The organism is Actinomadura rugatobispora (genome assembly GCF_042656285.1).
Classification (GTDB): Bacteria; Actinomycetota; Actinomycetes; order Streptosporangiales; family Streptosporangiaceae; genus Spirillospora; species Spirillospora rugatobispora.
In genome coordinates, this window is sequence record NZ_JBHSON010000033.1 from 1 (window position 1) to 56,232 (window position 56,232).

General features: G+C 72.1%; 51 protein-coding genes and 3 tRNA genes (1 of these 54 only partly in view). 25 read left to right on the forward strand and 29 right to left on the reverse strand.

Features of this window, described 5'->3' with window-relative positions:
* A partial coding sequence (locus ACFPZN_RS23130) for a class F sortase (RefSeq protein WP_378284191.1) occupies nucleotides 1-570 on the forward strand: 570 nt, incomplete at its 5' end.
* A 48-nt stretch (nucleotides 571-618) separates the two neighbouring features.
* On the opposite strand, the gene ACFPZN_RS23135 is transcribed toward ACFPZN_RS23130, so the two are convergent.
* Both ACFPZN_RS23135 and ACFPZN_RS23140 read right to left on the reverse strand, forming a co-directional pair.
* Nucleotides 619-1,422, reverse strand: a complete 804-nt coding sequence (locus tag ACFPZN_RS23135) for a putative hydro-lyase (RefSeq protein ID WP_378284192.1) — start codon at nucleotides 1,420-1,422, stop codon at nucleotides 619-621.
* Nucleotides 1,423-1,430: 8 nt separating this feature from the next.
* On the reverse strand, nucleotides 1,431-2,660 hold the full coding sequence (locus tag ACFPZN_RS23140; RefSeq protein ID WP_378284193.1) for an NRAMP family divalent metal transporter: 1,230 nt from the start codon (nucleotides 2,658-2,660) through the stop codon (nucleotides 1,431-1,433).
* 129 nt (nucleotides 2,661-2,789) lie between these two features.
* Between ACFPZN_RS23140 and ACFPZN_RS23145 the strand changes: the two genes are divergently transcribed.
* The 3 genes from ACFPZN_RS23145 (at nucleotide 2,790) to ACFPZN_RS23155 (ending at nucleotide 5,421) form a co-directional block, all read left to right on the forward strand.
* A complete protein-coding gene (locus tag ACFPZN_RS23145; RefSeq protein ID WP_378284194.1) occupies nucleotides 2,790-3,497 on the forward strand; it encodes a GntR family transcriptional regulator in 708 nt (235 codons plus the stop codon).
* Between the two features lie 113 nt (nucleotides 3,498-3,610).
* Nucleotides 3,611-4,915, forward strand: a complete 1,305-nt coding sequence (locus tag ACFPZN_RS23150; protein WP_378284195.1) for an erythromycin esterase family protein — start codon at nucleotides 3,611-3,613, stop codon at nucleotides 4,913-4,915.
* A 29-nt stretch (nucleotides 4,916-4,944) separates the two neighbouring features.
* Nucleotides 4,945-5,421, forward strand: coding sequence for a nucleoside deaminase (locus ACFPZN_RS23155; protein ID WP_378284196.1), 477 nt, complete (start codon nucleotides 4,945-4,947; stop codon nucleotides 5,419-5,421).
* A 52-nt stretch (nucleotides 5,422-5,473) separates the two neighbouring features.
* Here ACFPZN_RS23155 and ACFPZN_RS23160 read toward each other — a convergent pair whose 3' ends face one another.
* From ACFPZN_RS23160 to ACFPZN_RS23200, 9 genes are all read right to left on the reverse strand, one after another.
* Nucleotides 5,474-6,481: a LacI family DNA-binding transcriptional regulator gene (locus ACFPZN_RS23160; RefSeq protein WP_378284296.1), complete on the reverse strand. Its 1,008-nt coding sequence runs from the start codon at nucleotides 6,479-6,481 to the stop codon at nucleotides 5,474-5,476.
* A 36-nt stretch (nucleotides 6,482-6,517) separates the two neighbouring features.
* Nucleotides 6,518-7,891, reverse strand: coding sequence for a GH1 family beta-glucosidase (locus ACFPZN_RS23165; protein WP_378284197.1), 1,374 nt, complete (start codon nucleotides 7,889-7,891; stop codon nucleotides 6,518-6,520).
* Nucleotides 7,888-10,203 carry an alpha-xylosidase gene (gene yicI / locus ACFPZN_RS23170; protein ID WP_378284198.1) on the reverse strand — a complete coding sequence of 772 codons (2,316 nt, stop codon included), beginning with the start codon at nucleotides 10,201-10,203 and terminating at the stop codon, nucleotides 7,888-7,890. The genes ACFPZN_RS23165 and yicI overlap by 4 nt, the downstream gene beginning before the upstream one ends.
* Nucleotides 10,204-11,091 (reverse strand): carbohydrate ABC transporter permease, encoded by an 888-nt coding sequence (locus tag ACFPZN_RS23175; protein WP_378284199.1) that lies wholly within the window; start codon nucleotides 11,089-11,091, stop codon nucleotides 10,204-10,206.
* Entirely contained in the window at nucleotides 11,088-12,005 is a 918-nt protein-coding gene (locus tag ACFPZN_RS23180) for a carbohydrate ABC transporter permease (protein ID WP_378284200.1), read from the reverse strand. The genes ACFPZN_RS23175 and ACFPZN_RS23180 overlap by 4 nt, the downstream gene beginning before the upstream one ends.
* Entirely contained in the window at nucleotides 12,002-13,285 is a 1,284-nt protein-coding gene (locus tag ACFPZN_RS23185; protein ID WP_378284201.1) for an ABC transporter substrate-binding protein, read from the reverse strand. The genes ACFPZN_RS23180 and ACFPZN_RS23185 overlap by 4 nt, the downstream gene beginning before the upstream one ends.
* A gap of 209 nt (nucleotides 13,286-13,494) precedes the next feature.
* Nucleotides 13,495-14,658, reverse strand: coding sequence for a xylose isomerase (xylA, locus tag ACFPZN_RS23190; RefSeq protein WP_378284202.1), 1,164 nt, complete (start codon nucleotides 14,656-14,658; stop codon nucleotides 13,495-13,497).
* Nucleotides 14,655-16,064 (reverse strand): xylulokinase, encoded by a 1,410-nt coding sequence (gene xylB / locus ACFPZN_RS23195; RefSeq protein WP_378284203.1) that lies wholly within the window; start codon nucleotides 16,062-16,064, stop codon nucleotides 14,655-14,657. Before xylB ends, xylA begins: the two co-directional genes overlap by 4 nt.
* 113 nt (nucleotides 16,065-16,177) lie before the next feature.
* Entirely contained in the window at nucleotides 16,178-16,804 is a 627-nt protein-coding gene (locus tag ACFPZN_RS23200) for a GntR family transcriptional regulator (protein WP_378284204.1), read from the reverse strand.
* A 168-nt stretch (nucleotides 16,805-16,972) separates the two neighbouring features.
* On the opposite strand from ACFPZN_RS23200, the gene pdhA reads away from it, so the two are divergent.
* From pdhA to ACFPZN_RS23215, 3 genes are read left to right on the forward strand one after another with little or no spacing between them, the layout of a single operon-like run.
* Complete coding sequence (gene pdhA, locus ACFPZN_RS23205) at nucleotides 16,973-18,073, forward strand: pyruvate dehydrogenase (acetyl-transferring) E1 component subunit alpha (protein ID WP_378284205.1); 1,101 nt, start codon at nucleotides 16,973-16,975, stop codon at nucleotides 18,071-18,073.
* 11 nt (nucleotides 18,074-18,084) lie between these two features.
* Nucleotides 18,085-19,107 carry an alpha-ketoacid dehydrogenase subunit beta gene (locus ACFPZN_RS23210; protein ID WP_378284206.1) on the forward strand — a complete coding sequence of 341 codons (1,023 nt, stop codon included), beginning with the start codon at nucleotides 18,085-18,087 and terminating at the stop codon, nucleotides 19,105-19,107.
* Nucleotides 19,104-20,330, forward strand: a complete 1,227-nt coding sequence (locus ACFPZN_RS23215) for a dihydrolipoamide acetyltransferase family protein (RefSeq protein WP_378284207.1) — start codon at nucleotides 19,104-19,106, stop codon at nucleotides 20,328-20,330. Before ACFPZN_RS23210 ends, ACFPZN_RS23215 begins: the two co-directional genes overlap by 4 nt.
* Before the next feature lie 12 nt (nucleotides 20,331-20,342).
* On the opposite strand, the gene ACFPZN_RS23220 is transcribed toward ACFPZN_RS23215, so the two are convergent.
* Complete coding sequence (locus ACFPZN_RS23220; protein ID WP_378284208.1) at nucleotides 20,343-20,480, reverse strand: hypothetical protein; 138 nt, start codon at nucleotides 20,478-20,480, stop codon at nucleotides 20,343-20,345.
* Between the two features lie 485 nt (nucleotides 20,481-20,965).
* Here ACFPZN_RS23220 and ACFPZN_RS23225 point away from each other — a divergent pair, with 485 nt between their 5' ends.
* The 4 genes from ACFPZN_RS23225 to ACFPZN_RS23240 all read left to right on the forward strand — a co-directional run bounded on the left by ACFPZN_RS23225 (nucleotide 20,966) and on the right by ACFPZN_RS23240 (nucleotide 22,757).
* Complete coding sequence (locus ACFPZN_RS23225) at nucleotides 20,966-21,400, forward strand: SRPBCC domain-containing protein (RefSeq protein ID WP_378284209.1); 435 nt, start codon at nucleotides 20,966-20,968, stop codon at nucleotides 21,398-21,400.
* Nucleotides 21,387-21,746, forward strand: a complete 360-nt coding sequence (locus ACFPZN_RS23230) for an ArsR/SmtB family transcription factor (RefSeq protein WP_378284210.1) — start codon at nucleotides 21,387-21,389, stop codon at nucleotides 21,744-21,746. The genes ACFPZN_RS23225 and ACFPZN_RS23230 overlap by 14 nt, the downstream gene beginning before the upstream one ends.
* A 2-nt stretch (nucleotides 21,747-21,748) precedes the next feature.
* Complete coding sequence (locus ACFPZN_RS23235) at nucleotides 21,749-22,132, forward strand: VOC family protein (RefSeq protein ID WP_378284211.1); 384 nt, start codon at nucleotides 21,749-21,751, stop codon at nucleotides 22,130-22,132.
* A gap of 208 nt (nucleotides 22,133-22,340) precedes the next feature.
* The gene (locus ACFPZN_RS23240) at nucleotides 22,341-22,757 is read left to right on the forward strand and encodes a hypothetical protein (RefSeq protein ID WP_378284212.1); all 417 of its coding nucleotides are present in this window, start codon (nucleotides 22,341-22,343) and stop codon (nucleotides 22,755-22,757) included.
* Nucleotides 22,758-22,781: 24 nt separating this feature from the next.
* Here ACFPZN_RS23240 and ACFPZN_RS23245 read toward each other — a convergent pair whose 3' ends face one another.
* From ACFPZN_RS23245 to ACFPZN_RS23255, 3 genes are all read right to left on the reverse strand, one after another.
* The gene (locus ACFPZN_RS23245; RefSeq protein ID WP_378284213.1) at nucleotides 22,782-23,054 is read right to left on the reverse strand and encodes a hypothetical protein; all 273 of its coding nucleotides are present in this window, start codon (nucleotides 23,052-23,054) and stop codon (nucleotides 22,782-22,784) included.
* A gap of 137 nt (nucleotides 23,055-23,191) precedes the next feature.
* Nucleotides 23,192-26,884 (reverse strand): glycoside hydrolase family 2 TIM barrel-domain containing protein, encoded by a 3,693-nt coding sequence (locus tag ACFPZN_RS23250; RefSeq protein WP_378284214.1) that lies wholly within the window; start codon nucleotides 26,882-26,884, stop codon nucleotides 23,192-23,194.
* Between the two features lie 252 nt (nucleotides 26,885-27,136).
* Complete coding sequence (locus tag ACFPZN_RS23255; protein ID WP_378284215.1) at nucleotides 27,137-28,318, reverse strand: ROK family transcriptional regulator; 1,182 nt, start codon at nucleotides 28,316-28,318, stop codon at nucleotides 27,137-27,139.
* Nucleotides 28,319-28,439: 121 nt separating this feature from the next.
* Here ACFPZN_RS23255 and ACFPZN_RS23260 point away from each other — a divergent pair, with 121 nt between their 5' ends.
* From ACFPZN_RS23260 to ACFPZN_RS23285, 6 genes are all read left to right on the forward strand, one after another.
* Nucleotides 28,440-29,780 (forward strand): Gfo/Idh/MocA family protein, encoded by a 1,341-nt coding sequence (locus ACFPZN_RS23260; protein WP_378284216.1) that lies wholly within the window; start codon nucleotides 28,440-28,442, stop codon nucleotides 29,778-29,780.
* Nucleotides 29,777-31,066, forward strand: a complete 1,290-nt coding sequence (locus ACFPZN_RS23265; protein ID WP_378284217.1) for an ABC transporter substrate-binding protein — start codon at nucleotides 29,777-29,779, stop codon at nucleotides 31,064-31,066. The genes ACFPZN_RS23260 and ACFPZN_RS23265 overlap by 4 nt, the downstream gene beginning before the upstream one ends.
* Before the next feature lie 10 nt (nucleotides 31,067-31,076).
* Nucleotides 31,077-32,090 (forward strand): carbohydrate ABC transporter permease, encoded by a 1,014-nt coding sequence (locus ACFPZN_RS23270; protein WP_378284219.1) that lies wholly within the window; start codon nucleotides 31,077-31,079, stop codon nucleotides 32,088-32,090.
* Complete coding sequence (locus ACFPZN_RS23275; protein WP_378284220.1) at nucleotides 32,087-32,905, forward strand: carbohydrate ABC transporter permease; 819 nt, start codon at nucleotides 32,087-32,089, stop codon at nucleotides 32,903-32,905. The genes ACFPZN_RS23270 and ACFPZN_RS23275 overlap by 4 nt, the downstream gene beginning before the upstream one ends.
* A gap of 139 nt (nucleotides 32,906-33,044) precedes the next feature.
* Nucleotides 33,045-34,637, forward strand: a complete 1,593-nt coding sequence (locus ACFPZN_RS23280; RefSeq protein WP_378284221.1) for an alkaline phosphatase D family protein — start codon at nucleotides 33,045-33,047, stop codon at nucleotides 34,635-34,637.
* A 3-nt stretch (nucleotides 34,638-34,640) separates the two neighbouring features.
* Nucleotides 34,641-35,525: a polysaccharide lyase family protein gene (locus ACFPZN_RS23285; protein WP_378284222.1), complete on the forward strand. Its 885-nt coding sequence runs from the start codon at nucleotides 34,641-34,643 to the stop codon at nucleotides 35,523-35,525.
* A gap of 65 nt (nucleotides 35,526-35,590) precedes the next feature.
* Here ACFPZN_RS23285 and ACFPZN_RS23290 read toward each other — a convergent pair whose 3' ends face one another.
* From ACFPZN_RS23290 to ACFPZN_RS23305, 4 genes are all read right to left on the reverse strand, one after another.
* Nucleotides 35,591-36,040: a DUF5990 family protein gene (locus ACFPZN_RS23290; protein ID WP_378284223.1), complete on the reverse strand. Its 450-nt coding sequence runs from the start codon at nucleotides 36,038-36,040 to the stop codon at nucleotides 35,591-35,593.
* A gap of 36 nt (nucleotides 36,041-36,076) precedes the next feature.
* Complete coding sequence (locus ACFPZN_RS23295) at nucleotides 36,077-37,912, reverse strand: glycoside hydrolase family 3 protein (protein ID WP_378284224.1); 1,836 nt, start codon at nucleotides 37,910-37,912, stop codon at nucleotides 36,077-36,079.
* A 231-nt stretch (nucleotides 37,913-38,143) separates the two neighbouring features.
* Entirely contained in the window at nucleotides 38,144-39,403 is a 1,260-nt protein-coding gene (locus ACFPZN_RS23300) for a PRC and DUF2382 domain-containing protein (RefSeq protein ID WP_378284225.1), read from the reverse strand.
* A gap of 364 nt (nucleotides 39,404-39,767) precedes the next feature.
* Nucleotides 39,768-40,172, reverse strand: a complete 405-nt coding sequence (locus ACFPZN_RS23305; protein ID WP_378284226.1) for a hypothetical protein — start codon at nucleotides 40,170-40,172, stop codon at nucleotides 39,768-39,770.
* Between the two features lie 171 nt (nucleotides 40,173-40,343).
* Here ACFPZN_RS23305 and ACFPZN_RS23310 point away from each other — a divergent pair, with 171 nt between their 5' ends.
* Nucleotides 40,344-40,619 (forward strand): hypothetical protein, encoded by a 276-nt coding sequence (locus ACFPZN_RS23310; protein WP_378284227.1) that lies wholly within the window; start codon nucleotides 40,344-40,346, stop codon nucleotides 40,617-40,619.
* On the opposite strand, the gene ACFPZN_RS23315 is transcribed toward ACFPZN_RS23310, so the two are convergent.
* The 4 genes from ACFPZN_RS23315 to ACFPZN_RS23330 form a co-directional block, all read right to left on the reverse strand.
* Nucleotides 40,620-40,695: transfer RNA gene (locus tag ACFPZN_RS23315), tRNA-Arg, on the reverse strand.
* A gap of 15 nt (nucleotides 40,696-40,710) precedes the next feature.
* Nucleotides 40,711-40,783 (reverse strand) — tRNA-Met (locus tag ACFPZN_RS23320).
* Between the two features lie 4 nt (nucleotides 40,784-40,787).
* A tRNA-Ser gene (locus tag ACFPZN_RS23325) sits at nucleotides 40,788-40,873 on the reverse strand.
* 208 nt (nucleotides 40,874-41,081) lie between these two features.
* Entirely contained in the window at nucleotides 41,082-41,906 is an 825-nt protein-coding gene (locus ACFPZN_RS23330) for an oxidoreductase (RefSeq protein WP_378284228.1), read from the reverse strand.
* Nucleotides 41,907-42,010: 104 nt separating this feature from the next.
* Between ACFPZN_RS23330 and ACFPZN_RS23335 the strand changes: the two genes are divergently transcribed.
* Nucleotides 42,011-42,877, forward strand: coding sequence for a LysR family transcriptional regulator (locus ACFPZN_RS23335; RefSeq protein WP_378284229.1), 867 nt, complete (start codon nucleotides 42,011-42,013; stop codon nucleotides 42,875-42,877).
* On the opposite strand, the gene ACFPZN_RS23340 is transcribed toward ACFPZN_RS23335, so the two are convergent.
* From ACFPZN_RS23340 to ACFPZN_RS23350, 3 genes are all read right to left on the reverse strand, one after another.
* Nucleotides 42,874-43,080, reverse strand: coding sequence for a sigma factor-like helix-turn-helix DNA-binding protein (locus tag ACFPZN_RS23340; protein WP_378284230.1), 207 nt, complete (start codon nucleotides 43,078-43,080; stop codon nucleotides 42,874-42,876). The genes ACFPZN_RS23335 and ACFPZN_RS23340 overlap by 4 nt on opposite strands.
* A gap of 157 nt (nucleotides 43,081-43,237) precedes the next feature.
* On the reverse strand, nucleotides 43,238-43,987 hold the full coding sequence (locus ACFPZN_RS23345) for a hypothetical protein (protein WP_378284231.1): 750 nt from the start codon (nucleotides 43,985-43,987) through the stop codon (nucleotides 43,238-43,240).
* Nucleotides 43,984-44,394 carry a nuclear transport factor 2 family protein gene (locus ACFPZN_RS23350; RefSeq protein WP_378284232.1) on the reverse strand — a complete coding sequence of 137 codons (411 nt, stop codon included), beginning with the start codon at nucleotides 44,392-44,394 and terminating at the stop codon, nucleotides 43,984-43,986. The genes ACFPZN_RS23345 and ACFPZN_RS23350 overlap by 4 nt, the downstream gene beginning before the upstream one ends.
* A gap of 93 nt (nucleotides 44,395-44,487) precedes the next feature.
* Between ACFPZN_RS23350 and ACFPZN_RS23355 the strand changes: the two genes are divergently transcribed.
* Complete coding sequence (locus ACFPZN_RS23355) at nucleotides 44,488-45,276, forward strand: SAM-dependent methyltransferase (RefSeq protein ID WP_378284233.1); 789 nt, start codon at nucleotides 44,488-44,490, stop codon at nucleotides 45,274-45,276.
* On the opposite strand, the gene ACFPZN_RS23360 is transcribed toward ACFPZN_RS23355, so the two are convergent.
* A complete protein-coding gene (locus tag ACFPZN_RS23360) occupies nucleotides 45,246-45,815 on the reverse strand; it encodes an NUDIX domain-containing protein (RefSeq protein ID WP_378284234.1) in 570 nt (189 codons plus the stop codon). The two genes, ACFPZN_RS23355 and ACFPZN_RS23360, sit on opposite strands and share 31 nt — an antisense overlap.
* Nucleotides 45,816-46,008: 193 nt before the next feature.
* Here ACFPZN_RS23360 and ACFPZN_RS23365 point away from each other — a divergent pair, with 193 nt between their 5' ends.
* The 4 genes from ACFPZN_RS23365 to ACFPZN_RS23380 all read left to right on the forward strand — a co-directional run bounded on the left by ACFPZN_RS23365 (nucleotide 46,009) and on the right by ACFPZN_RS23380 (nucleotide 51,853).
* Nucleotides 46,009-47,661, forward strand: coding sequence for an AMP-binding protein (locus tag ACFPZN_RS23365; RefSeq protein ID WP_378284235.1), 1,653 nt, complete (start codon nucleotides 46,009-46,011; stop codon nucleotides 47,659-47,661).
* A 276-nt stretch (nucleotides 47,662-47,937) separates the two neighbouring features.
* Complete coding sequence (locus ACFPZN_RS23370; RefSeq protein WP_378284236.1) at nucleotides 47,938-50,553, forward strand: PQQ-dependent sugar dehydrogenase; 2,616 nt, start codon at nucleotides 47,938-47,940, stop codon at nucleotides 50,551-50,553.
* Nucleotides 50,554-50,586: 33 nt separating this feature from the next.
* Nucleotides 50,587-51,507: a phosphotransferase family protein gene (locus ACFPZN_RS23375; RefSeq protein ID WP_378284237.1), complete on the forward strand. Its 921-nt coding sequence runs from the start codon at nucleotides 50,587-50,589 to the stop codon at nucleotides 51,505-51,507.
* Between the two features lie 67 nt (nucleotides 51,508-51,574).
* Nucleotides 51,575-51,853 (forward strand): TFIIB-type zinc ribbon-containing protein, encoded by a 279-nt coding sequence (locus tag ACFPZN_RS23380; RefSeq protein ID WP_378284238.1) that lies wholly within the window; start codon nucleotides 51,575-51,577, stop codon nucleotides 51,851-51,853.
* A 113-nt stretch (nucleotides 51,854-51,966) separates the two neighbouring features.
* Here the strand turns inward: ACFPZN_RS23380 and ACFPZN_RS23385 are convergent, their stop codons facing one another.
* Nucleotides 51,967-54,642 carry a polynucleotide kinase-phosphatase gene (locus tag ACFPZN_RS23385; RefSeq protein WP_378284239.1) on the reverse strand — a complete coding sequence of 892 codons (2,676 nt, stop codon included), beginning with the start codon at nucleotides 54,640-54,642 and terminating at the stop codon, nucleotides 51,967-51,969.
* A complete protein-coding gene (locus ACFPZN_RS23390; RefSeq protein ID WP_378284241.1) occupies nucleotides 54,639-56,120 on the reverse strand; it encodes a 3' terminal RNA ribose 2'-O-methyltransferase Hen1 in 1,482 nt (493 codons plus the stop codon). The genes ACFPZN_RS23385 and ACFPZN_RS23390 overlap by 4 nt, the downstream gene beginning before the upstream one ends.
* 63 nt (nucleotides 56,121-56,183) lie before the next feature.
* Between ACFPZN_RS23390 and ACFPZN_RS23395 the strand changes: the two genes are divergently transcribed.
* A protein-coding gene (locus ACFPZN_RS23395; RefSeq protein ID WP_378284242.1) for a TIGR02452 family protein crosses the window boundary here: on the forward strand, nucleotides 56,184-56,232 show its start. The gene runs 803 nt beyond the window's last position; the window shows 49 of its 852 coding nt (coding positions 1-49); it begins with the start codon at nucleotides 56,184-56,186; the stop codon falls past the right edge of the window.

Genomic DNA, 56,232 nt, shown 5'->3' on the forward strand with positions numbered 1-56,232 from the left:
TGCACGGGCGAGGCCGCCGTGCCGCGGTCGCATCCGCCGGAGCGGCCAAGGACGCCGGCGGCGCCGGAGCCCGCGAGGGCGATGGCCGCCGACGCGCCGGAGCCCGCGAGGGCGATGGCCGCCGACGCGCAGGCCGCGGCGCCGTCCCGGGTGCGCATCCCGTCCATCAAGGTCTCGGCCGGGATCGTCCCCCTGGCGATCGACCGCTCCGGGACGCTCGCCGCGCCGGAGGGCTACGACGTCGCGGGCTGGAACGAGGCGGGACCCGAACCCGGCGAGCGCGGCACCGCCGTCATCGCGGGGCACGTCGACTCCCGCACCGGCCCGGCGGTGTTCTACCGGCTGCGCGAGCTGAGGGCCGGCGACCGGGTCGAGGTCGACCGGGCCGACGGCAGCACCGCCCGGTTCCGGGTGACGCGGGTCGTCCGCCACAGCAAGAACGGGGTGCCGGACGCGGTCTACCGGCCCGCGGCCGGCCCGGAGCTCCGCCTCGTCACCTGCGGCGGAACGTTCGACCGCGCCAGGGGCGGTTACCGGGACAACATCATCGTCTACGCCGCCCGGCACTGAGAGCCCCGGCATGGCCCCTTCCCCTCGGGGGGCCATGCCGGCCCCCGGTCAGGGCACGATGTAGTCGGAGTCGCGGGCGTCGGTGATGGCCATGTGACCGGGCGCGTGCCCGATCGCGAACTTGGGGCGGGAGGCCATCACGGCGGCCTGCGGGGTGACGCCGCAGGCCCAGAAGACGGGCACCTCGCCGAGCCGCAGGTCGACCGGGTCGCCGAAGTCGGGCGCGTCGAGGTCGGCGATGCCCAGTTCGGCCGGGTCGCCGACATGGACGGGCGCGCCGTGCACCGACGGGTAGCGGGCCGTGACGCGGACGGCGTCGCCGACCTGCTCGGCCGGGATCGGGCGCATGGACACCACCAGCGGGCCGCCCAGGTCGCCGGCGCGGCGGCACAGGCGGCTCGTCCGGTACATGGGGACGTTGCGCCGCTGCTCGATGTGCCGCACCGGGACGCCCGCCTCCAGCAGGGCGTTCTCGAAGGTGAAGCTGCAGCCGATGAGGAAGGAGACCAGGTCGTCCCGCCAGTACTCGGTGGCGTCGGAGACCTGCGCGACCGGTTCGCCGTGCTCGTACACGACGTAGCCGGGCAGGTCGGTGCGCATGTCGCCGGAGAACAGCCGGGCGGAGGTCTGGCCGGGCTCGGTGACGTCCAGGACCGGGCACGGCTTGGGGTTGCGCTGGGCGAACAGCAGGAAGTCGTAGGCGTGCTCGCGCGGCACGGCGATCAGGTTCGCCTGGGTGCGGCCCGCGCACCAGCCCGCGGTCGGGACGCGCAGCCCGGCCCTGAAGAGCGCGCGGGCCTGGTCGGGCGTCAGTGCGGCCGGGTCGATGGGGTCGGTGGGCATGGCGCTCATGGAGTCACCTAGTTCCAGAGGTTCGGGATCTTGGTCAGTGAGTTCCAGCTGAGGTAGAGGGTGAGGACCCAGGCCGCGGTGCCGAGCGAGGCCAGCCAGGCCGGGTAGCGGTAGCCGCCGAGCAGGTCGCGGCGGCGCCAGGCGACCCACAGCACCACGCCGAGGCCGACGGGCAGGATGAGGCCGTTCAGCGCGCCGGCGAGGACGAGCAGGTTGACCGGGGTGGTGCCGAGCGAGAGGTACAGGACGGTCGACAGGGCGATGAAGGCGACGACCAGCCGGTTGCGGTGGGTCTCGATCCAGGAGGAGAACGACACCAGGAACGACACCGAGGTGTAGGACGCCCCGATGACCGAGGTGATCGCGGCCGACCACATGATGAGGCCGAAGACGCGCAGCCCGGCCTCGCCGGCGGCGTGCTCGAACGCGGAGGGCGCGGGGTTGTCGGCGGCCAGCTTCGCGCCGCCCGCGACCACGCCCAGGACGGCCAGGAACAGCAGCGCCCGCATCAGGCCGGTGATGAGGATGCCGGAGACGGAGCTGCGGGTGATGCCCTTGACGTTCTCCGCGCCGGTGAGCCCGGACTCGATCATGCGGTGCGCGCCGGCGTAGGTGATGTAGCCGCCGACGGTGCCGCCGATCAGGGTGGTGATGGTCAGGAACTCCACCTGTTCGGGCGCGACGGTCTGGACCAGGGCGTCGCCGATCGGGGGCGAGGAGACGATCGCGACGTACAGCGTCATCACGATCATGACGAGGCCGAGCACGACGACGATGCGGTCCATCGCGACCCCGGCGCGGCGGCTGAGGAAGACGGCCACGGCGACCAGCGCGGAGATCGTGCCGCCGATCCTGACGTCCAGGCCGAGGAGGGCGTTGAGGCCGAGCGCGGTGCCGGCCACGTTGCCGATGTTGAAGATGAGGCCGCCGGCGACGTCCAGCCCGGCCAGCAGGTAGCCGGCGCCGGGGAAGACGCGGTTGCCGAGGTCCTGGGCGCGGCGGCCGGAGACGCCGACGACGCGCCAGACGTTCAGCTGGATCGCGATGTCCACCAGGACCGAGACGAGGATCGCGAACGCGAACGCGGCGCCGAGCTGGGCGGTGAAGACCGTGGTCTGGGTGATGAAGCCCGGTCCGATGGCGCTGGTGGCCATGAGGAACATGGCGCCGAGCAGCGCGCCGCGGTGAGGCGCGGCCGCTGACGCCCCCTGCCTGTCGAGCGTGGTGCGGTCGGTCATGTCGCTCCTCTTGTGGAGGGTACGCTTCCCAGCAGCGTAAGGATTGTTCAACAATCCTGCAATCCTTGAATTGATGGATTGAGCGATACTCTGATGTGACGGTCATGTTTCATGAGTGAAGGGAGACCGATGCCCGCGCAGGAGACCTGGATCGGCAGAATCGAGGCGGCCCGCGGCGAGCTCGACCGGTCGAGCACCGCCGCCCGCGTCGCCGGGCTGCTGCGCGAGCAGATCACCGACGGCCTGCTCGCCCCCGGCGAGCGGCTTCCCGAGGCCGAGCTGTGCAGCGCCGCCCGCGTCTCGCGCAACACGCTGCGCGAGGCGTTCCGGCTGCTGGTGCAGGAACGGCTGCTGGAGCACCGCTTCAACAGCGGCGTGTTCGTCCGCCGGCTGAGCGTGGACGACCTCGCCGACGTCTACCGGGTGCGGCGGATCCTGGAATGCGCGGGCGTGCGGGAGGCCGCCGCCGCCCCGCCGGAGGCCCTGGAGCGGATCGAGGCCGCCGTCGCCGAGGGCGAACGCGCCGCCCGGGACGGCCGCTGGCCGCAGGTCGGCACCGCCGACATCCGCTTCCACCAGGCGGTCGGTGCGCTGTGCGGCAGCCCCCGGGTGGACGAGGCGATGCGCAACCTGCTGGCCGAGCTGCGGCTGGTGTTCCACGAGATGGGCTCGCCGCGCGAGTTCCACGAGCCGTACCTGGCCCGCAACCGGCTGCTGGCCGACCTGATGGCGCGCGGCGAGGTCGGCGCCGCCGAGCGCGAGCTGCTGTCCTACCTCGACGACGCCGAGGCGCAGCTGACCGCGGGCTACCGCCGCCGCGACGCTGGTAGCGTGTGACGCATGGCAGTGGGCAGCCTCTTCCTCTGACGCGCTCCAGGAGCGCCGCGCGACACCACGCAGCCGCGCTCCCCCGGTGACAACGACCAGTCTCACCATGGAGCGATTTCGTCATGCCCGAGAACACCGTCATGCCCGAGCACGACCGCGCCCGCCTCGCCGGCTGGATCCGCGAGAACGCCGCGACCCTCGACACCCTGGACCCCGACGCGCCGCTGGACGACCTGGAGCCGCTGCGCGACATCATCGGCGACGCCCGCGTCGTCGCCCTGGGCGAGGGCTGCCACTTCGTCCGCGAGTTCACCACCGCCCGCCGCCGCCTCCTGCGGTTCCTCGCCGAACGCTGCGGGTTCACCGCGCTGGCGTTCGAGTTCGGCTTCGCCGAGGGCCCGGCCCTCGACCGCTGGCTGCGGGGCGAGGGCGGGGAGGACGACCTCGCCGCGCTCGGCGGCACGACCGCCTCCGGCGTGACCGGGGAGCTGGCGCGCTGGCTCCGCCGGTACAACGCGACCGCCGCCCGCCCGCTGCGGTTCCTGGGGATCGACGTGCCGCAGGCGGGCGGGACGCTGCGTCCCGCGCTGGAGCCGGTGGCCGGCTACCTGCGGGAGGTCGACCCGGACGCGCTCCCGTTCGTGGAGCGGGCCCTGGAGATCTCCGACCGGTTCGCCGGCGGATCGGTGGCCGCGGCCGCGCCCGTGTGGGCCGGGCTCGACCGCGCCGACCAGGACGCCCTGACCGCGGCGCTGGGCCGCGTCGTCCTGCGCGCCCGCGCGCTCGAGCCGCGCTACGTCGAACGCGGCGGCCGGGAGCGCTACGAGACCGCGCTGCGCCGGATCGAGGCGGCCTGGCACGCCGACTACATGGTCGGCGCCCTGAACGGCGTCTTCACCGGCACCGGCCTCCCGCTCGACACCTCCGTGCGGGACCACTTCATGGCCGGCAGCCTGCTCTGGCATCTCGACCGCGCGGAGCCGGGCGAGCGCGTCGTGCTGGCCGCCCACAACAACCACATCCAGAAGACGGCCGTCCACTACGACGGCGAGCTGTTCGGGTACGTCATGGGCCACTACCTGGCCGGCGCGCTCGGCGGCGACTACCGGGCGATCGCCATGACGCACACCGCCGACAGCGTCCCCGAGATGAACCCCGACGGGAGCGGCGAGGTCGGCTTCTCGCTCGTCGACACGGCCGCGGCCCCGGCCCGGCCGGGCAGCGTCGAGGGCGCCCTCCTCGACGCCGGTCTGGGCTCCGCCATCACGCTCACCGGTCTGCGGCACGCCCCGCGCGCCGCGGACGGGGACGCTCTGCTCGGCGGCATCCGCAGCCAGAGCTCCGAGATGGTGACGCCCGTCCCGGAGGCGTTCGACGCCGTCCTGACGGTCCCGTCCGCGACCACGCACTTCACGACGGCCTTCTGACCGCCGCGGCGTGTGGTAGGACGGTGCTCATGATCGATGAGGTTGCGCTCCGGCATCTGGAACGGTGCGCCGAACTGGCGGAACAGGCCCTCGACGCCGGGGAGGAGCCGTTCGGGTCCGTCCTGGTCGGCGGGGACGGGACGGTCCTGGCCGAGGACCACAACCGGATCACCTCGACCGGCGACCCGACCGCGCACCCGGAGTTCGAGCTGGCCCGGTGGGCGGCGGCGAACATGACCGAGGCCGAGCGGGCGGCCGCCACCGTCTACACCTCCGGCGAGCACTGCCCGATGTGCTCGGCCGCCCACGGCTGGGTGGGGCTGGGACGGATCGTGTACGCGGTCTCCTCGGCCCGGCTCTCGGAGTGGCGGGCGGAGTGGGGCGTGCCCGCGTCGCCGGTCGTCGCGCTGCCGGCGCGGGAGGTGGCGCCCGGCGTGGTCGTGGAAGGGCCCGTCGAGCAGTTCACCGAGCGGATGCGCGAGCTGCACCGGCGCCTCGCCGGCTGACGGCGGTCAGGGGACGTGCGGCGGCCGTGAGCGTTCACGGCCGCCGCACGTCTCACGCCGTCCGGCGGTCGCTGGCGCGCGCCGTGAGGCGGGGCGGCAGCAGCGTGGCGGCGGGCACCCGCGCGCCGCCGAGCTTGGCCATCAGCAGTTCCACCGAGCGGCGGCCCACCTCATCGGCCGGGATGGCGACCGAGGTCAGCGGCGGATCGGCGCGCTCGGCCAGGTCCTCCGGGCAGATCGCGACCACCGACAGGTCCTCGGGGACCCGCCGCCCGGCCGCGCGGAACGCCCGCACCAGCGGCTCCATGACCGGCTCGTTGTGCACCACGACCCCGGTGAGCCCAGGCCGCTCCGCCAGCAGCCGGTCCACCAGGGCGCGGGCGGCCTCGGCACCGGACTCGCACGGGTACACCTCGCCGTCCAGGCCGCGCCGCTCCACCGCCGTGCGGAACCCCTCGGCGACCCGCTGCGCGTAGCCGGTCTGCCGCGCGTACACCTCCGGCGGCGAGCCGACCAGCGCGATCCGGCGGTGCCCGAGCTCGGCCAGCCGCTCCGCGCACGCCCGGCCCGCCGCCCGGAAGTCCAGGTCGATGCAGGTGAGGTCGGCGGCCTCGGCCGGGAACCCGATCAGCACGCTGGGCCGGTCCAGCGTGCGCAGCATCGGCAGCCGCGGGTCGCGCATCTGGACGTCCATCACGATCAGCGCGTCCACCAGCGCGCTGTCGGCCACCCGGCGCAGCCCCTCCACGCCCTCCTCCTGGGTGAGCAGCAGCACGTCGTGGTCGTGCCGGCGGGCCTCGGCCACCGCGGCGACGGCGATCTGCATGACCACCGGGACGTGGATGCCGCTGCGCAGCGGGACCATCAGCGCCAGCACGTTGGACCGGCTGCTGGCCAGCGCGCGGGCGCCCGCGTGCGGCCGGTAGCCGAGGACCGCGATGCTGGCCAGCACGCGCTCGCGGGTCTCCGGCGAGATCGAGCGCTTGCCGCTCAGCACGTAGGAGACCGTGCTGGGCGAGACCCCGGCATGCCGGGCCACATCAGTGATCTTGACCACCAGGTGTCTCCACTTCCTTCTCGAACCCGGGCGCGGCGGTCACGGCGGGTCGCCGCCGCGGGAGATCGCGTCCTTGTAGAAGTGCGCGCTGTCCTTCCAGCGGCGCTCCCCGGTGGCGTAGTCGACATGGATCAGCCCGAAGCGGCGGTCGTAACCGTAGGCCCATTCGAAGTTGTCGAGCAGCGACCAGGCGAAGTAGCCGCGCACGTCCACCCCGCCCGCCTCGATCGCGCGGCGCATCGCCGCCAGGTGGTCGCGCAGGTAGGCGATCCGGTCGCGGTCGCGGATCCGGCCGTCGGGGCCGGGCTCGTCGGCGAACGCGGCACCGTTCTCGGTGATCATCAGCGGCAGGCCGGGACGGTCGCGGCGCAGGCCCAGCAGCATCTCCTCCAGGCCGGTCGCGTCCACCGGCCAGCCCATCGCCGTGTGCGGGCCGGGCTGGTCGAGGAAGTCGATCCCCTCGCAGCCCACGAACGGCGTGGCGGCGCCCTGCTTGTGCCCGTCGGCGTTGGCGCGGGGCGACACGCCGTCCCAGGTCCGGACGAGGGTGGGCGAGTAGTAGTTGACGCCCAGGACGTCCAGCGGCGCGGCCGCGGTCTTCTCGTCGCCGTCCCGCACGAACGCCCAGTCGGTGAGCGCGGCCGTGTCGTCCAGCAGGTCGGCGGGGTAGCCGCGGCCGGTCAGCGGGTCGAGGAAGACCCGGTTGGAGACGGCGCCGACGCGGCGCACCGCCTCCGGCTCCCCGCGCAGGTGGTGCAGGTTGAGCGTGATCGAGTGCAGGGCCGACGGGACGGCCTCCTCGCGCAGCGCGCGGGAGGCGAGGCCGTGCGCGAGGTTGAGGTGGTGGGCGGCGGTGAGCGCGGCCACCGGGTCGGTGCGGCCGGGCGCGTGCACCCCCGCGGCGTAGCCGAGGAACGCCGAGCACCACGGCTCGTTCAGCGTCGTCCAGGTGTGCACCCGGTCGCCCAGGGCCTTCCCCATCTGGACGGCGTACTCGGCGAACCGGAACGCCGTCGACCGCTCCGGCCAGCCGCCCGCGTCCTCCAACTCCTGCGGGAGGTCCCAGTGGTAGAGGGTGGCGACGGGCGCGATCCCGTTGTCGAGCAGCGCGTCCACCAGCCGCGAATAGAAGTCGACGCCCTTCCGGTTGACCGTGCCCCCCGGCATCACGCGCGGCCAGGAGATGGAGAAGCGGTAGGCCGAGATGCCCAGGTCGGCCATGGCCGCGACGTCCTCGCGCCAGCGGTGGTAGTGGTCGGTCGCCACGTCGCCGGTGTCGCCGTTCAGCGTCTTCCCCGGGGTGCGGCTGAAGGTGTCCCAGATGGAGGGCGCGCGGCCGTCCTCGTCCGCCGCACCCTCGATCTGGTACGCGGCGGTGGCGGCGCCCCACAGGAAACCGTCCGGCAGGCTCATCGGCCGGCCCCCTCCATGTCGACGACGACCTCTCTCGCGGTGGCGCGGACGAGGGCCCCCTGTTCGTGCCCGGTCACGGCGCCGCCGTCGACCCTGATACCCGCCGGATCGACGTTGACCAGCAGCAGGCTCCACGCGCCCCCGCCCGTGGCGGAGGCCGTGAGCGCGGCGCCGTTCCGGGAGGTGGTGAACGACGCCGCGCCGATCCGGGTGGTGGCGGCCGCGCCGTCCCTCAGCTCGTACACGCGCAGGGTCACGCCCTCCGCGTGGTCGTAGTCAGGCCGGTCCTCGACCGCGCCCTCGGGGACGACCGCGCCGGGCCGCACCAGCAGCGGCACGCTGCCGTAGCCGTGCCGTTCCCGCACCCAACGGCCCCCGTGCACGCGCTCACCGGTGAGGTAGTGCGTCCACACGCCGTCGGGGACGTAGTAGGCGATCTCGTCGCCCGCAGAGAAGACCGGGGCCATGAGCAGGTCGTCGCCCAGCATGTACTGGCGTTCCAGATGGGTGCACGCGGGGTCGTCCGGGAAGTTCAGGACCATCGCCCGCATCATCGGCAGGCCCTCCTCGTACACCTGCCGCGCCGCGCCCGCCATGTAGGGCATCAGGCGCATCTTCAGGCGGGTGAAGTGCCGCAGGACGTCCACCGACTCCTCGTCGAACAGCCACGGCACCCGGTAGGAGTGGCTGCCGTGCAGGCGGCTGTGCGACGACAGCAACCCGAACGCGATCCACCTCTTGAACAGGCCCGCGTCGGGCGTCCCCTCGAAACCGCCGATGTCATGGCTCCAGTAGCCGAACCCCGACATCCCCAGAGAGAGGCCCCCGCGCAGGCTCTCCCCCATGGCCTCGAAGGTCGATTCACAGTCCCCGCCCCAGTGGACGGGGAAGCGCTGCCCGCCCACGGTGGCGGAACGGGCGAACACGACCGCCTCCCCCTCGCCGCGCCGCTTGCGCAGCAACTCGAAGACCGTCTGGTTATAGAGGTAGGTGTAGTAGTTGTGGGCGCGCTCAGGATCGGAGCCGTCGAAGTAGACGACGTCGGTGGGGATGCGTTCCCCGAAGTCGGTCTTGAAGCAGTCGACGCCCATCTCCATCAGCGCGTCCAGTTTCGCCGCGTACCATTCGCGGGCCTCGGGGTTGGTGAAGTCGACCACCGCCAGGCCCGGCTGCCACAGGTCCCACTGCCACACGTCGCCGTTGGGGCGCCTGAGCAGGTAGCCGCGCTCCTTCGCCTCGGCGAAGAGCGGCGAGCGCTGCGCGATGTAGGGGTTGATCCACACCGAGATCCGCAGGCCGCGCTCCTTGAGGCGGCGCAGCATCCCCGGCGGGTCGGGGAACACCCGGGGGTCCCACTCGAAGTCGCACCACTGGAACTCGCGCATCCAGAAGCAGTCGAAGTGGAACACGCTCAGCGGCAGGTCCCGCTCGGCCATCCCGTCGATGAACGAGGAAACGGTCTCCTCGTCGTAGGAGGTGGTGAACGAGGTGGACAGCCACAGCCCGAACGACCAGTCCGGGACGCGCGCGGGCCGTCCCGTCAGCGCCGTGTACTTGCGCAGGATGTCCTTGGGCGTGGGCCCGTAGATGAGGAAGTACCGCATCGACTGGCCCTCGACGCTGAACTGCGCCCGCGCCACCGCCTCCGACGCGACCTCGAACGACACCTTCCCGGGATGGTCGACGAACACCCCGTAGCCGGCGTTGGTGAGGAAGAACGGCACGTTCTTGTACGCCTGCTCGCTGGCGGTGCCGCCGTCGGCGTTCCACACGTCCACCGACTGGCCGTTCTTCACCAGCGGCCCGAACCGCTCGCCGAGCCCGTACACAAAGTGGTCGACGCCGAGGTCGAGCTGCTCGCGGACGTAGTGCCGGCCGTCGTCGGTATCGATGACCGCGGTCGCCTTGGGCCGGGTGCCGGTCAGGCGGCGGCCCCCGGCCAGGAAGTCCACCGCCCACTCGCCGCCGCGGGCGAACCGCACGGTCAGCTCCCCCGAGGTGAGGGTGGCCGCGTCCTCGGCCACCTCCGCGAGGGCGTCCGCGGGCGGGTCGGTGGCCAGCGCGAACGCCGGGCCGCGCGGCTCCTCACCGGCGAAGTGGGTGATCGTCACGCCGATGACGTCCGGCATCGGCGCCGAGCACTCGAACGTGACCAGCGGCCCCTTCAGCAGGTCGCCGCGATGCCGGACGCGCTGGACGGGCGCGTGGACGACCAGCGAGGCGCCGGGGGACGCCGTGCAGTCGAGGACCTCGACCGGGTGCACGGCACGCACGCCCTCCCGCATCATCCAGTAGCCATCACTGAACTTCATCTACTTGATCGCTCCTGCCGTGAGGCCGCGGGACAGCGTGCGCTGGAAGATGAGAAAGAAGACCACGGTGGGCAGGAGCCCGAGCAGCGAGGCGGCGCTGGACATGGTGGCGTCCATCAGCCGCTGCCCCTGCAGCACGCCCAGCGCCACCGAGACGGTCTGGTTGTCGTTGCTCACCAGGAAGACCAGCGGGATGAGGAACTCGTTCCAGGTCCAGACGAAGAAGAAGACCGCCAGCACCGCCATGGTCGGCCGGATCACCGGGACGACCACCCGCCACAGCACCTGCCACCGGCTCGCCCCGTCGATCCGCGCCGCCTCCAGCAGCGGGCGCGGGAACGCCGACAGCACCGACGCCAGCAGGTAGGTGCCGAACGCACTCTGAATCACCGTGAACACGATGATCACGGCCAGCCGGGTGTCGTACAGGCCGACCTGCTTGGACAGGTGGTACAGGGGGTAGACCAGCGCCTCCTGCGGCAGCGTGTTGGCCAGCAGCAGGAGCACCAGGATCCACATCCGGCCCCGGATCCGGCCGATGCCGAGCGCGTAGGCGTTCAGCACCGACAGCAGCACCGCCAGGACCGCCACCGAACCGCTGATGAGCGCGCTGTTCAGCAGCACCTGGCCGAAGCCGACCCGTTCCCAGAACGCGGTGACGCCGTCGAAATGGAACCCTTCGGGCAGCGCCAGCGGGCCGTTGGAGGAGTACTCCTGCGGCGTCTTCAGCGCGTTCAGCACCACCACGCCGAACGGGACCAGCATGATCCCGGCCAGGACGAGCAGCGCCGCCAGGACCAGGTAGGCGGAGGGGCCGCGGCGGCGCCGGCGCGCCCGGCCGCGCTTCGCGCGGGCGCCGGTCGCCGATCCGGTGAGGGCGGTGGTCATCGCTCCCCCTCGGGGCCCCGGCCCTGCAGGCGCAGGAACACCACGGTCAGCGCCACGATGATCAGCGTCAGCACGGTGGTGATCGCCGAGCCGTAGCCGACCTCGGTCTTGTCGAAGAAGTTCTGGTACGAGTAGTAGGACGGCACGTTGGTCGCGCCGCCGGGGCCGCCCTTGGTGAGGACGTAGATCGGGGCGAACACCTTCAGGGACGCGATGGTCGTCCACAGCAGCACCACGAAGATCTCCGGCCGGATCTGCGGCACGGTGACGTGCCGGAACCGCCGCCACCAGCCGGCCCCGTCGATCTCCGCGGCCTCGTACAGGGACGGGTCCACGCGCTGCAGCCCGGACATGAACACCACCAGCGGGAACCCGATCTGCACCCACACCATGACGGCCATCACGGCCCACAGCGCGGTGCCGGGGTCGCCGAGCCAGTCGCGGGCCAGCGCGTCCAGGCCGAGCGCGCGCAGCACCTCGTTCACCGCGCCGCTGTCGGGGTTGAGCAGCCAGCTCCACACCACGCCCGCGATGACCATCGGCAGCACCTGCGGCAGGTAGACGCAGGCGCGCAGGAAGCTGGCGGCACGCGGTCCGAAGTGGCGGTCCACCAGGTCGGTCAGCAGCGCCGCCAGCACCAGCCCGATCGCGGTCGGCGCGATCGCCATCGCCACGATGACCAGCGCGTTGTTGCGGAACGAGGACCAGAACTCCGCGTCGCCCGCCAGTTCCCGGTAGTTGGCCAGGCCGGCCCATTCGGGGGTGCCGACACCGCTCCACTCGGTGAAGCTCGTGCCGACGTTCATCAGGAACGGCACACCGATGACACCGGTGAACAGGACCAGGCCGGGGACCAGGTACGGCAGGTACGCCAACCGCTCCCGCCGCGCCTCCCTGGAAGGCGCGGAGGTCAATTGGGCAGGCCGTCGTCGTAGGCGCGCTGGACGGCGCCGAGGGCCTGGGCGGGCGTGGCCGAGCCGTTCATGAGCTTCTGCACCTCGGCGACCCACCTGTCATAGAACGCGGCCACCGGCCAGTCGGGGTAGTAGGCCAGGGAGTTGTTCCGGGCGAGGGTGTTGAAGTCCTCGATGAGCTTCTTGGCCTTGGGGTTGGTGATGGCCGCGGCGTCGGCCGCGACCGGGATGCCGCCCGCGTTGCCCAGCGTGTTCTGGATGTGCTTCTTCATCGTGATGTCGATGAAGTCGTAGGCGAGCTTCTTGTTCTTCGACCCCTTGGGGACGACCCACAGGTTGCCGCCCGAGCCGGGGGTCAGCTTGGCCCCGGGCCACACGGAGGTCTCCCACTCGAACTTGGCCTCCTTGGCCACGCGGCCGAACCACCAGCTGCCCGAGAACATCATCGGGAACTTGCCGCTCATGAACGCGACCCCGGCGTCCTCGGCCTTGATGCCCACCGAGCTCCTGGAGACGTAGCCCTTCTTCACCCAGTCGGCGAACGTGGCGGCTCCGTAGGTCCAGGCGGGGTCGGTGAGGTTCGCCTTGGACGTGTAGCGCTGGAAGGCGTCCACCCAGGGGCGGTCGGCCCTGTCCAGGGCGAGCTGGTAGACGAACTGGTGCGCCATGTACTCGGCGCCCGCGTTGGTCAGGGGGACGACGTTCTTCTTGACGAAGGCGTCCATGGCGGCGACCAGTTCGGCGTAGGTGGCGGGCACCTTGACGCCGTGCTGCTCGAACAGGTCCTTGTTGTAGTAGACCTGCAGGTACTCGGCGTAGTTGGGGACGCCGAACCACTTGTCGCCGCCCATCGTGCCCTTGGCGTTGTACTTGGCCGTGACCTGGACGTTGGGGCTGAGCAGCCTGTCCCAGCCGCGCCTGGTCACCTCGGAGGTCATGTCCTCCAGGAGGCCCTGCCGCGACAGCATGCCCGCGGTGGCGTTGCCCTTGTTGTACTCCATGACGTCGGGGGCGTCCTTGGAGTTGAGCACCATCGGCGCGGTCTTCTGGATCTGCTCGAAGCCCTTCTCCTCGAACTTCACCGTGACGCCCGGGTGGGTCTTCTTGAACTCCTCGATCGCCTGGCTCCAGGCCACGCCCATCGCGCTCTCGGGGGCCTCGTAGTGCCACAGGCGCAGCTCGTTCGGGTCGGACTCGCCGCCGCCTCCGCACGCGGCCAGCACCAGGGATCCCGCGGCGAGCACGGCCGCCAGCGCCGCGCTCCGGGGTGCCTTGATCATGGGTTTCCTCCGGGGGGTGGTCTCGAGGGCCCGCTCAATCGAAGCGCTTCGACTGCCAATCGTGCGGGGATCGTATGCCGCACGTGAGCTGCGACACAATACGTCCGGCCGCATCAAAATCGGCGCGGGCCGCTGACCTGCGACGCTATATGGGAGCGCTCCCACATTTGGCCACGGACGGCGGACCGCCGCCCGTGGCCGCGGGCCCGTCAGCGGGTGCCGTAGAGATGCTCCAGGGCGAGCTGGTCGAGGCGCTCGAACGCCGCGCCGCGCTTGGCCAGCCCCTCGATGTCGGGCGTGAAGTCGCGCACCGCCCGCCAGTCCTCGCCCTCGGCCAGGGTCGGCACGGCCAGCTCGTCCACCCGCGCCGCGCGCAGCGCCTCCCCCACCTCGGGGTCGGCGCGGAACGCCCGCACTTTCTCGCGCAGGATCAGCCAGTTGCGCATGCAACCGCGCGCCGATTCCCACACGCCCTCGTCGTCCTCGGTGCGCGGCGGCTTGAAGTCGAAGTGGACCGGGCCGTCGTAGTCGCTGTTCTCGACCAGGTCGACCACCCAGAACGCGCCGCGCGCGTTCCCCGCGCCGAACCGCAGGTCCTGGTCGTAGCGCGGGCCGTTCTGGCCGTTCAGGTCGATGTGGAACAGCTTGCCGTGCCACAGCGCCTGCGCCAGGCCGTGCGCGTAGTTGAGCCCGGCCATCTCCTCGTGCCCGACCTCGGGGTTGAGGCCCACCAGGTCGGGACGCTCCAGCGCGCCGATGAACGCCAGCGCGTGCCCGACGGTCGGCAGCAGGATGTCGCCGCGCGGCTCGTTCGGCTTGGGCTCGATCGCGAACCGCAGGTCGTAGCCCTTGTCGACGACGTAGGAGGCCAGGGTGTCGAACGCCTCCTTGTAGCGGTCCAACGCCGTCCGCACGTCCTTGGACGCCCCCGACTCGGCGCCCTCGCGGCCGCCCCAGCACACGTAGGTGCGGGCGCCCAGCTCGGCGGCCAGGTCCAGGTTGTCCATCACCTTGCGCAGCGCGAACCGGCGCACGTCCCGGTCGTTGGCGGTGAACGCGCCGTCCTTGAACACCGGATGCGAGAACAGGTTGGTGGTCGCGGTCGTCACCACCAGCCCGGTCTCGTCCAGCGCCTTGCGGAACGCGCCGACCCGCTCGTCCCGCTCGGCGGCGGTCGCGTCGAAGTCGAACACGTCGTTGTCGTGGAAGTTCACGCCGTAGGCGCCCAGCTCGGCCAGCTTGCGCACGGCGCGGTCGGCGGGCATCGGCGGGCGGGTGCCGGGGCCGAACACGTCGACCCCCTGCCAGCCCACCGTCCAGATGCCGAACGAGAACCGGTCCTCCGGCCGCGGCGTGAAACGGTCGTCACTCACGATCCCTGTCCTCCAGTGGTGTCGCGCGGCCGCCCGGCGTCCCGGAGCAGGGCGTACCGGCCGCGGATCTCCTCCACCGCCGCGGCCGCGGCGGTGCCGGCGGTGTGCTCGGTGGCGGGCGGCGCCGGCCACTCCGGCGGCGCGGGCGTCCCCGCCAGCGCCCACGCGGCCTGGCGGGCGGCGCCGAGCGCCACGTACTCGGCGGGTTCGGGCACGGTCACCGGCGTACCCAGGATCGCGGGGGCCAGTGCCCGGACCGCGGCCGACCGGGCCCCGCCCCCGATCAGCAGGGTGCGGCGCGGCCGGGCGCCCTGCGCGACCAGATGGCCGGCGGCGTCGGCCAGCGAGCACAGCAGCGCCTCGACCGCCGCGCGGGCCAGGTTCTCCCGGGTGGCGTTGGACGTGATCAGCCCGGCCAGCGTCCCGGTCGCGTCCGGGCGGTCGGGGGTGCGCTCGCCGTCCAGGTAGGGCAGCAGGGTCAGGCCCCCGGCGCCCGGCTCGGCGGCCAGCGCCAGCTCCGACAGGCCGTCCAGGTCGGCGCCCACCAGCGCGGCCGCCGAGGTGAGCACGCGCGCCGCGTTCAGCGTGCAGACCAGCGGCAGGTAGCGCCCGGTCGCGTCGGCGAACCCGGCGACCAGCCCGGACGGGTCGGCGGCCGGACGCGGCGCGACCGCGAAGACGGTGCCGGAGGTGCCGATCGACACCACCATGTCGCCCTCCGCGAGGCCCAGGCCGAGCGCCGCGCCCATGTTGTCGCCGGTGCCCGGCGCCAGCCGCCCGCCCCACGGGGTCTCGCCGACCGTCTCGGCGGGGCCCGCCACGCGCGGCAGCACCGGCTCGTGCCCGAGCGCCGCCCGCACGAACTCCGGCAGGTAGCGGCCGTCGCCGGGCGACCAGTAGCCGGTGCCGGACGCGTCGCCGCGGTCGGTGACCGGCCCGGCCGCGCCCAGCCGCAGGGTCAGCCAGTCGTGCGGCAGCAGGACGGTCGCGGTGCGGCGGGCGTTCTCCGGCTCGTGCTCGGCCATCCAGCGCAGCTTGGAAACGGTGAACGAGGCGAGCGGGACGCTCCCGGCGCGCCCGGCCCAGGTCTTGGCGCCGCCCAGCTCCTCCACCAGCGCGCGGGCCTGCGGGGCGGAGCGGGTGTCGTTCCACAGCAGCGCGGGGCGGACCACGGTGCCGTCCTCGTCCAGCGCGACCATGCCGTGCTGCTGGGCGGCCACCGCCACCGCGTCGGCCCGTTCCAGCAGGTCACGTGTCCGCTGCAGGGCGTCCCACCAGTGCCGCGGATGGCATTCGGTACCGTCGGGGTGCGGCGCGGAGGCCGCGTCGACCACCGTCCCGTCCTCCGCCCGGCACAGCAGGACCTTGACCGACTGCGTCGAGGAATCGATCCCGGCGACCAGCACTGCCCCTCCTCGGCTCCGCGGAACGGCGGCCGTCGAAACGTTTCGAAAGTTTCTCGGCCGTGTGCAGCCTAAACCGCTGTGAGCCATCACACAATGGATCACCGCGGGGGTGCTCAGGGGGCGTAGTTCATCACGTGGTCGTGCAGCATCCGCGGGGCCTCGGGGTCCTGGCGGCGGAACGCCTCGATCAGCAGGGCGTGCTCGGCGGACTTGGAGTAGATCTCCGTCTGGTGCAGGCGCAGCGACAGCGTCGTCCACAACTCGATGCCCAGCGACTCCCACACCGACATCAGCAGCCGGTTGCCGGCCGTCTCCACCACCTCGCGGTGGAACTCGATGCTCAGCCGCATCTGCGCGTGCAGGTCGCCGGTCTCGGCGGCCTCGGCCAGCAGCGCGTTGTGCCGCTCCAGCGCGTCCACCCGCTCGGCCAGGCGGGGCAGCGCCAGCTCGGCGGCGGTGCGCTCCAGGCCCGCCCGGACGGGGAAGATCTCGCCCAGGTCCTCCTCGGTGAACGCCCGCACCCGGGCCCCGCGGTTGGGCAGGCTCTCCACCAGCCGCAGCGCCTCCAGCTGGCGCAGCGCCTCGCGGACCGGGCCCTGGCTGACGCCCAGCTCGGTGGCGATCCGGCGCTCCACGATGCGCTCGCCCGGCTCCCAGCGGCCCGAACTGATCCCCTCGACGATGAACTCCCGGATCTGGTCGGCCAGGCCGGTGCGCAGCAGTTGAGCGGAGACGTTCACGCGCACAATGGTAGAGGTCAGGAGGGATCGCCCCGGTGACCGGCCGGTAACGTGCGGATCAGTGCATACTGACCCTTGAGGAGATATGATCGATCATTGATCAATGATGATCGGGTGGAGTCCCGCGGCGACCCCGCGGCGCGCTCCCGAGCCCTGAGGAGAACGCCGATGGCCGAGACCACCAAAGCGCGGGGCGCGGCAACCCGTCCCCGGACCAAGGCCGGCGGCCGAACCGCCACCGGCACCGCGCAGGCGGCCCCCGCCGACCGGGACGAGCTGGTCGCCCACTACCGGCTGATGCTGCTGATCCGCCGGTTCGAGGAACGCGCCGCCCGCGCCTACACCGAGGCCAAGATCGGCGGCTACTGCCACCTCAACCTCGGCGAGGAGGCCACCGTCGTCGGGCTGATGGCCGCGCTGCGCCCCACCGACTACCTGTTCACCAACTACCGCGAGCACGGCTACGCCCTCGCCAAGGGCATCTCCGCCGACCGCGTGATGGCCGAGCTGTACGGCCGCTCCACCGGGGTGTCCAAGGGCTGGGGCGGGTCCATGCACCTGTTCGACGCCGAGGCCCGGCTGCTGGGCGGGTACGGCATCGTCGGCGGGCAGCTCCCGCTGGCCACCGGCGCCGCGCTCGCGGTGTCGTACAAGGGCGGCGACGAGGTCGTCATGTGCCAGATGGGCGACGGCACCGCCGCCATCGGCGCCTTCCACGAGTCGCTGAACATCGCCGCGCTCTGGGACCTGCCCGCCGTCTTCGTCGTGATCAACAACGGGCTGGGGATGGGCACCACCGTCGAGGCGTCCGCCGCCGAGCCCGAGCTGTACCGGCGCGGCGCCGCGTACCGCATGGAGAGCGCCCGGGTCGACGGCACCGACGTGCTCGCCGTCCGCGACGCCGCCCGCCTCGCCGTCGAGCGCGCCCGCACCGAGAGCCGCCCCTACCTGCTGGAGGCCGTCAGCCCCCGGCTGCGCGGCCACTCGGTCGTCGACCCGGCCCGCTACCGCAGCAAGGAGGAGCGGCAGGCGCTGCTCGAGCAGGATCCGCTCACCGCCTTCGCCGCCCGCCTGGAGAAGGACGGCGTGCTGCCGGAGGCCGACCGCGCCGCCGTCGAGGCCGAGGTCATGGCCGAGGTCGAGGCCGCCGCCGCGTTCGCCGACCGGAGCCCGGCGCCCGACCCGTCCACCCTCTTCGACCACACCTACGCCACCCCGGTCCCCGGCGAGCAGCGCCGGCTGCCCGCCGACCCGGTCTTCCGTTCCTGAGGAGTCGTCCCATGGCACTTGTCACCTACCGCCAGGCCCTCCGGGACACGCTCCGCGCGGAGATGCTGCGCGACGAGAACGTCCTCCTGATGGGCGAGGAGATCGGGCTCTTCGAGGGCTCCTACAAGATCACCGAGGGGCTGCTCAAGGAGTTCGGCCCGCGCCGCGTCCGCGACACCCCCATCGCCGAGGAGGGCTTCGTCGGCGCGGCCATCGGCGCCGCCATGCTGGGGCTGCGCCCGGTGGTCGAGATCATGACGATCAACTTCTCGCTGCTGGCGCTGGACCAGATCGTCAACCACGCCGCCAAGATCTACGGGATGTTCGGCGGGCAGTGCAGCGTCCCCATGGTCATCCGCACCCCGGGCGGCGGCGGCCAGCAGCTCGGCGCCACCCACTCGCAGAACGTCGAGCTGTTCTACTCGTTCATCCCCGGCCTGAAGGTCGTGGCGCCGAGCACGCCCGCCGAGGCGTCGGCCATGCTCAAGGCCGCGATCCGCGACGACGACCCGGTGCTGTTCCTGGAGAACCTCGCCCTCTACAACACCAAGGGCGAACTCCCCGCCGACGTCGCCGAGATCGAGCCCGCCGAGATCGGCCGCGCCGCCGTGACCCGTCCCGGCACCGACATCACGATCATCGGCTACTCGCGGATGGCGCGGGTCGCCGCCGAGGTCGCCGAGACCCTCGCCGCCGAGGGGATCTCCGCCGAGGTCGTCGACCTGCGCAGCCTGCGCCCGCTGGACCGCGAGACCGTCGTCGCGTCGGTGCGCCGCACCGGCTGCGCCGTGGTCGCCGAGGACGACTGGCTGACCTACGGCATCGGCGCCGAGATCGCCGCGACGATCCAGGAGGGCGCCTTCGACTGGCTGGACGCCCCGGTGCGCCGGGTGGCGATGGCCGAGGTGCCGCTGCCGTACGCCAAGTCGCTGGAGCTGGCCGCGCTGCCCTCCGCCGACTCCCTCCTCACCGCCGTCCGCGACACGCTCCGCGCGACCGGACGCGTACCCGCACTGGAGACGACCGCCTCATGACCGAGATCCTCATGCCCCGCCTCTCCGACACCATGGAGGAGGGCGTCATCAGCTCCTGGCAGAAGAAGCCGGGAGACGCGATCGCCGTGGGCGACGTGATCGTCGACATCGAGACCGACAAGGCCGTCATGGAGTACGAGGCCTACGAGGACGGCGTGCTCGGCGAGATCCTCGTCGCGGAGGGCGAGTCGGCCCCCATCGGCGCCCCCATCGCGGTGGTCGTCCCGGCCGGTTCCACGGTCGCCCCCAAGGAGAAGGCCGCGGCCACCGTCCCTGCCGCGGCCCCGGCTCCCGCCCCGGCCCCACCCGCTGCCGCGCCCCCCGCCACGACCTCGCCCGCTCCTTCGCGCGGGACGCGTCCGCCGTCGTCCCCGCTGGCGCGGCGCCTGGCCCGCGATCACGGCATCGACCTGGCCACGCTGACCGGCAGCGGCCCCGGCGGCCGCATCGTGCGGGCCGACATCGAGGCCGCCGTGCGCGCCTCCGGCCCGGCCCCGCAACTGCCCGCGCCCCAGACGCCCGCTCCGAAGGTCGACGACGCCGACGTGGAGCGCGTCCCACTTACCCGCTTCCGCAAGGTCGCGGCCCGCCGCCTCACCGAGAGCAAGCGGAACGCCCCGCACTTCTACCTCACGCGCGAGGTCGACGCCGAGGCGCTGCTGGCGTTCCGGGCCACGCTCAACACCGCGCTCGCGCCCGCGAAGGTCAGCGTGAACGACCTGATCGTGAAAGCGTGCGCGACCGCGCTGCGCGAGCATCCCGCGGTGAACGTCTCCTACACCGAGGAGGAGCTGCTCTTCCACAAGCGGGTGAACGTGGGCGTCGCCGTCGCCGTCGAGGACGGCCTGCTCGTCCCCGTGGTCAAGGACGCCGACCGCAAGAGCGTCTCGCAGATCGGCGCCGAGACCCGCGAGCTGGCCGGAAAGGCCCGCGACGGCAAGCTGTCGGCCCAGGAGATGAGCGGCGGCACGTTCAGCGTCAGCAACCTCGGCATGTACGGCATCGCCGGCTTCTCCGCGGTGATCAACCCGCCGGAGGCGGCGATCCTGGCGGTCGGCGCGGTCCGCGACGAGCCGGTCGTCCGCGACGGCCAGGTCGTCCCGGGCACGCGCCTGTCGGTGACGCTGTCGGTGGACCACCGCGCCTGCGACGGCGCCACCGGCGCGGCCTTCCTCGCCCGCCTCGCCGAACTCCTGGAGAACCCCCTCCTCATCGTCGCCTGAGGCCGAGGCGCGTCAGGGGCAGGTCTCGCGGTACGGGACCTGCCCCGCGTGCCGGTCCCACTCCGCGCGCGTCAGCCCGCCCGCCTTTCCGCACAGCTCGGAGACGAGCCCTTCCGGCGTGAGCCGATGCTGGCGGATCCTGCCGTCCATGCCGATGGAGAGACCTGCGATCCGGGGTGAAGGCGAGCCCGTGCACCTCATGGGTGTGGCCGGTGATGGGCAGGCCGACCGGCTGCGCGGTCGCCACATCCCAGAGCCGGATCCGGTCAGCGCCGGCGTTGAAGTCCCCGGCCAAGATCCGGACCGGTCCCCGCACGCCCGCGCGGGGCAGCGCCCGCAAACCCGCTCTTCTGACCTAGCTGAACTAGTGCCGCATCAGGCAATGTTCGCCCGGCCTTGATCGTGCTCGTGGACACCCAGAAGTGCCGGTAGTCGGACAGATGTACGAACAGCGGGTGCCGACACGCGGCCAGGGAAAGTGCCGGTCGCGGCTCGAGCTGTGGTGGATGAGTCACGGCGGACGGTCGGCATGTCGTGGAGCGATCGCGCGTTCCGGGCCGGGCTTGCGGGATGCCCATTGCAACCATTAGGTTGCCATCATGATGGCAACTCAAGGGTTGCGAAGGAGTATGGGTGTGGTTCCGGACAGGATCGAACGCGAGACGGTGCTGCGGCACCCCGCCGAGCGGGTGTGGGCCGCGCTGACCACCGCAGAAGGGCTGTCGCAATGGTTCGGCTCGGTGGCCGAGATCGATCTACGGCCCGGCGGGCGAGCGTATTTCCGCTGGGATGACCTCGACGAAGAATCCGTCGCCACGATCACGATCGTCGATCCACCACACCGTTTGGCGTTCAGGTGGCCGATCGAGGGCTGGCTGGGGGACGACGCGCCTCTGACGCTGGTGACGTTCACCCTGGAGCCCGTTGCCGATGGGACCCGGCTGCGTCTGGTGGAGAGCGGGTTCACCCAGGCCGCCGACCACCTTGCCCGGTGCGCCCACCGGGCCAACAGCCATGGATGGGCCGCAGAACTCGGCGACCTGGAGACCTACCTCGATGCGGCCGCCTGATTCACAGGAGCAGGCCGTCGCGGTGTTCGCGGCGCTCACCGATCCGACCCGGCGGGCGCTGCTGGACGAACTCGCCCGCGCCGGACCCGCGACCGTCACCGATCTGGCGCGGCGGCTGCCGATCAGCCGACAGGCAGTGGCCAAGCACCTCGATCAGCTCGCCGAAGCGGGCCTGATCTGCTCCGGTGAACCGGCCGGCCGCCGCCACCCCTACCGGTTGGAACCAGCGCCCATCCGCGCGGCCCAGATATGGCTGGCCGCGCTCGCCAACAGCTGGGATGACCGGCTGACCGCGCTGGAACGCGCACTGGACGCCACCCCGACACCCGACCAGGGAGCCACCTGACAATGAACCGGCCTGAGTTCACCGCCGGCCTGAACATCGCCATGAAGATCCCCAAGGCGCAGTACGAGGCCACCGTGGCCTTCTACCACGACACCCTGGGCTTCGACGTCAAAGAGGAGGACGTTTCCTACGCCCCGACCGTCTCAAGAACTCATTCGGTGCGGTTCGGTCCTAACACGCTGTGGCTGGACTGCGTCGACAACTACAGCCAGCCCGACCTGTGGTTGCAGCTCCACACCGATGACCTGGACGCGGCGACGGCCACACTGGCCGGCGCCGGCATCCGCCCGTGTGACGAGGTCGAACCACTGCACAACATCGAATCCAGAACCCACTGGATCAAGAACCCGGCCGGCGTCGTTCACCTGCTCGCAGAATCCGGCTGAGCCGCCCAGCCCTTTGCGTGTCCTTCCGGACCAGCACTTTCAAGACCGACCACCAGCGCTTACAGACGTCCGCCACCAATCGTGGGACACGCCCGCCGGGATTCCCGTCCGGCCGGGCGGGTTCGCCTCAGACTGCGGGCATGGCTGAACGGGTGCGGGTCCGTGAGATCGATGACGACGAGGGACAGCGGCTGCTGCGGATCATCCGGTGACCTGGCGGCAGGCTCAGATGGTGCTGCTGTCTGCGCAGGGCATGGACACGGCGCGGATCGCCGAGGTGACGTTCACCAGCCCGGACCGGGTCCGAGACGTGATCCGGCTGGGACGCTCCCCGGCACCCCGCCGAGAAACAGCCCTCACGCTGCCTGGAGGGTGGGGCCGGCTTGCGACTGAGGCGGCGTATCGGGCCTGCCCCGACGCCTCAGCGGCGGTGAGCAGACCGCGCAACCTGCCGCGGCGCCTGGCCAGCCCCGCGGCCGCGTCCAGGAACGACCGTTCGACCCCGTTGAGGGCCCAGGTGGACGCGGCAGGTGGCGGCCCAGCGGTCGATGAGAAAGTCGACGATCGCATTCCGGACGGGCCCGGCAACATCTCGATCGTCTCCGCCGCATCCTCCGTGCAGTAGACGGTCAACCTCGCACAGGCCCGGTCATCCACCGTCCTCCACACGCCCAGGTAGAGGCACGAGACCACGTCCTGCGCGGGCATCACGTCCGCGCCTCTCGCGACCGGGGGCTCGGTCGAGCATGGCCTCCATCCACCAGCGGTTCATCACTTCGTCGAGCTGCGCCCCCTGCTCGGCCGCGAGCACCTCGCGGCTGAATTCCGCTCGTTTCCCCTCGGTCAGCGCCGGACCGATGGCGTTGATCGTTCGGGGAATCGGGGAAACGAACACGTCGGGCGACTCATGCTGTGCGGTCACATCCGGTTCCCTTCGAGCGTAGTCCGGCGTCTGGACCTACCCCAAACGATAGGGCCGGTGACCGACAGTTCCTCGTCACGACGCCACCGTTAACGCCGCCAGCCCGCTGTGAGAGGCGGGCCGGGGGCGCGGTGGGGTCAGCCGGGGGTTGTGGTTCGGGCTTCTGTGGGGGTTAGGGGGCGGAGGACGGTCGTGTAGGAGTAGGCGCGGGCGGGGCTCACCTGGTATTCGGGGCGTACCGGGTTGGGGGTGTCGCCCACTCCTGTGACGGCGTGGTTCACGTGCAGGGTGTTCCAGCCCTTGTTGCGTTGGCGGGCGAAGGGGTACAGGGCGCGGTCCAGGTCGTCGTACTGGGTGGCGCTCACTTCCAGGTCTCCGCCTACGAGGAGGCCTGCGCGGCCGTCGGTGAGCATGGCCCAGCGGACGTCGTCATGGTTGCCGTGATCCTGGGGGCGGTAGTAGGAGACGTACTGGTCGTCCAGGGAGGAGGACCAGACGCCCATGCGGGTGCCGTCCTTGCGGTCGTTGTAGTTCTCCACCGGGCCGCGTCCGTACCAGGAGAGTGTTGAGAAGCGGTCGGGCATCTTGACCGTGTAGCCCATGCGGGCGAGGTAGGGCAGGGAGCGGGCGCCGCCCTGGGGGACGACCTGGTGGGTCAACTGCACTTGGCCGGAGCCGTCGATGGCGTAGGTGGTGGTCTGGTCGAAGTAGGCGTTGTTCGTGCCGGTGACCCGGCTGGGGATCTCGACTTTCACTGTGGGGCCGTCCGGTGTGACGGTGATGCGGCCGGGGGTGGTGGTGAGGCGGTCCAGGCCCGCCTTGCGCCAGTCTTCGCCCTCGGCCCGGCCCCAGGTGTAGGTCTCGTTGCTGATGGGCGGGCGCCACACGTCCAGTTCGGGGCCGGTGCGGATGAGCTCGGTGCCGTTGTGGCGCATCGAGGTGAGGGTGCCGTTGGTGCGGTCGAAGACGTAGCGGAAGTCGCGGCCGGTGATGATGATGTCGTTGTCCTTCTGCGTGGTCTTGACCGTGCCGGTGGGCTTCTTCCTGATGCCGGGGACGGTGGAGCCTCCGGAAGGGAACTGGCCGAAGCCGACGACGTGCCCGGCTGGGGCGTACCAGGTCTTGTTCTTGAGGACGACGTCGACGTTCAGCCAGCGTTCGTTCCCGGAGGGGGCGGGCGGGATCGTCACCTGGGTCGAGCCGCCGGGTCCCAGGTCGAGCGGTTGCACGCCGGAACGGATCGTGCGGCGGCCCTCGATGTGGCGCCAGCGCAGTTCCAGGTCGCGGGTGCCGGTGAAGGCGCGTTCGCTGGTGACCGTGACGGCGTCCCCCGCGCGGGTGACGCGGATCGGTGAATGGACCCAGGAGAGCTGGGCCAGTTCGGGCTGGAGGGAGCGGTCCGTTCCGACCAGGCCGTCCACACCGGAGAGGCTCTGGCCGTTGGAGAGGAACGTGCCCTTGCGGGTGAAGTCGTCGAAGTCGAGGGCGAGCAGGGCTTCCTTGGACGGGTCCGCGCCGGACGTCAGTTCGGCCGGGGTCAGGGCGCGTCCGTAGATACGGACGTCGTCGATGGTGCCCTTGGCCATGCGGCCCTTGTAGTTGTCCTGCATCGTCCCGGAGTTGCGGCCGATGTTGACGTCCCCCGACGACCAGTCGATGTTCCCCGTGTAGGGGACCCGGGCGGCCTCGCGGCCGTCGACGTAGAGGCGGAGGGCCGTGCCGTCGTAGGCGCCGGTGACGCGGTGCCAGGTGTCGTACCAGTCGGACGGCACGGGCGCCCGCACGGTGCGCCAGGCCCCGCCGCTGTAGATGTAGAACTCCAGCGTCGTCTCGTCGGACATCTTGAGGCCGTACTGGTGGTCGCCCTTGGTCATGATGGTGAAGTCGCCCGTCCAGGGGCGTGCGGGTTTGACCCGGGCGTCCAGGGTGACGGCCTTGCCGGTGAGGTCGAGCCTGCGATCGCGGTAGACCTCGACGAAGTCGTCCAGGCCGGAGAAGTAGAGGGCCTTGCCCCGGTGGCCGTCGACCGTTCTGGGCATGCCCTGGAGCCAGGCCGGGATGTCGTTGCCCGAGGCGTCGGGTGTGGTGATGAGCGGGTGCCGGATGTTGGCCTCGGCCCAGTCCCAGATGAAGCCGCCCTGCACCTGGGGGTTGCGCCGTACGACCTCCCAGAACTCCCGGAAGTTGCCCAGGCTGTTGCCCATGGCGTGGGCGTACTCCCCCATGATGATGGGCTTCTTGGTGGAGGCGGCCTGCTGGGCGAGTTTGGCCGGGGTCGGGTAGCGGGGGCCCCAGACGTCGGCGAACGGGGCGTCGCCGTCGGGGTTGTTGGGCTGGTGGTAGAGGGGACGGGTCGGATCGGCCGCCCGCGCCCATGCGGCCATCCTGTCGTGGGCCTTCCCCAGTCCGGCCTCGTTGCCGGTGTCCCAGAGGATGACGCTGGGGTGGTTCTTGTCGCGGGCCACCATCGCCTGGAAGCGCTCCAGGAAGGCCTTCTGCCATTCGGGACGGTCGGCCAGGCAGTCCTGCGGGTGGCCGGCGGGCTTGGTGCAGTCCTCGTAGTTGTGGGTCTCGATGTCGACCTCGTCGTCGATCCACAGCCCGCGCCGGTCGGCCAGTTCGTAGAGGTAGGGGTCGGAGGGGTAGTGGGCGGTGCGGACGGCGTTGATGTTGAGGCGCTTCATCAGCGCGACGTCGCTTTCCTGGCGGTGGCGCGTCTGGTGGCGTCCGGTGTCGGGATCGGTCTCGGGACGGTTCACGCCCTTGATGAGGACGCGTTTCCCGTTCACCAGGAGCCGCCGGTCTTTGATCTCGATTTCCCGAAAGCCGATGTTCTGCGTGGTGGTGTGGGTGACCTTTCCGGATGGGTCGCTCAGTTCCATTCGGAGCGTGTAGAGGGTGGGGGTTTCGTCCGTCCAGGTGGCGGGGCTGGAAACGGGGGTGCTGAGGCGGAGTGTGGCGCCTTCTCCGGTTATGGAGGTCTTACCGGAGAAGGTCGTCACCGGGCCGCCGCCGGGGCCCAGGAGGGTCGCCTTCACGGTGTGGTCGCCCCGGGTGCCCTGCTTACTGGCCAGGGTGAGGGTGGCGTTGAGCGTCGCGTCCCGGTACGAGGGGTCGAGGTCGGTGGTGATGGACGCGTCGCGCACGTAGGTGCGGGGCGTGGAGTAGGCCCACACCGAACGGAAGATGCCGCTGTAGCGCCACTGGTCGACGTCCTCCAGGTAGGAGCCCGTGCTCCACCGGTGCACCTGCACCGCCACCGTGTTTGCGCCGGGGCGGACGTGGTCGCTGACGTCGAACTCGGCGGGCGTGTAGCCGCCCTGGTCGTAGCCCGCGTACTCGCCGTTCACCCACACGAAGTAGGCGCTGGTCACGCCCTCGAAGCGCAGGAAGGTGCGGCGCCCGTCCCAGTCGCGGGGGATGTCGAGGGTCCTGACGTAGGCGCCGGTCGGGTTGATGTCGCGCGGGGTCCTGGGCGGGTCGTCCGGCCACACCTCGGTGGGGATGTTGCGGAACACCGGGTGGTCGAGCCGGTCGCTCTGCCAGGTGTGGGGCACCGTCACCTTGGGCCAGGCGGAGGTGTCGTACCCCTTGCCGTGGAAGCCGGCGGGGACCTCGGCCGGGCGTTCGGCCATCTTCAGGCGCCACTCGCCGTCCAGGCTGCGCGTCCAGCGGCGGGCGTCGGCGGGACGCAGGACGGCGTGGGCGGGTTCCTGGCCCTCGGCGACCATCTCCGGGTCGTCGAGGTAGGTGTAGGCGTCCGGCGGTGGGGCGAGACGGGGAGTGGCGGTGGCGGCGCCCTGCACGAGGGCCAGCACGAGCGCGGTCATCGCCAGGACGGCGGTCGGGGCGTGAAAGGAAAAGCGTGGGAGCGGAAAGCGTGCGGGCATGAACGCGGCGCCTCCTCGCGGGCCGCCCCCTGACAAGGCCCATGACAGCGTTCGACGAACGGGGTGGACGTCTATGCCCGGGACGCTAGGCGGCGCGCGGTGCCCCGTCAACGCTCCTTTCAGAGATTGAGCACAATCTGCCGGACACAACCCGCGGAATTAAACATCCAGGAGAAAGCGCCCGGCCGATGCCTAGTCGATGCGGAAGAGGTTGTCGTCGATCCGGTCGAGCGCGAGCCGGACGGCGCCCAGCCCCACGGCCTCGTCGCCGAGCCGGGACGCCTCGATCCGGGGGGCGCTGAGGCACAGCGGCCGCACCCGCCGCCGCAGCTCGTCGATGAGCCGGTCGCCGGCCCGCGTCATGGCGCCGCCGACGACGATCATCTCGGGGTCGATGGCCAGGGCCATCGCGGCGATGCCGCGGCTCATCCGGCCGGCGAGCCGCTCGACCAGGGCGACGGCCTCGGGGTCGTCGCGCTGCGCGGCGGCCAGGACCGCCTCCGCCTCGGCCTCGCCCGGCCCGGACCGGCCGATCGGGGCGCCGGTGAGGGTGGCCATGGTGTCGCGCAGGCCGAGCTCGGGCAGCATCCCGATCTCGCCGGCCGCGCCCCAGCGGCCGCGGTGCAGGCGGCCGTCGATGACGGCGCCGACGCCGGTGTGCAGCCCGGCCAGCACGCAGATCACGTCGTCGACGTCCTCGGCGATGCCGCGCCAGCGCTCGGCCATGGCGGCGAGGTTGGCGTCGTTCTCCACGTACACCGGGCAGGAGAAGGAGCGGCCCAGCTCGCGGGACAGGTGGAGGCCCTGCCAGCCGGGGACGACGGTGCAGAACGCCACCGAGCCGTCGGGGGCGACGACGCCGGGGGTGCCGGCCGCCACCGCCCACAGCGCCGAGCGCTCGACGCCGGCCCCGGCCAGGCAGGTCTTGATCGCCGCGCGGACGGCGGCGAGCCGTTCGGCGGGCTCCCAGTCGACGTCCAGGCCGGCGCGGTGGGAGCCGACGACCTCGCCGTTGAGGTCGGCCAGGAAGATCTGGACCCAGTGCGCGTCGATGTCGAGGCCGAGCGCGTGGCCGGCGTCGGCGCGGAAGCGGTAGCGGCGGGCGGGCCGGCCCAGGCCGGTGCCGGTGCGCGGCGCCACCTCGGTGACCAGGCCGCGGTCGGTCAGCTCGGCGATCACGCCCTCGGTCGTGGGACGGGACAGCCCGACCTGGCGGGCGAGCTCGCTGAGGGTCGGCTCGCCGCCGGCGCGCAGGGCGCGCAGCGTGGCGGCGGAGTTGAGCCGGCGGAGCACCGAGGGGTCGCCCCCGTGCAGGGCGCCCCGCGCCCCGCCGGGGGGTGCGGGGGGTCGTCCCGCGTCGAACGGTTCGGACACGTCACCTCTTGATCGGACATCGGCCCTTGACAGGGATGGGCGGACCGAGGACATTATTGCCAACCTACTTATGAAACATCCCTTCGTAAAGGGAAACGCAGCTCAGAGGGCAGGTGACGGGTTGGTTCCAGTCGACACCACGGGACCCGCGGTCGCGGTCGTGGGGGCGGGCCTGCGCGGTGCCACCTACGCGCGGCGGGTGCTGGCCGCCGGCCGCGGCCGGGTGGTCGCGGTGGCCGAACCGGACCCGGTACGGCGCGCGCGGTTCGCCGCCGAGCACCGGATCCCGCCGGAGCGGGTCTTCCCCGGGTGGCGCGAGCTGGTCGCGGCCGGCGACGCGCAGGGCGCCGGGCGGCTGGCGGACGGGGTGATCATCGCGACCCAGGACGCCGAGCACGCCGAACCGGCGGTGCGGCTGGCCGGGCAGGGCTACCACATCCTGCTGGAGAAGCCGATGGCCACGACCGAGGCCGACGCGGAGCGGGTGGTCGCCGCCGTCGAGCGCGCCGGGACCATGCTGGCCGTCTGTCACGTGCTCCGTTATACGCCCTACACCCGGGCGATCCGGCGGCTGGTCGAGGACGGCCGGATCGGGACGCCGATCAGCGTCCAGCACCTGGAGCCGGTCGGCTGGTGGCACCACGCGCACTCCTACGTGCGCGGGAACTGGCGCCGGGAGGACGAGTCCGGCCCGATGCTGATGACCAAGTCGGTGCACGACATCGACTGGATCGTGCACGTGATGGGCGAATTGCCGTCCCGGGTCGGCTCGTTCGGGCGGCTGTCGCACCTGCGCCCGGAGAACCGCCCGGCGGGGGCGGCTGACCGCTGCCTGAACTGCGCGATCGAACCGGGCTGCGCGTACTCGGCCAAGCGGCTCTACCTGTCCTGCCTCGGCGATCCCGGGCGGGAGGCCTGGCCGCTGGGCGCGGTCACCCACGACCTCACCGAGGAGGGCGTGCTGACGGCGCTGCGCGAGGGCCCGTACGGGCGCTGCGTGTACGCCTGCGACAACGACGTGGTCGACCACCAGGTCGTGAACATGGAGTTCCCGTCCGGGGCGACCGGCACCTTCACCGTGACCGCCTTCACCCCGTACGCCCAGCGGCAGACCCGGATCTTCGGCTCGGCGGGCTGCGTCGAGGGCGACGGCGTGCGGATCTCGCTGCGCGACTTCGTCACCGGCGAGCTGGAGACCGTCGACACCGGGTCCGACCACGAGTCGCCCGACGGCCGACACGACGCGGCCGACGAGGCGCTGGCCGACGCCTTCGTGGAGGCGCTGGCCACCGGCGACCCGGCCCCGCTCAGCTCCAACGGCAGGCAGAGCCTGGACTCGCACCGCGTGGTGTGGGCGGCCGAGCGCGCCCGGCACGCGGGCGCGGTCGTCGACATCACCCCTCCGGACGGCTTCGCCGCCCCACCCCCGCACTCCCCCGCGAAAGGTACTGGGATCCGATGAACAGCAAACTCTTCGCCGGAGCCGCGTCGGCCCTGGCCCTGACGCTGGCGCTGGGCGCCTGCGGCGACTCCGGCGGGGACGGGGCGTCCGCGCCGGCCGCCAACCAGGGGCGCGGGAACATCACCTTCGCCACCGGCAAGGACCTGTCGGGCACCATCCAGAAGCTGGCCGCCCGGTGGAACGCCGCGCACCCCAAGGAGCAGGTGCGGATCATCGAGCTGCCCGAGGACGGCGACCAGACCCGGCAGCAGCTCGTCCAGAACGCCCAGATCAAGTCGGACGCCTACGACGTGATCCGCCTGGACGCGGTGTGGACGGCCGAGTTCGCCGCCCGCCGCTGGGTGCTGCCCCTGGACGAGACCAAGCTGGACCCGGGCACGTTCGTCCCGGCCGCCCTGGAGACCGGTAAGTACCGCGGCAAGCTGTACGCCGCGCCGTGGCTCACCGGCACCGGCATCCTCTACTACCGCAAGGACCTGCTGGACGCCGCGGGCGTGAAGGGTCCGCCCACGACCTGGGCCCAGCTCCAGGACGCCTGCGCCAAGGTGAAGGAGACCTCCGAGGGCAAGGGGGTCGACTGCTACGCGGGCCAGTACGACAAGTACGAGGGCCTGACCGTCAACTACTCCGAGTCGGTGCAGTCGGCCGGGGGCCAGGTCTTCGACGCCGATGGCAAGCCCCAGGTGACCACGGCGCAGGCCAAGGCCGGGCTGCAGTTCCTGGTGGACGGCTTCAAGAACGGCACTATCCCGTCCAAGGGCGTCACCCTCAAGGAGGAGGAGAGCCGCCGCGCGTTCCAGGACGGGCAGCTCGTCTTCCACCGCAACTGGGCCTACGTGTACGCGCTGGCCTCCGCCAAGGACGGCACGTCCAAGGTGAACGGCAAGTTCGACGTCGCGCCCTTGCCCGGCAAGGACGGCCCGGGTTCGGGCACGCTCGGCGGCAACAACCTCTCGGTGTCGGCCTTCTCCAAGCACCAGGCCACCGCGCGGGACTTCGTCCAGTACATCGTGAGCCTGGACGTGCAGCGCGAGTACGGCAAGGAGCAGTCGTTCCCGCTGTCGCGGTCCGCGCTGTACGACGACCCGGCGATGATCAAGCAGTACCCGTACCTGCCGGTCATGAAGAAGAGCCTGGAGGCGGCCAAGGGGCGGCCGGTCGCGATCCGCTACAGCGAGGTGAGCTCGGCCGTCCAGGACCACGTCACCGCGGCGATCACCGGGAAGAAGACGGTGGACCAGGCCGCGGCCGACCTGCAGACCGCCCTGTCGGGCCTGGCGGACTGACCGCGCGGCGATGAGGAACCCGACCACCGACGCCGGCCGCGATCCGGCCGCGCCGTCGGTCACGTCCCCGGCCGGGAGCGCTTCCCCAGGCCACGAGGGCCCCGGCCGGGGACGGCCCGCCCGCGGCGATCACGGGCGGCGCGGCGGAGGGCAGGGGCGGCTGGCGGCGGCCCTGCTGTCCCCGGCCTTCGCCGTGCTGGGCGTGGTGATCGCCTTCCCGATCGTCGCGGCGGTGTGGGACTCGCTGCACCGCACCAGCGAGGAGGTGGACGCCGACGGCATGGTCGTGGAGGCCGAGCGGTTCAGCGGCCTGGCCAACTACACCTCGCTGATCGGGAACGACCGGTTCACCACCGCGCTGTGGAACACCACGTTCTTCACCGTCACCACGGTCGCGATCGAGACCGTCATCGGGCTGGCGATGGCGCTGCTGATGCACCGGGCGTTCCGCGGCCGGGCGATCTTCCGGGCCAGCGTGCTGGTGCCGTGGGCGATCCCCACCGCGATCTCCGCGCTGCTGTGGCGGTGGATCTTCTCCGCGGACGGGGTGGCCAACGCGGTCCTCGGCCGGGAGATCCTGTGGACCGCCGACGGGCTGGAGGCCAGGTTCGCGGTGATCATCGCCGACACCTGGAAGACGGCGCCGTTCGTGGCGCTGCTGGTGCTGGCCGGGCTGCAGGTGATCCCGGAGGAGGTGTACGAGGCGGCCCGGGTCGACGGCGCCGGAGCCTGGCAGCGCTTCCGCAACGTCACGCTGCCACTGGTGATGCCGTCGCTGCTGGTCGCGGTGATGTTCCGGATGATGGACTCGCTGCGGATGTTCGACCTGCCGCAGGTCCTCATCGGCACCCGCAAACCGTCGGTGGAGACGCTCTCCCAGCTCGCCTGGGACGAGGCGATGAACCTCCGGTACGGTCCGGCCGCCGCCACCGCGACCGTCCTGTTCCTCTACATCGCCCTGGCCGCGTACGTGTTCGTGCGGCTGCTCGGCGCCGACATCATCGGCAAGGAGGACGAAGGATGATCCGCCGGTGGACCGACCGGCTCTCCCCGGTCCTCATGGCGCTGTTCTGCCTGGCGCCGTTCTACTGGATGGTCGTCTCCAGCCTGCGCCGCACCAACGACATCCTCGACATGTCGGTGCTGCCCAGCCCGTTCTCGCTGGAGAACTACCGGGCCGTGTTCCAGCCCGGCAACGGCTTCGTCCGCGCGCTCGGCAACAGCGTGGTGGTGGCCGGGACCACCACCGTGCTCACCCTGGTCATCGGCACGACCGCGGCGTACGCGCTGGCGCGGCTGCGGTTCCGGTTCAAGCGGCTGGTGCTGGCGATCGTGGTGTCGACCTCGATGTTCCCCGGCAGCCTGCTGATCGTCCCGCTGCTGCGGCTGTTCACCGACATCGGATGGATCAACACCTACCAGGCGATGGTGGTGCCGAACCTGTCGTTCGCGCTGCCGCTGGCGGTGTGGAACCTGACCGCGTTCTTCCGCCGGCTGCCGTTCGAGCTGGAGCAGGCCGCGATGGTGGACGGCTGCACCGCCGGGCAGGCCTTCCGGAAGATCATCCTGCCGCTGGCCGCGCCCGGGGTGTTCACCACCGCGATCATCACCTTCGTGGTGGCGTGGAACGAGTACCTGATCGCGGTCAGCATGGTCAACGACCAGTCGATGAAGACCGCCAACGTCATCGTGGCGCAGTTCACCGGCCAGCACGGCTACGACCAGCCGTTCGGCACCCAGATGGCGGCCGGGGTGATCGTCACCGTGCCGCTGGTGCTGGTCGTCCTGGCCTTCCAGCGCCGCATCGTCGCCGGTCTCACCTCCGGCGGCCTCAAATGACCCCGTGACCTCGTGATCCCTTGATCGCACCGCTGCTGCTCACCGCGGGTTGACCCCCCGGACGGATCCCGTCCACCCACCGTGCCCAAGATTCCTCCAGTCGCCCCCTTGCGGGGCCCTATCCCTCTGGAGTACGTGCATGAGATCCCCCCTGCCCGCCCCCAGGCGCCGGACGTTCCTGGCCATGACCGGCGTCGGCGCCGCCGCGTTCGCGGTCGGCACCGGCCACGCCGCGGCCGATGAGACGGTCGGCGGCAAGGTGCCCGCCGACCCGTTCGGGCTGGGCGTCGCGTCCGGCGACCCGCTGCCCGACGGCGTCGTGCTGTGGACGCGGCTGGCGCCGGCCCCGCTGGCCCCCGACGGGCACGGCGGGATGCCGCCGCGCCCGTACACGGTCCGGTACGAGGTCGCCGAGGACGAGGCGTTCACCCGCGTGGTCAAGCGCGGCCAGGTCGTGGCGACGCCTGAGCTGGCCCACTCCGTCCACGCCGAGGTGCACGGCCTGCGTCCCGGCCGGGAGTACTTCTACCGGTTCCGCGCGGGTTCGGAGCTGAGCCCGGTCGGCCGTACGAAGACGGCGCCCGCCCCCGGGGCGATGCCGTCCGCGCTGCGTTTCGCCACCGCGTCCTGTGCCGCCTGGTACCACGGGCACTTCACGGCGTACCAGCACATGGCCCAGGAGCAGGACCTCGACCTCGTCCTGTTCCTGGGCGACTACATCTACGAGTACGGCATCACCCAGACCAACATGTGGCGCCAGGGCGTGCCCCTGCCCGGCCCGGAGCACGCGGTCGAGATCCAGACGCTCGAGCAGTACCGCCTCCGGTACTCCCTGTTCAAGACCGACCCCCATTTGCAGGCCGCGCACGCCAACGCGCCCTGGCTGTTCACCACCGACGACCACGAGGTGCAGAACAACTACGCGGACGAGTGGTCGGAGACCGGGATCCCGCCCGCCGACTTCCTGCGCCGCCGGGCCGTGGCGTACCGCGCCTTCTACGAGAACCTGCCGCTGCGCAGCGTGATGCGCCCGGACGGCCCCGACCTGGACCTCTACCGGCGCTACCACTGGGGCCGCCTGGCCCAGATCGACATGCTCGACAACCGGCAGTACCGCGACGTCTACCCGGCCGGTCTGGTCATCGACAACTCCCCGGAGCGGCACGACCCGCGCCGCACGATCCTCGGCGCCCGCCAGGAGAAGTGGCTGTACGACGGTCTCCGCCGCTCCGACGCGACCTGGAACCTGCTCGGCACCGGCGTCGTCATGGCCCAGATCGACCGCGACACCGGCGCCGGCGAGCTCTACAGCAACGACATGTGGGACGGCTTCCCGGCCAACCGGAACCGGCTGTGGGACGCGTTCGCCCAGCACAAGATCGCCAACCCGGTGGCGCTGTCCGGCGACATCCACCGCCATGTCGCCGCCGAGCTGAAGGCCGACTGGAAGGACCCCGGCTCGCGCACGATCGGCACCGAGCTGGTCACCGGGTCGATCGGCTCCGACGGCGACGGCGGCGAGACCGACGGGACCGGCCCGATCTGGCTGGGCAACCCGCACGTCAAGCTCTACAACGCCCGCCGCGGCTACGTCAGCGCCACCCTCACGCCGGGGCGGCTCACCTCCGAGTTCAAGACCGTCGACTACGTCCGGCAGCCCGGCGCCCCGGTCCGCACCGCGGCGCGCTTCGTCACCGAGGCCGGACGGCCCGGCCTGAACCGAGAGGTGTGACCGATGACCAACACCGCAGTCAGCCGCCGTTCCGCCCTCGGCCTGGGCGCGGCGGCGCGCGGGCCGCGTCCCGTCGAGCGGCTGCGCGGCGCCGGCGAGATCGGCCGCGTCCGGCTGAGCTGGAAGGGCGAGGCGTACGAGCCGCTCGTCGACCACTACGCCGTCTACGGGTCGCGGTCGCGCGGCTTCGAGATCGGCCCGGCGACGCTCCTCGGCAAGACCGTGTACACCTACTTCCTGCACGACCGCATGGGCGGGCGCCGCCAGGACTGGTACTACCGCGTCGTCACCGTGGACGCCGCCGGAAACCGCAGCCGCCCCACGGCGGAGCTAGCCGCCCACAGCGCCGAGTCGGTCACCGTGTCCGGCAAGCCCGTGGCCACGGTGGGGAGCTTCGACCACAAGACCCTTGAACTCGCCCTGGCCCCGGCCGGCTACGCCCAATACCGGACGCGCTTCCCCAACGGGGTCGACTACACCTACGGCACGAGCTCTCCGGGGACGGACTGGTCCTACATCCAGCCGGGCCCGTCCGACTCCTGGGCGGGCAACAAGGCGAGCCGCACGACGTTCCGGTTCCCGTTGGAGAGCGTCCCCACCGCCGAAACGTGGCTGGCCATCTGGCTCGTGGACACCCACGCCTCCATCCCGGGCACGATCCAGCTCGCCCTCAACGGCACCCCCGTACGCGAGGTGAAGCTGGAGAACGGAGGCACGCGCGGCTCGCTGGAGGGCGACGCCACCCTTCCCAGCACTCCGCTCAAGCCGTCCTATGTCGAACTGGCCCTGCCTCTGTCCGCGCTCAAGGCAGGCGAGAACGTCCTGACCATCGACAAGCAGATCGGCTCCTGGCACGCCTTCGACGCACTGGGCGTCTTCACACCATGAACGAATGAGGCAAGGGGTGGCCGGGCTTACCCAGGCCACCCCTTGCTTCGTCCAGTACGACGCGGTCAGTCGGCACGGGCGGACCAGGTGATCAGCGGTGGACGGACGGCCGCGCACAGCGGCCCGCCGCGGGAGTCGGTGAGCCGGAGCCTCGCCACCAGGAGCCCCGAGCGCACCGCGGCGTCCAGGACGTCGGCCCCGATGCCGTCGAACATCAGCTTCGCCCGCCGGAACATGGCGAACGCGCCGCGCTCGTCCAGCGTCCCCCAGGACAGGTAGACGAACCGGCCGCCGGGACGCCCCTCCACGTACGGGCCGGTGATGTCCCGGCCCTTGAGCGTGCACTCCAGCGTCCACACCGCGGCGGGCGCGTCGCCCGGGTGGAGGTCCAGCAGCTCGCCGGGACGGCCGCGCCGCTGGACCCCCACATGGACGCCGGAGTGGACGGGGTGATCGTCGCCCGGGCCGAACGTGCGGCCCGGGAGGTCCGTGGCCTCGATCCGGATCTGCGTCATCCCGCCATCATCCCCGGCCGGGCGCGTGGCCGGTGCTCAGCGGCGGTAGGTCAGGCCGTAGCCGAACGGGAACAGCGGCGCCTTGCCGTCACCGCGGTTGATCGGCTGCTGGCCGGCGCTCTTCATCCAGGACACCGGGAGCTTGCCGGTGGGGCGGGTGACGCCGAACAGCACGTCCGCGACGCCGCGTCCCTCGGTGCCCGGCAGCCACGACGCCAGCAGCGCGTTCCACCGCGGCAGCTGCTCCGCCACGTCCAGCGGGCGGCCCGAGACCAGCACCACGACCACCGGCACGCCGGAGGCGCGCAGCCGCTCGATCGTCTGCAGGTCCTCGTCGTCCAGCCCCATCGCGCCAGGCCGGTCGCCCATGAACTCGGCGTACGGCTTCTCGCCGACCACCGCGACCGCGGCCTTGTACGACCCGTCGATCCCGCTGCCGTCCTTGCTGTAGGTGACCGTGCTGGACCGGCCCGCGGTCTGCCTGATCCCCTCCAGGATCGTGGTGCCCGGCGTGATCGGCCCGGACGAGCCCTGCCAGGTGATCGTCCAGCCACCGGACTGGTTGCCGATGTCGTCGGCGTTCTTGCCGGCCACGAAGATCCTGTTGCCGTTGCGGGCCAGCGGGAGCACGTCCCGGTCGTTCTTGAGCAGCACCTGGGAGCGGGCCACCGCCTGCCGCGCCAGCGCCCGGTGCTCGGCGCTCCCGACGGTCCCGAGGTAGCGGCGGTCGGTCAGCGGACGCTCGAACAGGCCCAGCTCGACCTTCTTGGTGAGGATCCGCCGGTTGGCGTCGTCGATCCGCGACAGCGGCACCCGGCCCGCCTCGACCTCGGCCCTGAGCGTCTCGATGAACCTCTTCCACTCGCTCGGCACCATCACCATGTCGATGCCCGCGTTGATCGCGGTGCGGACCTCGGCGGGGGTGAAGCCGGGCTGCCCGTCGATCTGGTCGATCCCGTTGTAGTCGGAGATCACGAAGCCGGAGAAGCGCAGCTCCCGCTTCAGCAAGCCGTTGATCAGGTACTCGTGCCCGTGCGCCTTGACGCCGTTCCACGAGCTGTAGGTGATCATCACCGAGCCGACGCCGCGGCGCAGCGCGGCCTGGAACGGCGGCAGGTGGACCCTGCGCAGCTCGGCCTTGGACACCTCGGTGTTCCCCTGGTCGGTGCCGCCGGTCGTGCCGCCGTCGCCGACGTAGTGCTTGGCGGTGGCCAGGACCGAGGCCGGGCCGCCGAGCCGCGGGCCCTGCAGCCCGGTCACGATGGACGACATCGCGGCGGGCAGCTCGGGCACCTCGCCGAACGACTCGTACGTGCGGCCCCACCGGTCGTCGCGGGCCACGCACAGGCAGGGCGCGAAGTTCCAGTCGACGCCGGTGCCGGACACCTCCTCGGCGGTCGCGGCGCCGATCCTGCGGACCAGCTCGGGGTCGCGGGTGGCGCCGAGCCCGATGTTGTGCGGGAAGATCGTCGCGCCGACCACGTTGTTGTGGCCGTGCACGGCGTCCACGCCGTAGATGAGCGGCACGCGCCGCGGCGTCGCGAGCGCGGCCCGCTGGAAGCCGTCGTACATGTCCGCCCACGACTCGGGGGTGTTCGGCGTGGGCACCGAGCCGCCGCCCGACAGCAGCGACCCGAGCCGGTAGCGGGTGATGTCGTCGGCGGTGACGTTCTGCCGTTCCGGCTGCGTCATCTGTCCGATCTTCTCGTCCAGCGTCATCCGGGACAGCAGGCTCTCGACGCGGTCCTTCACCGGGCGTCCGGCGTCGAGGTGGGCGGGGACCGCCTCCGCCGCGGCGCCGCCCGCGGCGGCGGGCAGCATGAGCGCGGTGAGCAGGCCGAGTACGAGGGACCGGGGTGGGCTGCGGTGCATCGTCGCCTCCGCTCAGGGCATGTCGGCAGATTTGTGTTCTGCCCCAACAAAAAGCAACGTAAGTCGTGCACGGCGGCGCGACAATACCCGTGAGCGTCCTGCGTCCCGCGGTTCCGCGTGGCCGCGCCGCCCCGGAGCGTGACGGCGGCCACGTGGGAACGATGCACCGGCGGGCACGCGAAGGCCCCGGCCGGATCGGGCCGGGGCCTCGCTGTTCGCCGCCGCTCGCCGCTACCGGCGCTCGTGGCGGCCGCCACCGCTGGGCGGACGCATCTCGCGGTCCATCTCGCGGCCCATGTCACGGCCGGTCTCGCGCCCGCCCGACTCGCGTTCGCCCAGGTCGGCACGGCCGGACATGTCCCGATCGCCCATCACATGGCCGTCCATCCCACGGCCGGCCGTCCCGCCGGGAGCCGGCTCGCTCCAGCCCTCGGCCGTCCCCTCGCCGTCGTCGTGCGCGATGTCGATGCGCTCCTTGCGGATCTCGTCCCGGACGGTCTGCTCGCCCGCGATCCGCTCGGCGCGCACCCGGATGCGCTCGACCGGGATGGTCTCCTTGGTGACCACCGGGCGCTCCTCGTGCAGGATGATCTCCCGCTCCTCCGCGTCGCCGATGCGGAACCGGCCGATCCCGGCCTCCGCCTCCTCGTCGGCGATCGGCTCGCGCTCGATCCGCAACTCCTCGCGGTAGACGGCGACGGTCCGCTCGATCTGCTCGATCTCGATCCGCTTGCGCAGCCGGACCCGCTCGGCCATGCGCCGCTCGGTGCCCACCCGCAGCCGCTCCTCCGACAGGGTCAGTTCGATCATGCCGTCGTCGCCGGGGGCGCCGCGCGCGGTGGCGCGCTCCCCGGCCACCCGGCCGTGGGCGGTGCGCATCTGCTCGGTCTTCGACATCGGCTGCTCGGCCCTGGCCCTGGGCTGCTCGGCCCGGGGCGCCGGCTCGGCCCGGGGCGCGGGCGCGGGCTCCGCTCGGGGCGCGGGCTCGGCCGCGGGCCTCCTGCCGCCCTCGCTCCAGTCCTGGGGCGCCTCCTCCCGCAGCGGCTGCTCCGCCTCGGCCCGGTCGCGCATCCCGGCCGCCGCCTGCTCCTGCGCCCTCGCCTGCTCCTGCGCCTGCGCCTGGGTACGGCCCTCGCGCGCGGTCCCCACCTGGTCCGGGACGGCCTTGCGCCCGGTCGGGGCGCGGAGCCCGTAGTAGCGGTAGAGATCGGCGACCTGCTCGCGGGACAGGTGCTGGTCGGCGTCCACGGCCGGGGCGTGCTTGACCTTGTCCTTGTCATAGGGCACCTGGAGGGCGTCACCGGTCAGATGGGCGTCGGCCAGCGGCACGAAGCTCTCCCGCGTGCCGAACCAGCCGGTGTGCACTCTGACCCATTCCGGTTCTCCGGAAACGTCGTTCAGATAAACCTGTTTGATCGTCCCGACCTTGTGACCGGAACCGTCGGTCACGTCGCAGTCCATCAGGTCCTTGATATTCGTCTGCGTCTGCACGCGAAAACACCCCTGTTCCACTGACGTCCCTGTGGGCGGGCGGCCCCGTCCGCGCCCGGGCGGACGTGCTCTCGGCAGGGCCGAATCCGGCGCCGTGCGCGACGGGATCAAGGGTTCCCCCGGCCGGACCCGCGGACCTGCACCGCGGCGACACCCCCACTGAGCAGGGCTTCCCCGTACCCGCTCTCCGATTCCGGAGTTGTCTGACTACTACCTGTGTTTCCGTTCTCGACCAGCGTAAACGCAGTGATCGAACCAGCCCACGGCCGTCTCTTCCGGGGCTGTATCCCGATTTTCTGAAAAACCGGAAAAGGGACGGTCACGGCACGCACCACGGGGAAATCTCCGAATGCGGGAAACGCGTTCAGGTACGGACGGAACGCCGGGTCACTTCTTCGGCGAGGCGTCCGAGGGACTCTTCGAGAAGCCGCTGGGTCTCGGCGCGCACCCGTTTGGAGCCGGTGTTCTGCGGCTGGTCGCCGAGGAAGGACAGATGGGCGAGGACGCTGCTCCTGCCGTCCGCCCGGTCCAGCACCTGCAGCCAGCCCGTGTAGTCGGGCCGCGCCAGGATTCCCCACTCCAGGCGGAGCTGGTCCGGGACGCGCCGCAGCAGGACCCTGTCCCTGCCCCGCACCTCGACCAGGTCGTCGGCCAGCGGCCGCAGGACGACGTCCTCGGGGATCCAGTGCCGCATCGCCCACACATCGGCGGCGACCTGGAAGACGGTACGGCTGTCGGCGGGCATGGGCCGCTCCGCTTCGTACTCCATGTCAGCCTCCCCCACCAGGCGGTCTTGGAGTGACCGGTGAACCCGGTCACTCCACACCCTGCCCACGCGAACCGGACATACACGCGGCTCCGTCTCCCCCGCCGCCGCACCCCGATTTCCGGGAATTGCCCGCCGCACATTCATTCGCCTTTGCCGGCGGAACATCACGGCGTGAAACGCATGGGCTTCGACATCTCCATCATCTGCCGCGCGCTTCTCGACACGCAGATCACGATGAACGTCGAGCAGGCCGCCCCCGGCGCCGGGGGAACCGAGGAACGCCCCTTCACCTGTACCGAGATCAACACCCAGTTCGTCCAGACCTTCCGCTTCGCGGACGACCGCTGGGCCAACGGGACGGCATCCGCGCAGGCGACGCTGACCGAGGCGCAGGGAACCGTCTTCCACACCTTCAGCAGGCAGATCACCGTACGTCCGAGCTGGTGATGGCGTCTCCGGCAGGACTCGAACCTGCGGCCTTCGGGTCCGCAACCCGACGCGCTCTCCACTGCGCCACGGAGACCAGAACTTTCCTGCGTAGCGGGTGTGGGAATCGAACCCACCTGCAGCGGTTTATGAGGCCGCCGAACGCACCAGCGTTCCTACCCGCCCGGGCGGAGGGTGCGAGATTCGAACTCGCCCAGAGTCGCCCCTGACGACGGCTTAGCAAGCCGCTGCCTTACCAGCTCGGCCAACCCTCCCGGGAAAAACAGAACCGCCCTCGCGGACCCGGTCCACGAGGGCGGCGCACGTGCTGGTCACGTCCGATGGCGCCCTGGACCGAAAAGGCTCCGGCTGCTGTCGCTGCGCATTCGGCGTCGCATCCTTCCGCACCCCTTCCGGTCCCGGCTCGTTTCGTTCGACTTTCACTGTGCCGGATCTGCTCCGGGCACGCAACGCCTTTTCCCGTCAGAAGTCGGTGCCGCGTGCGACGTCCTCCCAGGCGGCGAATTCGGCGCGGGCCCCTTCGAGGCTCGCGGCGACCGCGTCGGCGGCGTCGTTGCCCAGCGGCAGCCGCAGCGGCGTCTCCGCGGCGTCCAGGGCCCGGATGATCGCCGCGGCCGCCTTGGCCGGGTCGCCCGGCTGCTTGCCGTCACTACCGGGCAGGTCGCTGCGCAGCGGGCCGACCGACGCCTCGTACTCCGGCAGCGCGGCCGACTGCAGCAGCGCCCGCTCGCCCGCGAACGCGGTCCGGAACGCGCCCGGCTCCACCACCAGCACCTTGATCCCGAACGGGGCGACCTCCGCGGCCAGCGCCTCCGACAGCCCTTCGAGCGCGAACTTGGTGGCCGAGTACCCGCCGACCCCCGCGAAGGAGAAGCGGCCGCCCATGCTGGACATCTGCACCACCGCGCCCGACCCCTGCCTGCGCATGTGCGGCAGCACGGCGCGCGTCAGCGCCGCCGGCCCGAAGAAGTGCAGGTCCATCAGATCCCGCAACTCCCGGTCTCCGGTCTCCTCGACCGCGCCCACCAGACCGCGGCCGGCGTTGTTGACCAGCACGTCGATCCTGCCGTGCCACAGCACCGCCTCGGCGACGACGGCCGAGATCCGCGCCTGGTCGGTCACGTCCAGCCGGACGGCGTTCACCCGGCCCGGATACGCGGCGACCAGATCATCCAGCGCCTCGGGCCGCCGAGCGGCCGCCACCACCGTGTCCCCGGCCTCCAACGCCGCCTCCGCGATCGCCCTGCCGAACCCCGACGACGCCCCCGTGATCAGCCAGACCTTCATAGCCCTTCCTCCCTGCTCGACTCTCTCCATTCATCGCACCGCCGAACCCGGCACGTCCAAGACAGAAGATCACTAACTCCATAAAGGGCGCTTATGATCGCAGCATGGAGCTCCGCCGGCTGCGCTATCTCGTGGCGATCGCGGACGAGGGCAACATCGGCCGGGCCGCGCAGAAGCTCTACGTGAGCCAGCCGGCCCTCTCCTACGCGCTGAAGAACCTGGAGGCAGAGCTCGGCGTCCGCCTGTTCGACCGGCACGCGGGCGGCGTCACACCCACCCCCGCCGGACGCGACGTCCTGGCCGAGGCCAGGAAGGCCCTCGTCCAGGCCGACCGCGTCACCGCCGCCGCCGAGCGGCACCGCAGGGGCCGCACGCTGCGGGTCGGGTTCGAGGCCAGCGGCGCCGGGGAACTCACCACCAAGGCCCGCGCCGAGTTCACCCGCCGCAACCCCGGCGTCCGCATGGAGCCCAAACGCTTCGACTGGAGCGGCGAGGTGGCCGCGCTCCGCGAGGGCCGCGTGGACATCGCCTTCGTTTGGCTCCCCGCGGACCTCACAGGACTGCACGCCGAGGTCGTCCACACCGAACCCAGAGTCGTGGGCCTCCCCGCACACCACCCACTCGCAACCCGAAAGGGGCTCTCCATCATGGACGTCAAGGACGAGCCCCTCCTGTGGACCGAGCAGGCCCCTCGCGCATGGGTGGACTGGTGGGCGGTCAACCCCCGCCCTGACGGCTCCGCCCCCTGCTGGGGCCCGACCAACGACAACGTCGAAGAGATGCTGGAACAGGTGGCGGAGGGCACGGCGATCTGCTTCGCCCCGTTCAGCATGTCCCTGTACTACTCGCGGCCCGACCTGGCCTGGGTGCCGCTGACCGACGTAGAGCCCCTGCAGGTCGCCCTGGCCTGGGCCAAGGACGGCGACCCGCTCGTACGCGGCTTCGCCGACACCGTCCGCGACCTGGCCTAGCCGGTGCCGTACCGCCCCGGCTCAGGAGTGTCGAGCGCCACCCGGAGGGCGCGCAGGGCGTGGTAGACGCGCGTCTTCACCACGTCCACCGGAATCCCCAGCGAAACAGCGGCCTCGTTGACCGACCGCTCGCGGAAGACGGTCTCGTTGAGGATCTCCCGGTGAGCGGACGGCAACGCCTGGAAGGCCCGAACAACGCTCACCGGACGAACCCGCTCCCCCGGCCTGGCGGGAAGGTACATGTCCGTGTTCTTGCCGGATCGCAGTGCCACGCCCCGAACTTCGCACCCCAAGCCCCCCCAAGAACACCCGCTTATGCCGTGCTTAAGGAAGCGTTGAGAGACAGGCCACAGGGCGGGGTTACGGGGTGGGGAGGTTGAAGGGGCCGTGGCCCAGGGTGTTGAGTTTTTGCTCGAAGGCGGTGGCTCCGGCGGCGCGGAGGTTGTTCTCGATCGCCTCGGTGGCGTGTTCTCGCTGGGCCCCTGGGCCGCCGTCGCGGGGGTAGGCGTAGTGGACGCGGTCGCTCAGGCCGCCGGCCGCGTGGACGAAGCAGAGGCTCTTGCCGGTGCGGAGGTCGGCTATGTGGGCCTCGACGCCCAGGGTGTCGTCCCAGGGGCCGTTCTGCTCGAAGCCTTCGGAGTGGTTCGTCCAGACCGCGACCACGTAGCGCACCTTCGCCATCGTCTCGACCGAGCGGGTGTACGCGTCGTCGGCCCGCTGTTTGTCGGCGTCGGTCGGCCGGTAGCCGGGGGTCGCGGCGGCGACGTAGTGGGCGAGGTCGGTGGTGGTGACCGACCACTTGCCGGCGGGGGCGGAGGGGTTCTTCAGCTGGTCGTAGGTCACCAGGCCCGTGTTGGTGCCGGTCAGGTCGTCATGGTCGTACTTGAACGGCTCCGGCGGGACGCCGTCGCAGTGGGTGGCGGGGATGCGGCGGGGCGGTGGCGGCGGGGGCTTGATCACTGCGGCGAGGCGGGCGAGCTGCCCGCGGATGGCGGTGAACTCGGCGGCGTGGCGCATCACGACGTCGTGCCGGGTGTCCCGGGTGAGGTAGAAGAACGCGCCCGCGCCGACGGCCAGCGCGAGGAGCGCGATGACGGCCCGTTTGATCACGGCCGGTGGGCCCGGGCTACCGACAGGCTGTCCTCGTAGACGTGGTAGCGGGTGATGAGGCCGCCGGCGACGGTGATGTGGAGGGCGCAGGCGGAGGTGTAGGCGCGGCCCGTGGAGCGGGCGGTCTGGTCGATGGTGGCGAGGACGACGGCGTCCGGGCCGTCCACGAGGATCTGGTGGACGCGGGAGGCGTCCTTCTCGGGGACGTGGTGGGCGCGCAGCTCGCGGAAGTGGGCGGCGGCCTCCTCGGGGGTGGAGCGGGGGCGGATCCAGGGGGTGTCGGGGTGCTCCTCGTCGGGCCAGTCCAGGCGCCAGTCGACGCGCTCGGCGAACAGGTCGGCGACGTCCTCTCCGGCGGCCATGCGGGTCAGGAGGAGCTGGACGGTCTCGCGGGTGTCTGCGGTCATGGGTCCAGGGTGGCGGGTCGCGGGTGGGCGTGGCGATGACGTGGGAGGTAAAGGAACCGGCGACGGGCGGGGGCATGGGGCAGGATGGCGGTTATGAGCGGTGAGCCCGAGCTTCAGACCGAGCGGCCCCACTCGGCCCGCATCTGGAACTACTGGGTGGGCGGGAAGGACCACTACGCCGCCGACCGGGAGGCCGGTGACGCGGTGGCGGAGATCGTACCGGGGATCGCGGAGGCGGCGCGGGCCACGCGGGGGTTCCTGGTGCGGGCCGTGAGCCATCTGGTGGCCGAGGAGGGGATCCGGCAGTTCCTCGACATCGGCACGGGGCTGCCGACCGAGAACAACACCCACGAGGTCGCGCAGCGGCTCGCGCCCGAGTCGAGGATCGTCTACGTCGACAACGACCCGCTGGTGCTGGTGCACGCGCTCGCGCTGCTGACCAGCACGCCGCAGGGCGCCACCGACTACATCGACGCCGACGTGCGCCGCCCGGACGCGATCCTGCAGGCCGCCGCCGGGACGCTGGACTTCGGCGAGCCGGTCGCGCTGATGCTGCTGGGCATCCTCAACCACATCCTGGACGACGCGGAGGCCCGCATGGTGGTCCGCGGCCTGGTGGACGCCCTCCCGCCGGGCAGCTATCTGGCGATCAGCCATCCGACGGCGGACCTGCACGGCGAGGCGATGCACGAGTCGATGCGGCAGGTGATGGAGCGCGGCGGCACGCCCCTGGTGGCCCGGTCGCGGCGGCAGCTGGAGGGGTTCTTCGAGGGGCTGGAGCTGCTGGAGCCCGGGGTCGTGGCGTGCTCGCGCTGGCGTCCCGACGAGCCCGGGGAGCACGCCGAGGTGGCTCAGTTCTGCGGTGTCGCGCGCAAGCCCTGAGCCTCTTCGTGGAGGAGGAGCAGGGTGTAGGCGGCGAGGCTGGAGTCGTCGGTGATGGCGCCGTCGCGGATGTAGCGCTTGAAGTCCTCGCGGGTGACGAAGCGCTGCCGCATGTCCTGCTCTTCGGGTTCCCGGGCGGTCTCGCCCGCTTCCAGGTCGGTGGCCAGGAAGACGTGGAAGCCCTGGGTGCTGGTGCCGTGGGAGCAGTGCAGGTAGCCGAGCGGGGTCATGGTGCCGGCGCGGAACCCGGTCTCCTCGGCCAGCTCGTGCCGGGCCAGGTCCTCGGGGGCGCCGGCGCGGCGGTCGGGGTAGGAGCCCTGGGGGAAGTTCCAAGTGCGGCGCCCGATCGGGTAGCGGTACTCCTCGACCATGTGGAATCCGCCGTTCTCGGCGGGGATCACGAGGGCGAAGTCGCTCTTCTCGACGACGCCGTAGATGCCGCGGGAGCCGTCGGGCCGCTCGATCCGGTCCTCGCGCACCGTCATCCAGCGGTTCTCGTACACCACGCGGGAGGAGACGGTGCGGATCGTCGGTTCCATCGGGCCTCGCTCTCGGTCTGCGCCGCGCCCCTGCGCGGCCCTTCCCATCCGACCACGCGGGACGTGTCGTTCGCGTGGCGGGCGCGACACGCGCAGCTGATTGATGGTTGAATCGGACGGTATGTGGCCCTCGTCACAAAGATCACAGCCGTGGCTGCGGTGGTATCAGCCGGGGGTTCCCGCCGATCTCGAGGTGCCCGGCGTCTCGGTGCCGCGGCTGCTGGACGAGGCGGCCCAGCGCCATCCGCGCCGCCCCGCGCTGCACTTCTTCGGCCGCACGATCGGCTACCGGGCGCTGCGCGAGGCCGCCGACCGGTTCGCCGCGGGGCTGCACCGGCTGGGCGTGCAGCCCGGCGACCGGGTGGCGCTGATCCTGCCGAACTGCCCGCAGCAGGTGATCGCGTTCTTCGGGGTGCTGCGGCGGGGGGCGATCGCCGTCCCGCACAACCCGCTGTCCACCGAGGAGGAGCTGCGCCACCAGCTCGCGGACTGCGGGGCCCGCGTCGCCGTCGTGCTGGATCGTTCCTACCCGGCGGTCCGGGCGATGCGCGGCTCGCTGCCGCTGGAGCACCTCATCGTGACCTCCCTCGTGGACCACCTGCCGTGGAGCAGGCGGCTGGCGCTGCGGCTCCCGCTGGTGCAGGCGCAGCGGCGGCGGGCGCTGCTCACCGCGCCGGTGCCGGACGACCCCGGCGTGGTGCCGTTCGCGGAGCTGCAGCGGCCCTCGCGGCGGCGGCAGGGCGGGCACCGCGTCGATCCGTCCCGGCTGGCCGCGATCTGCTACACCGGCGGGACGGAGGGCCGCCCCATGGGCGTCATGCTCACCCACCGCAACCTGGTCGCCAACGCCTGCCAGCAGCACGCCTGGGACACCGGTGTCCGCGACGGGGCGGAGGTGACGCTGGGTGTCCTGCCGCTGTTCCACTCCTTCGGCCTGACCAGCTCGATGATCGCGCCGGTGATGAAGGCGGGCGCGGTGGTGCTGCTGCCGCGCTTCGACCGCGACCAGCTGGTGAAGGCGCTGCGCCGGTACCGGCCCACCGTGTTCCCGGGCGTGCCGACGCTGTACGACCAGGTGCTCGACAGTCCGCGGCTGCGCCCGTCCGACCTGCGCGGCGTGCGCGTCTTCATCTCCGGCGCGTCCGGGCTCGGGGAGCGGACCGCCGGACGGCTCGGCGCGCTCGGCGGGCACCGGCTGATCCAGTGCTACGGGCTGACCGAGGCGTCCCCCGCCGTGACCGCCAACCCGATCGGGCCGGGCGCCCGCAACGCCACGGTCGGGGTGCCGCTGCCGGGCACCGAAGTGGTGGTCGTCGACCAGGAGCGGCCGACCCGGGTGCTGGGGCCCGGGGAGCCGGGCGAGCTGGTCGTCCGCGGCCCGCAGGTGTTCGCCGGGTACTGGAACGCCCCCCTGGTCACCGCCCAGACGCTGTCCAAGGGCTGGCTGCGCACCGGCGACGTCGGGGTCATGGACCGGGACGGGTTCGTCACGGTGCTGGAGCGGCGCAGCGACCTCATCAAGGTGAGCGGGTTCAGCGTGTTCCCGTCGGAGGTGGAGGAGGTGCTGCGCCGCCATCCCGCCGTCCTCGACTGCGCGGTCACCGGCGAGCCGGACGAGCGGCGCGGCGAACGCGTCGTCGCGCACGTGGTCGAGCACCCCGCCTACCCGTTCTCCGCCGACGAGCTGCGCCGGCACTGCGAGAAGTACCTCACCCGCTACAAGGTGCCGGCCGAGTACCGCCCCCGGCCGGACCTGCCCCGCGACCTGCTCGGCAAGGTCGTCCGCCGCCGGATCCGCGAGGACGCCGCCGCCGCGGCCGCCCCGCGCGCCCGGAGCGGCCTGTAGGCGCGTGAGACGCGGTGCCCCGGCGCGCCGTTGACCCGCTGACCGCATGCGGTTGGGGGCTTGGCCACGTGCGGTCTGATCACTTCCCTACGCCTGGAAATCATTCATCGTTCCAGTCGGGGTAGCAGATCGTATGACTCCCCTCGGGGCACAGAAGGGGTTTGCGTCGTGGTCCTTGAAAATTCCGGGCGACGTTCCGCGCTACGCGGCGATCGCGGCCGTTCCCTTCTCGCCGGGCTCCTCGTCCTCGCCCTCGTCGGAACGCTCCTGGCGGCCGTGAACTGGCCGCGCCCCGCGCGGGCGGCGGCGCTCCCGGCCAACTTCCAGGAGAAGACGGTCTTCTCCGGGCTGACGATGCCGACGAACGTGGAGTTCTCCCCCGACGGCCGGGTGTTCGTGGCCGAGAAGAGCGGCGTCATCAAGGTGTTCGACTCGCTCACCGACACCACCCCGACCGTGTTCGCCGACCTGCGGCCGCAGACGTTCAACGGCTGGGACCGCGGCCTGCTCGGGCTGGCGCTGCACCCCGACTTCCCCGCCGACCCGAGGGTGTACGTGATGTACACCTACAACGGCGTGCTGGGCGGTCCCCACCCGCGCTGGCCGTCCTCCGACGGCAGCAACGAGCAGTGCCCCGACCCGCCCGGCGCCAACAACGAGGGCTGCGTCGTCGCCGGCCGGATCTCCGTGCTGACGCAGGCGGTGCAGTCGCAGGGCGCCCTCAAGGCGGCGCGGGCCGCGCCCACCGAGCAGGTGCTGCTGGAGGACTACTGCCAGCAGTTCTCCAGCCACTCGGTCGGCACGATCGCGTTCGGCTCCGACGGGATGCTGTACGCGGGCGGCGGCGACGGCGCCAGCTTCCAGTACGCCGACTACGGCCAGAAGAACAACCCGTGCGGCGACCCGCCGCGGCCCGCGGGCACCTCGCTGACCGCGCCGACCGGCGAGGGCGGGGCGCTGCGCGCGCAGGACCGGCGCACCCCGTCCGACCCGACCACGCTGGACGGCACGATCGTCCGGCTCGACCCCGACACCGGCCGGGCCGCCCCCGGCAACCCGACCACCACCGGGGACGAGAACGCCAAGCGGATCGTGGCCTACGGGCTGCGCAACCCGTACCGGTTCACGATGCGTCCCGGCACCAACGAGGCGTGGGTGGGCGACGTCGGCTACACCACCTGGGAGGAGATCAACCGGGTGTGGTCGCCGACGACCGAGGTGCGCAACTTCGGCTGGCCCTGCTACGAGGGGTACGGCCGCACCCCCGGCTACGACGCCGCCAACCTGAACATCTGCGAGAACCTGTACGCGGCGGGCGACTCGGCGACCGTCTACGCCCGCTACATCTACAAGCACAGCGACAAGATCGTGCCCGGGGAGAGCTGCGGCACCGGCAGCTCCTCCATCAGCGGCCTGTCGTTCTACGCCGGGACGACCTACCCCGCGCAGTACCGGAACGCGCTGTTCTTCACCGACTACGCCCGCAAGTGCGTGTGGGCGATGAAGCCCGGCGCCGACGGCCTCCCGGACAAGACCAAGATCGAGACGTTCGCGACCGGCACCGGGTCGATGGTCGAGCTGCAGCAGGGCCCCGGCGGGGACGTCTTCGCCGTCGACATCGCCGGCGGCCGGGTCGTCCGCTACGTCTACAACGGCGTCAACAACCCGCCGGTCGCGGTCGTGAAGTCGGACGTGACCAGCGGCCCGCTGCCGCTGGAGGTGACGTTCGACGGCAGTACCTCCAGCGACGCCGACGGCAACGTGCCGCTCACCTACGCCTGGGACCTGGACGGCGACGGCGCCTTGGACGACTCCACCGCGGCCAGGCCCACCCGCACCTACACGGCCAAGGGCAAGTACACCGTCGGGCTCAAGGTGACCGACACCCGCGGCGCCACCGACACCGCCACCACGGTGATCACAGCCGGGTCCACCCCGCCGGTCGCCGCGATCACCTCGCCCGGCGCCGACCTGACCTGGACGGTCGGGGACGAGGTCCCGTTCGCCGGGCGCGCCACCGACGCCGAGGACGGCGAGCTGACCGGGGACTCCCTGAAATGGGAGATCATCATGCACCACTGCCCGAGCAACTGCCACGTCCACACCATCACCGGGCAGAACGGGCAGAGCGGCGAGTTCACCGCGCCCGACCACGAGCACCCGTCCTGGCTGGAGCTGCGGCTGACCGCGACCGACTCCGACGGCCTGGCCGACACCCGCAGCGTGGAGCTGTACCCCAAGACCAGCCAGGTCACGCTGGCCAGCAACCCGCCGGGCGTGCCGCTGACGCTGCTGGAGCGGACGCAGGCGGCGCCGTTCACCGGCCCGGTGATCAACGGTTCGACGGTGTCGGTGTCGGCGCCGACGGAGACCCAGCTGGTCGGGAGCAAGGTGTACGAGTTCACCGGCTGGTCCGACGGCGGCGCCGCCACCCACAACATCACCGCGGACGACGGGGACGTCACCCTCACCGCCAACTACAAGCTGAAGACGAACCTGGCGCTGAACCGGCCGGTGAAGGTGTCCAGCGTGGAGAAGGCGGGGCTGGAGGGCCCGAAGGCGGTGGACGGGATCCCGGCCAACCCGCCGCCGGGGACCCGCTGGTCGAGCGTCCGCGCCGACCCGCAGTGGCTGGAGGTCGACCTCGGCTCCGTGCGCAGCGTCGGCTACGTGCTGCTGCGCTGGGAGACCGCCTACGCGACCGGGTTCCGGATCGAGACCTCCACCGGCGGCGGCGTGTGGACGACCGTGCACACCCGCACGAACGGCGACGGGGGGATCGACGTCGTCCCGTTCACGCCGCGCGACGCGCGCTGGGTGCGCGTGTACGGCGTCAAACGCGCGACCACGTACGGCTATTCGCTGTGGGAGATGGAGATCTACGACCGCTGACGCGCCGGGGGCGGGATGGTGTTCACTGGACGGATGCCTCCCGACCCCGACCGGCCGCCCCCCTCGCCGGAGCTGTTCGGCCGGCTCGCGGAGATCGGGGCGGCCGAGGCCGGGGCCGGGCATGAGCCGCAGATCCTGTACGACCGGCACGGCGTCCTGGTCGTGCGGGTCGGCGACGTGGTCGTCAAGGCCCACCAGGCCGACCGCGACGGCGGCCCGCTCCTGGAGGCGCGGATGCGGGTGGCCGACGCGCTGCCCGAGCTGCTGCTGCCGTCGCTGGGCCCGCCGCGCGAGGCCGGCGGCCGCGTGGTCACGCTGTGGCCGTACGGGGAGCCGGTGACGCCCGAACCCGGCGCGCTGCCCTGGGAGGACGGGGCACGGCTGCTGGCCGGGCTGCACTCCACCCCGCCGCCCGAAGGCACGCCGGGCTGGGGGCGGCCGGAGCGAGTCGCGCGGCTGGTGACGCGACTTGACGGCGGCACGGCCGCCGAGCAGGAGATCCGGCGCGCGTTCGGCACGCTCCCCGCCTGGATCCGCGAAGAGCCCGGCGCGGCCCCGCCGCCGGACGCGCCGCGCGGCCTCCTGCACGGGGACTGGCACCTGGGGCAGATGGTGCGCGTCCAAGGCACATGGCGGCTGATCGACGTGGAGGACCTCGGCCTCGGGGACCCGGCCTGGGACCTGGCCCGGCCCGCGGCGCTGTACTCCGCCGGGGTCCTCGCGCACGACGACTGGTCCCGCTTCCTGGGCGCCTACCGCGCCTTCCGGGGGCCCGCCGTGCCGGCGGAGGGAGACCCCTGGGAGGTCCTGGACGTTCCCGCGCGAACTCTGGTGATCCAGATCGCGGCCACGTGCGTCCAATCCGCACGGAAGGACGAACGACCGCTCGACGGGCCCGAACAGGCGCTCGTCGACACCTGCACCAGAATCTCCAGCGTGGGGTCCCCGGCATGACCTGGCGTCTAAGCTGCCCTACATTTAGCCTCTACCTGGGGATCCATACCGGAAGGACGACAAGGCGATGCACTGTCCCAAGTGTCGTGGCGTGATGCGGACCTACACCCGCAACGGCGTCCACATCGAGCAATGCGACAACTGCCGGGGGATCTTCCTCGACTACGGCGAGCTTGAGGCGCTGAGCAGGATGGAGGCCCAGTACAGGGCCGCCCCGCCGGCCGCGCCGGCCGCGCCCGCGTGGGGCGCCCCGGCCGCGCCCGCCCAGGTGCACCATCACCACCACGGCGGGCACCACCACCGTCCCTACGGTGGCGGCGTTTTCCACATGCTCTTCTCCACCTGATCCCAGGCGGGGGAGCGACCAGAGGGAAGAGCCCGCGGGATCGCTCGATCCCGCGGGCGTTCCGCGTGCCCGCCGTCGAAGCCGTGCCCGCCGCGGCCGGGCGGGGAGGGCGCTCAGAGGCGGGGGTCGACGGGCTCGGACTCCAGCGCCAGCACGGCGAACACCGCCTGGTGGACGCGCCACAGCGGTTCCCCGGCCGCGAGCCGCGTCAGGGCCTCCTGCCCCAGCGCGTGCTCCCGCATCGCCAGTGACCGCTTGCGGCCGAGCGAACGGCGCCGCAGCCGTCCGAGGTTCCCGGGCTCGGTGTAGTCGGGGCCGTAGATGATCCGGAGATACTCCCGGCCGCGGCACTTGATGCCCGGCTGTATTCGCCTCTCCTCCGGGGGAGGGTTCTGTTCCCCGAGCAGCGGCTTGACGACCATGCCCTCGCCGCCTTCGGACGTGAGCTTCTCCCACCACGCGGTGACGTCGGCGACGGAACGCTCCGACCCCAGGTCCACGGCGCGCCACTCGGTCGCCTGGAGCAGCCCCGACTCGTCCGCCGCCGCGAGCCTCCCGGCCACCGCCATGTGCCAGTCGTGGCCGTGCCGCATCGCCCAGGCCGTGCCCTCGCCCGCCAGGACCTGGAACGGGGCCAGCCTGACCCCGTCCAGGCCGTCGACCGTCCAGCAGTAGCGGGCGTAGGCGTCGCGGAAGAGGCCGGCGTTGGCGGCGCGGCGGTCGACGTGCTCGCGCAACGCGCCCACGTCCAATCCCCGCGCCTCCGCCGCCGCCAGCACCCCGGACGCCATCGGCAGCGCCGCCCGCGCCGCCGCCCCGGTCGCCGCGTACTGCGTGCGGATCAGGTCCATCGCCTTGGCCGACCACGGCAGCAGCTCGCAGTCCAGCGCCAGCCAGCCGGTCTCCAGCTCGTCCCAGAGCCCCGCGGCCGTGACCGCGGCGCGCACCCGGTCGAGGACCTCGCCGGTACGGGCGGGGTCGCGGAAGAACGACCGCCCGGTACGGGTGTAGACCGCGCCGGTCGTGCCGTCGTTCACGCCGAAGCGGGCGGCGGCGACACCGTCGTCGCGGCAGACCACGACCACGGCGCGCGAGCCCATGTGCTTCTCCTCGCACGCCACCCGCTCCACGCCCGCGTCACGGTACGCCGCCAGCGCCTCGGCCGGGTGCTCCAGCAGACCGGGCAGCTCGGACGTGTCAGTGTCATTCTGGGGGGACGACCCCCCAGACCCCCCGGCAACGGCTGCGCCGTCAGTCCTCGCTTCGCTGCGGCTGTCGGCGGGAGCCATCGTCGGCGGCAGGTACACCAGCCAGCGCGGGTCGACGGCGAAACGGCTCATCACCTCCAGCGCCGCCACCGCGTTCTCGTGCCGGACCGCGACCCGGCCGAGCAGCCGGGTGTGCACGCCCTCGGCGTCCAGCACGTCCTCGATCTTCAGGACGTCGCTCTCCCGGTGCCCTCCGGCCGGCGCCGTCTCCGGCTCGGCCTCGAACGGGCGGACCGGCTCGTACCAGACCTGCCGGGCGGGACGGGAGACCAGCTCGCGCTCGGGGTAGCGCAGCGCGGTCAGCCGCCCGCCGAACACCGCCCCGGTGTCGAGGCAGATCGTGTTGTTGATCCACTCCGGTACGGGCACGGGCGTGTGCCCGTAGACGACCATCGCCTCGCCCCGGTAGTCGCGGGCCCACGGGTAGCGCACCGGCAGGCCGTACTCGTCGGTCTCGCCGGTGGTGTCGCCGTAGAGCGCGAAGGAGCGGACCCGTCCCGAGGCGCGCCCGTGGTAGTCCTCCTTCAGCCCGGCGTGCGCGACCACGAGCCGACCGCCGTCGAGCACGTAGTGGCTGATCAGGCCGTCCATGAACCGCATCGCCTCGTCGCGGAACCCGGCGGGTTCGGCCGCGAGCTGCTCCAGCGACTCCGCCAGCCCGTGCGCGACCCGCACCTTCCGGCCGCGCAGCGCCCGCACCAGCTTGGCCTCGTGGTTGCCGGCCACGCACAGCGCCTGACCGGCGGCCGCCATCCCCATGACCAGGCGCAGCACCCCCGGCGAGTCCGGCCCCCGGTCGACGAGGTCGCCGACGAACACGGCGGTGCGGCCGCCGGGGTGGTTCGCCCCGGCGGCGCGGCCGAGCGCGTCGCGTTCGATCTCGTAGCCGAGGTCGCCGAGGAGGTCCTCCAGCTCGGCGCGGCAGCCGTGCACGTCGCCGATGACGTCGAACGGACCGGTCAGCTCGCGCCTGTCGTTCCACGCCTTCTCGTAGGCGATGGTCGCGGCGTCGATCGCCTCCGTGCCCTCCAGGACGTAGGACCGCCGGAACTCCCGTCCCGCCAGCGCCCGCAGGCTCCGCCGCAGCTCGCGGCGCTGCCTCGGGATCACGTGCGGGGGCAGGTGGGACCGCTCAGGGCGTGCCGCGTTGCGTTCGGCGGCCACCCGCTCGGGCACGTCCAGCACGATCGCGACCGACAGCACGTCGTGCTCCTTGGCGATCCGCAGCAGCGCCTCGCGCGCCTTGGGCTGCACGTTGGTCGCGTCGACGACGGTCAGCAGCCCGCGCCGCAGCCGCTTGCGGACGATGTAGTGCAGCAGGTCGAACGCGTCGCCGGTGGCGGACTGGTCGTTCTCGTCGTCGGACACCATCGCCCGGCAGCGGTCGGACGACACCACCTGGCTCGGCGCGAAGTGCCTGCGGGCGAAGTGCGACTTGCCGGAGCCGGAGATCCCCACGAGCACGACCAGGCCCATCTCCGGCACCCTGATCGTCGTCGGCGCCGCGGTGGTCGTATTCAAGCCGCCTCCTTCACGAAAACGCCCATCTGGGTGGGCGCGCCGACCTCGGGGTCGTCGTCGCCCACGGGCACGTACCGGACCCGGTAGCCGAACGCGGCGGCGACCCGGCCCGCCCACTCCTCGAACTCGGCCCGGGTCCATTCGAACCGGTGGTCGGGATGGCGCGCCGCGCCGGGGGCCAGGCCCTCGTAGCGGACGTTGTACTCGACGTTCGGCGTGGTCACGACCACCACCGCGGGACTGGCGTCGCCGAACACCACGCGTTCCACGGCGCCGAGCCGGGGCGGGTCGACATGCTCGATCACCTCCATGAGCACCGCCGCGTCGTAGCCGCGGAACCGCTCGTCGGTGTAGGTCAGCGCGCTCTGCAGGATCTCCACCCGCGGCGGCCGGTCCGGGCCGGCCTGGTCGGGCAGGCCGCGGCGGTGCGCGATCTGCACGGCCCGGTACGACACGTCCACCCCGGTGATCTTCTCGAAGCGGCGGTCCTGCTTGAGGCGGGCGACCAGCTTCCCGGTGCCGCAGCCCAGGTCGATGACGCGCGCGGCGCGCTCGGCGTGCAGCGTCTCCAGGACCGCGCGGATCCGCCGCTCGGCCAGCGGCACCGGCGGCTCGGCGGCACCCTCCGACTCCGGATCGGGCTCGGGCGCGCCCGGCTCGGCGGCGGTCGGGTCGACGGGGGGCGGCTCCTCCTCCAGCGGGTCGCGGTCCAGCTCGTCCTCGGGCGCGCCGTCGGCGTCGGCGAGCCGGCCCAGCGCGGCCCGCACCAGGCCGCGCCGGTTGGCCAGGTAGCGGCGGGTGATCGCGGCCCGGTCCGGATGCGCGGCCAGCCAGCCCTCCCCCGCCCTGATCAGCTTGTCCACCTCGTCGGAGGCGATCCAGTAGTGCTTGGCCTCGTCCAGCACGGGCAGCAGCACGTACAGCTGGTTGAGCGCGTCGGCCAGGCGCAGCTCACCGGCCAGGCGGAGCGTGACGTAGCGCGAGTCGCCCCACTCGGGGAAGGCGGGGTCGAGCGGCACCGGCGCCGCCTCGACCCGCCAGCCCAGCGGCGCGAAGTACCGCTCGGCGCGCTCCGGCCCGCCCCGGCACGGCAGCGCGGGCAGGACGACCTCCAGCGGGATCGGGCGCGCGGCCAGCTCGGGACGGGCGTCGCAGCGGCCGCGCATCGCCGTGCGGAAGGTGTTCGCCATCGCCGAGGCCAGCAGGGACGACGCGGCGTAGGGCCGGTCGTTGACGTACTGGCCGAGGGAGAAGTCGGGCGTGCCCTTGCCCCGCGTGCGCACCAGCGCGACCGGGTCGACGTCCAGCAGCAGCGCCGCCGTGCAGCGCTCCTCCCCCGCCTCCGGATAGAACACGTGCGCGGTGCCGAAGGACTGCCCGAACGCCTGCGCCTTGTCCGGATGCTTGTGCAGCAGGAAACCGAGGTCGGACGCGGGCGATCCCGCGAGGGCGGCCGTGGTGGTGATCGTCAAAAGCACGGGTTCAGTGTGGCCGATATTCAGACGCCCTTTCGAATGATTTCTGCCAGAATGCTCGGCGATATGAGCAGACATCCGCGGCGGGCGACCGCGCAGGAGACGGTGGCGATCA

Coding starts and splice junctions, on each gene's coding strand:
- ACFPZN_RS23355 (WP_378284233.1), top strand. CDS start 44,488: ATGAGCGGTGAGCCCGAGCTTCAGACCGAGCGGCCCCACTCGGCCCGC.
- ACFPZN_RS23335 (WP_378284229.1), top strand. CDS start 42,011: ATGGAGCTCCGCCGGCTGCGCTATCTCGTGGCGATCGCGGACGAGGGC.
- ACFPZN_RS23155 (WP_378284196.1), top strand. CDS start 4,945: ATGATCGATGAGGTTGCGCTCCGGCATCTGGAACGGTGCGCCGAACTG.
- ACFPZN_RS23375 (WP_378284237.1), top strand. CDS start 50,587: ATGCCTCCCGACCCCGACCGGCCGCCCCCCTCGCCGGAGCTGTTCGGC.
- ACFPZN_RS23235 (WP_378284211.1), top strand. CDS start 21,749: ATGAACCGGCCTGAGTTCACCGCCGGCCTGAACATCGCCATGAAGATC.
- ACFPZN_RS23220 (WP_378284208.1), bottom strand. CDS start 20,480: ATGGACGGCAGGATCCGCCAGCATCGGCTCACGCCGGAAGGGCTCGTC.
- ACFPZN_RS23135 (WP_378284192.1), bottom strand. CDS start 1,422: ATGAGCGCCATGCCCACCGACCCCATCGACCCGGCCGCACTGACGCCC.
- ACFPZN_RS23330 (WP_378284228.1), bottom strand. CDS start 41,906: ATGAAGGTCTGGCTGATCACGGGGGCGTCGTCGGGGTTCGGCAGGGCG.
- ACFPZN_RS23265 (WP_378284217.1), top strand. CDS start 29,777: ATGAACAGCAAACTCTTCGCCGGAGCCGCGTCGGCCCTGGCCCTGACG.
- ACFPZN_RS23305 (WP_378284226.1), bottom strand. CDS start 40,172: ATGGAGTACGAAGCGGAGCGGCCCATGCCCGCCGACAGCCGTACCGTC.
- ACFPZN_RS23185 (WP_378284201.1), bottom strand. CDS start 13,285: ATGATCAAGGCACCCCGGAGCGCGGCGCTGGCGGCCGTGCTCGCCGCG.
- ACFPZN_RS23215 (WP_378284207.1), top strand. CDS start 19,104: ATGACCGAGATCCTCATGCCCCGCCTCTCCGACACCATGGAGGAGGGC.
- ACFPZN_RS23270 (WP_378284219.1), top strand. CDS start 31,077: ATGAGGAACCCGACCACCGACGCCGGCCGCGATCCGGCCGCGCCGTCG.
- ACFPZN_RS23285 (WP_378284222.1), top strand. CDS start 34,641: ATGACCAACACCGCAGTCAGCCGCCGTTCCGCCCTCGGCCTGGGCGCG.
- ACFPZN_RS23150 (WP_378284195.1), top strand. CDS start 3,611: ATGCCCGAGAACACCGTCATGCCCGAGCACGACCGCGCCCGCCTCGCC.
- pdhA (WP_378284205.1), top strand. CDS start 16,973: ATGGCCGAGACCACCAAAGCGCGGGGCGCGGCAACCCGTCCCCGGACC.
- ACFPZN_RS23280 (WP_378284221.1), top strand. CDS start 33,045: ATGAGATCCCCCCTGCCCGCCCCCAGGCGCCGGACGTTCCTGGCCATG.
- ACFPZN_RS23140 (WP_378284193.1), bottom strand. CDS start 2,660: ATGACCGACCGCACCACGCTCGACAGGCAGGGGGCGTCAGCGGCCGCG.
- ACFPZN_RS23250 (WP_378284214.1), bottom strand. CDS start 26,884: ATGACCGCGCTCGTGCTGGCCCTCGTGCAGGGCGCCGCCACCGCCACT.
- yicI (WP_378284198.1), bottom strand. CDS start 10,203: ATGAAGTTCAGTGATGGCTACTGGATGATGCGGGAGGGCGTGCGTGCC.
- ACFPZN_RS23380 (WP_378284238.1), top strand. CDS start 51,575: ATGCACTGTCCCAAGTGTCGTGGCGTGATGCGGACCTACACCCGCAAC.
- ACFPZN_RS23210 (WP_378284206.1), top strand. CDS start 18,085: ATGGCACTTGTCACCTACCGCCAGGCCCTCCGGGACACGCTCCGCGCG.
- ACFPZN_RS23275 (WP_378284220.1), top strand. CDS start 32,087: ATGATCCGCCGGTGGACCGACCGGCTCTCCCCGGTCCTCATGGCGCTG.
- ACFPZN_RS23165 (WP_378284197.1), bottom strand. CDS start 7,891: ATGAGCCTGCCGGACGGTTTCCTGTGGGGCGCCGCCACCGCCGCGTAC.
- ACFPZN_RS23230 (WP_378284210.1), top strand. CDS start 21,387: ATGCGGCCGCCTGATTCACAGGAGCAGGCCGTCGCGGTGTTCGCGGCG.
- ACFPZN_RS23145 (WP_378284194.1), top strand. CDS start 2,790: ATGCCCGCGCAGGAGACCTGGATCGGCAGAATCGAGGCGGCCCGCGGC.
- ACFPZN_RS23175 (WP_378284199.1), bottom strand. CDS start 11,091: ATGACCACCGCCCTCACCGGATCGGCGACCGGCGCCCGCGCGAAGCGC.
- ACFPZN_RS23290 (WP_378284223.1), bottom strand. CDS start 36,040: ATGACGCAGATCCGGATCGAGGCCACGGACCTCCCGGGCCGCACGTTC.
- ACFPZN_RS23350 (WP_378284232.1), bottom strand. CDS start 44,394: ATGACCGCAGACACCCGCGAGACCGTCCAGCTCCTCCTGACCCGCATG.
- ACFPZN_RS23360 (WP_378284234.1), bottom strand. CDS start 45,815: ATGGAACCGACGATCCGCACCGTCTCCTCCCGCGTGGTGTACGAGAAC.
- ACFPZN_RS23295 (WP_378284224.1), bottom strand. CDS start 37,912: ATGCACCGCAGCCCACCCCGGTCCCTCGTACTCGGCCTGCTCACCGCG.